This window comes from Janthinobacterium sp. BJB304 (genome assembly GCF_002735765.1).
In the GTDB taxonomy this organism is placed as follows: domain Bacteria; phylum Pseudomonadota; class Gammaproteobacteria; order Burkholderiales; family Burkholderiaceae_D; genus Janthinobacterium.
This window is the reverse complement of record NZ_PDZN01000016.1, coordinates 56,314-113,984: the sequence shown is the minus strand read 5'-3', so window position 1 is coordinate 113,984 and position 57,671 is coordinate 56,314. Positions and strand designations below refer to the sequence as shown.

Genomic DNA, 57,671 nt, shown 5'->3' with positions numbered 1-57,671 from the left:
AGGAATGGGTGTAAGTCACGGATTCCGGATTCAGGAATGAAACAGTCCGATTTTTCATGAATTCTCATTGACAGCGCATTTCGTAACCGTTAAATTGAACACGTATTTCAAATATCGGAACAAAATATACCGATTTTTCATAAAACCGTAAGGAGACTGAGCCATGACCGATTTGTCCGACCAAAAAGCCGCCGCAGCCGCCGCAGTGCATCCACCCGCTCCTGTGGGCCCGCAAAAGATGACGCCTTCCGAAGCGTTCGTGGAAACCCTGGCCGCCAATGGCGTGACCGATATGTTCGGCATCATGGGCTCGGCCTTCATGGATCCGATGGACATTTTCGCGCCGGCCGGCATCCGCCTGATCCCCGTCGTACACGAGCAGGGCGCCGGCCACATGGCCGACGGCTATGCCCGCGTGTCGGGCCGCCATGGCGTCGTCATCGGCCAGAACGGCCCCGGCATCAGCAATTGCGTCACGGCGATTGCCGCCGCCTACTGGGCGCACACGCCCGTCGTCATCATCACACCGGAAACGGGCACGATGAGCATGGGCCTGGGCGGCTTCCAGGAAGCGAACCAGTTGCCGATGTTCGAGGAATTCACGAAATACCAGGGTCATGTGACCAATCCGGCCCGCATGGCGGAATTCACGGGCCGCTGCTTTGACCGCGCCATGTCGGAAATGGGGCCGACGCAATTGAATATTCCGCGCGATTATTTCTATGGCGAAATCAAGGCCGAAATCCCGAAACCGAACCGCCTGGACCGCGGCGCCGGCGGCGAGCAAAGCCTGAACGATGCGGCCGAACTGCTGGCCAAGGCCAAGTTCCCCGTGATTATCTCGGGCGGCGGCGTCGTCATGGGCGAAGCGATCGAAGAATGCAAGGCCCTGGCCGAGCGCCTCGGTGCGCCCGTCGTCAACAGTTATCTGCATAACGACTCGTTTCCCGCCAGCCACCCGCTGTGGTGCGGTCCGCTCGGCTATCAAGGTTCCAAGGCGGCGATGAAACTGATCGCCCAGGCCGACGTCGTCGTCGCTTTAGGCTCGCGCCTGGGACCGTTCGGCACCTTGCCGCAGCACGGCATGGATTACTGGCCGAAGAACGCGAAGATCATCCAGATCGACGCCGACAACAAGATGCTGGGCCTGGTCAAAAAGATTTCGGTCGGTATCTGCGGCGACGCCAAGGCGGCCGCCAAGGCGATTATTGCCCGCCTGGATGGCAAGACGCTCGACTGCGACGCCACGCGCGACGCGCGCTATGCCACCGTGCAAGCGGAGAAGGCCGCGTGGGAAGAGGAATTGACGAACTGGACGCACGAGAAAGATGCGTATAGCCTGGACATGATCGAAGAGCAGAAGAAAGAGCCGGGCAATTATCTGCACCCGCGCCAGGTCTTGCGCGAGCTGGAAAAAGCCATGCCGGAAGACGTGATGGTGTCGACCGACATCGGCAACATCAACTCGGTGGCAAATAGTTACCTGCGCTTCGAAAAGCCGCGCAGCTTCTTTGCGGCGATGAGCTTTGGCAACTGCGGCTATGCGTTCCCGACCATCATCGGCGCCAAGGTGGCCGCGCCGCACCGTCCGGCCGTGTCGTATGCGGGCGACGGCGCCTGGGGCATGAGTTTGATGGAAACGATGACCTGCGTGCGCCACAACATTCCCGTGACGGCCGTGGTGTTCCACAACCGCCAGTGGGGCGCGGAAAAGAAGAACCAGGTCGATTTCTACAACCGCCGCTTCGTTGCCGGCGAGCTGGACAACCAGAGTTTTGCGGAAATTGCGCGGGCCATGGGCGCCGAAGGCATCACGGTCGACAAGCTGGAAGACGTGGGTCCGGCCCTGAAGAAGGCGATCGACATGCAGATGAATGAAGGCAAGACCACCATCATAGAGATCATGTGCACGCGCGAGCTGGGCGACCCGTTCCGCCGCGATGCGCTGAGTAAACCAATTCGTCATCTGGATAAGTATAAAGACTACGTTTGATGTAACGGGTGTTGTTGGATTACGCCCTGGCGGGCTAATCCAACCTACCCAACCTACGTGCGGAGGGCATTGCGGGTAGGTCGGATTAGCCGGGCAAAGCCCGGCGTAATCCGACACCACCCGGACAGTAGCCAGGCCCGGCTTCATCCGACGCCACCCTGACCGATCCTTGTATGACCCCGGCTTGCCGGGTTTTATGTGCCGGAACCATCTTTATGCTTCCATGGTTCCGGCACTTTTTTTACCGAATTGGAGTCGCCATGAAAGCCCTGCACCGCATCATCGAGCAAGCCCGTGCCGTGCCGAAACATATCGTCTTGTGCGAGGGCGGCGATGCGCGCGTGCTGCAGGCGGCCGCGCGGGCTGCCGCCGAAGGCCTGGCGCACATCACCATCGTCGGCCAGCCGGCCGCCATCCTCGCCCTGGCGCACGAGCACGGGCTCGACCTCGATAGCGTGCGTCTGGTCGACCCGGCCACTTCCGACGAGTCGGAACACTATGCCCAGCAATTGTTTGTGCTGCGTCAAGCCAAGGGCATGACGGTGGAGCAGGCGCGCATCGCCGTGCAAGACCCGTTGTGCTACGCCAACCTGATGGTGCGCCTGGGCGACGCCGACGGTTGCGTGGCGGGGGCCGTGCATACGACGGCCGACGTGGTGCGCAGCGCCATCCAGATCATCGGCGTCGACCCGGCCTTCAAGCTCGTGTCGAGCTTTTTCCTGATGATGCTGTGCGAACCGTTCCACAGCCTGAAGGGCGGATTCATCTTTTCCGACTGCGCCCTCGTCGTCGATCCGAAGGCCGAGGAACTGGCCGACATCGCCATGGCCGCCGCCGACAGCGCGCAAGCCTTGCTGATGGAAGAACCACGGGTCGCCATGCTGTCGTTTTCCACCAGCGGCAGCGCCCATCACGCGGCCGTGGACAAGGTGCATGCGGCCACGGACCGGGTCAAGGCCCAGCGTCCGCTGCTGGCCATCGATGGCGACGTGCAACTCGACGCGGCCATCGTGGCCGAAATTTCCCAGAGGAAAGTCAAGGATTCCGTCGTCAACGGCCGCGCGAACGTGCTGGTGTTCCCGAACCTGGACGCGGGCAATATCGGCTACAAGCTGGCCGAACGCATGGGCGGCGCCGTCGCCATCGGCCCCTTGCTGCAAGGCTTGAACAAGCCGGCCAACGATTTGTCGCGCGGCTGCAGCGCCGACGACGTCTACAACGTCATTGCGGTGACGGCCGTGCAGGCCCAGGGTGGGCGCTGAGTTGTTCAGCTTGCCCGTGCTGGCGCTGCTGGGCGTGGTGGCGGCCGGCACGTATTTCCAGACCGTCACGGGCTTTGGCCTGGGCATGATCGTCATGGGCGTGGCCAGCGGCCTCGGTCTGGCGCCCGTGCCCGCGCTGGCGGCCCTCGTCAGTTTATTGTCGCTTGCCAATTGCCTCGTGGCCTTGCCGGGCGCCTTGCACCACCTCGATTGGCGTGCCATCCGCGCCGCCAGCATCGGCTTGCTGCCGGCCATGGCGGCCGGCGTCTTGCTGTTGGGATATCTGGACCAGGCGTATGCGCCCGTCCTGAAACTGTTATTGGGCGCGGCCATCGTGTATGGCGGCGTCAGCATCCTGCTGCAGGCGCCGCCGGGGCCGGGCGCGGCGGATAAACGCAGCTTTTTCATCAGCGGCGTGTGCGGCGGCCTGTTCTCGGGCCTGTTTTCGCTGGCCGGCCCGCCCCTCGTGTATCAGTTCTATCGCCAGGAAATGAGTTTGACCACCATCCGCTACAGCCTGATCTTTTTGTTTGCCATCAGCGCGGGCGGGCGCTCGCTGATGGCGGGCAGCCAGGGCCAGCTCGACGCGAAAGTGTTGTTGCTGTGTGCGCTGGCCTTGCCCGTGGGCGTGCTGGCCACCATGGCCGGCAAGCGCTACCCGCCGCCGATCGCCCAGCGCGGCATGCGCCGCATCGCGTTCGTCGTGCTGACCGCCATCGGCCTGTCGCTGATGGCGGCGGCCGTGCCGCAATTGCTGCGCTAGGCTTTAAAGGTCAGCAAAGGTTTCAGCCGCGCCACCGATTGCAGCAAGCCCGCTTCCTCCTGCGCAGCGATGACGGGGCCGATCTTTTTATACGCCATCGGCGCTTCCTCGACACGGCGTTCCTCGCGCAGGGTCACGCACTGGAACGCCATCTCGCCGCCTCCCACCGTGGGCCGGATGGAGCGCATGGCTTGCCTGCGGATGCTGCGCCCCGCGCCATGCGAGCACGACCACAGCCAGTCGGGATTGCCCATGCCAGTTGCCACATAAGAATAGTCGCCCATGGAGCCGGGGATCAGCGCCAGGTCGCCTTCGCGCGCCGGCGTGGCGCCCTTGCGGTGGATGTTCATGCCATGCTCGCGCAGGATGACGTTGTGCGGCACGTCCACCACCAGGCGCGATTGATCCTGCGCAAACACTTGCGACAGGCTGTCGCGCACCAGCTCGGCCAATACCATGCGGTTGACCCAGGCATAGCGCGAGGCCACGCCCATGGCGTCCATGTATTCGCCGGCCAGTTCGCCCGTCAAGCCGTACAGGCCCGACTGCGGGTGGCGCACGCCTTTCGGCCACGCCTCTTTGGCGCGGTCCATCCAGCGGCTGCCGACAAAAAAGCCCACGTCGCGGCTGCCGCTGTGGATCATGACGACCACTTCGCCCGGCACCAGCCCGTGCCGGTACGCGGAGTGGCGGTCCATGACGGCGTCGACCAGCTGGATTTCCACGAAATGGTTGCCCGATCCCGTCGTGCCCAGGCTGGGATCGCGTATCACTTCGCGCGTGCCCACCAGCGCTGCGGGCGCATGGCGCAAGCCGCCGCCCAGTTCGCGCAGGGCGATGCAAGCGTCGAGTTCGTGCAACAGCCGCTCCTTGTCGACGCGGGGCCACAAACCATCGTCATGCAGGCTGTCGATGAGCGCTGCCGGACCCACGTCGAACAGGGCGGCAAACGCCTTCGAGCGCAGCGGCACGTTGCGGCCGTCTTCCAGCAGCACATGTTTGAGCTTGGCGAGCAGCTGCGGCTTGCGCGCTTCGAACTGGGCCAGGGTCAAGCCCGTCGTGATCAGGCGCATGCCGCAGGCGATGTCCGTGCCGGGGATGGCGGGGATTACCATGTCGGGGCTGGTGGCGACGATGCTGCCGACGGGCGCGATGCTGCCAGGGTGGAAGTCGGGCGTGGCGCACGCCTTGCACACATGGCCATCCTGGCCGGGCACGGCGACGGCCGCAAATTCCATCAGCTGGCGCACGGCTTTTTCCTCGAGGGGAAAGTTATGGGGCAGCAGCACGGACGCCTGGGCGTGCGGATTGCTTAGCGTATAAATACCGTCGGCATAGGCGACGGCGATGCCCAGGCGGCGCAGGGCTTTTTGTAATCTGGATAGGGGAAACACGATTCTGCTCCGGAAATAACGAATGCACGGCCCTTTTGCAAGGGCCATGTTTGTTTTCCACGCAGCAGCGACAGGAAGTGCCGCCAGCTTAGCAAATTTTGCGGGGATTGCAAAGCGGGGGGGCGTACAAGGATGCGCACGATACGGAAGAGCCACTTGCAAAATAATCAAACAGCCTTTATATTCGCGGTTCTTTCTCGAACCTCTTCCTTATTGGAGCCAAAAGTGCCTCGCTACTTCGCCATCACCTGCTAACGCTGACGAAATGCTCTCTGCAGCATCGTTCGGCGCGTTGACGCCCCCGATTGCTGCGGCACTGTTTTTGCTCTTTCCGCACACGTATCCGAGACCCAGGTCTTGATCGTCCACGCCCGAACACGTCGTCAGCACCCCTGACCCTGTATGGACACGCCCCGGTGAACGCGGCGTGGGACGCTATGTTTTTACAATCTTTGCCTTTATTTAAATACCCGCGCACGCCGCACCTAGAAGGCTCGCGCCTGCAGGACGGCGACGACGGCTTGGACCAGATGCCCCTGAAAAAGCTGGCCGGCCAATACGTCGTCATCGAAGAAAAAATCGATGGCGCCAACTCCGCCGTGTCGTTCAGCGATGCGGGCGAGGTGCTGCTGCAGTCGCGCGGCCACTACCTGGCGGGCGGCGGCAGCGAACGCCAGTTCAACCTCTTGAAACCGTGGGCCCATGCGCACGAGCACGCCTTGCTGGGCTTGCTGGAAGACCAGTATGTGCTGTTTGGCGAGTGGTCTTACAGCAAGCATTCCGTGTTTTATGACCGGCTGCCCCATTATTTCAACGAGTTCGACGTGTATTGCCGCCGCAGCCAGATGTTTCTGTCGACGGCGCGCCGCCACGCCATGCTGGCCGGCTCGCCCGTGCTGTCGGTCCCCGTGCTGTACGCGGGCACCATGCCCGCGTCGCCGAAACAGCTGTGGCAGCTGCTGCGCCATTCGCTGGCCAAGTCCCTGCTATGGCGTGAGGCCTTTGAAAACGTGGTGGCGCGCGAACGCCTGCCGCTGGACCTGTGCTGGAAGCAGACGGACAAGTCCGACCACGCGGAAGGCCTGTACCTGAAAGTGGAAGACGACGAGCAAGTGCTGGCCCGCTACAAGCTGGTGCGCCATGACTTTACGCAAACCATCCTCGACAGCGGCTCGCACCACAGCACGCGGCCGTTGATCCCGAATCTGCTGGCCGACGGCGTCGATCTGTACGCGCCGCAGCCGCTCGTGACGTGGGAGAGCCTGGGTTTACACACCTGCAGCTCGCTCGACGAGCTGGCAGCTTACTCAAGGAGTACACAATGATGAACTGGAAAACCCTGCAGCAACTGGTGCCGCCAGCGGGCCAGTCGCCCGATTTCAGCGCCTGCCTGGCCGCTTTCCCGCAGCTGGAACTGGCGAAGACGACGCCGCAAAACCCCGTGTATCACGCGGAAGGCGATGTGTGGACGCATACGATGATGGTGGTGGAATCCCTGCTGGGCATGCTTGAATATCAGCAAGCCACGCGGGCGGAACAGGAAATCGTGTTCCTCGCCGCCTTGCTGCACGACGTGGCCAAGTGCAGCACGACGGTGATCGACCCGGTCACGGGCGCCATCGGCCAGCCCGGTCACTCGCGCAAGGGCGCCCTTGATGCGCGCATTGCCTTGTGGGACTATGACGTGCCGTTTGCCGTGCGCGAGGAAATCTGCCGCCTGATCAATGTGCACCAGGTGCCGTTCTTTGCGCTGGAACAATCGCGGCGCGGCGTGACGCCGGAATTTACCGTGCGCGAACTGTCGTGGCAGGTCGATATCCGCCTGCTGGCCATGCTGGCCGAGGCCGATATCCGCGGCCGCATCTGCCCCGATCCGCAGCGCATTTTGGATGCCATCGAGCTGTTCCGCGAACTGGCGCGCGAGGAGGGCTGCTATGGCCAGCGCAGGGTCTTCGTCGACGACCACACGCGCGTCAAATACTTTCGCGGCGCCGAGGCGCATCCCGATTATCCGCTGTTCCAGGAGCCGGGTTCGCACGTGATCGTCATGTCGGGCCTGCCCGCCTCGGGCAAGAATACCTGGGTGGACAAGCACCATCCGCGCCTGCCCGTCGTGTCGTTTGACGATGCGCGGACGGCCTTGGGCTTGAAGCACGGCAAGAACGAGGGGCAGGTGGGCGACTATGCGGAAGAGCGGGCGCGCGAACTGCTGCGCAAGCACGAACCGTTCGTGTGGAATGCCACGCATCTGTCCAAGCTGATGCGCGAGAAGACGCTCAACCTGCTGTACAAATACCATGCGCAGGTGGAGCTCGTGTACCTGGAGCAGCCGCGCAAGGAGTTACTCAGGCGCAACGGCCAGCGCGACACCTCGCTCAGCAACAAGAAGCTGCAGGCGATGCTGTGGAACTGGGAAATTCCGCTGCCGATGGAGGCGCATGCCGTGCGTTACTGCGTCGATTGAGGCGCCCGCCAATGTGTCGCGCTGCGTTCGTCCGGTTTTGCGATAGTTTCACGAGCAATCAAAATGTCAATGGTTATTTTTAAAATTGCAACAAACTGAGTATATTGCGATCCTTTCATTTATTACAATGAATTGTCTGGTTAGCTGAATGGCCGGGCTGTGGCGCGAGGGACTTCCCTCGCGCTTCCTGCGTGAATCACTGCGTGATCCACTCTTCCTCATTGAATGAACAGGAGTCATCGATGCAAAAATCTCTCATCGCACTGGCCGCAGCCGCCGTGCTAAGCCTTGGCGCCGCATCTTCCGCGCAGGCGGCCACCCAGACCATCAGCTTCAGCGCCGACCGCGCCCTGGGCGCCACCAACTGGTCAGATACCCTGGGCCTGGGTAAGTTCGACAGCAACCTGGGCACCCTGACGTCGATCAAATTCCATCTGGAAGGCGCCGTGCAGGGCAGCGGCCGGACGGAAAGCCTGGACGCCAGCGCGTCGAATGTGACCCTGAGCCTGGCCTCGCTGCTGACCTTGTACCGTCCCGACAACTCCACCTTGCTGGTGGCCAATCCGCTGTTCACGCAGACATTCGCCCTGAGCGCCTTTGATGGCAGCATCGATTTCGCCGGCGCCTCGGGCGCCAGCACGGGCCTGCGCTCGAGCACGGGCTCGAATGGCTACACGAGCGCCAGCGCCAGCGACTTCGCCCTGTTTTCCTCGGCGGGCGGCGGTTTGATTTACCTGGGCTTGAACGCCGTCGGTTCCTCGACGGGCAGCGGCGCGGGCAATTTGCTGACGCAGTTCCAGACGGCCGCTTCCGGCCGCGTGGCCGTGACGTATGAATACGTGAGCGCCGTGCCGGAACCGGAAACCTATGTGATGCTGCTGACGGGGCTGGCGCTGGCCGGCGTGACGATGCGGCGCCGCAAGCCCCGCGCCTGATCAGCGCCGGCTGCGCCCGGCAATCAGCTGGGCGATCTCGCTGAACAGCTCATTGTTCAGCGAGGCGGGCAGGGTGGTGGCCAGGCTGCGGCTGTAGTAGGCGCCCAGATCCAGGCCCAGGCCCAGCCCGCAAATTTCCACGGCGCCCTGCGCTTCGCGGCGCGCCACCACCTGTTTCAGATGTTGCGCCAGGTAAAACTCGTCGTTGGCCAGATTCGTGGCCGTATCCATCGGGCAACCATCTGACACGACGAGCAGGATGCGCCGCCGCTCCGGCCGCGCCAGCATGCGCGTGCACGCCCAATCCACGGCTTCGCCATCGACGCCTTCGCGGTACAGGTCCGCTTTCAGCAGGGCCGCAATATCGGGCCGCGCGCGGCGCCAGTTCGTCTCGCCATCCTTGAACACCATGTGCACGAGTTCGTTCAAGCGGCCCGGATGGGCGGGCGAGCGGGCGCGCAGCCAGTCGCGCTTGACTCTTCCCCCGTTCCAGGCGCCCGTCGTAAAGCCCAGCAATTCCGTCGTGATGCCCGCCTGGTCCAGTGCGCGCAGCAATATGTCCAGCAGCACGGCCACGGATTCCGCATGCGTCTTCATGGAGCCGGAGCAATCGACGAGAAAGGTGACGAGGCAATCGGCTTGCGGCAGGAATTGTTCCTTGCGGAACAGTCTGCGCTCGGACGGTGAGCTGATCAGCTGCGCCAGGCGCCGGCCGTCGATATACCCCTCTTCTTCGCCGAACGACCAGCCGTCGCGCTGGGGCACGGCCAGCAATTGCGTGAAGCGCCGCGCCAGGCGCGCCGTGTTGATGCCCAGGCTGGCGATGCGACCATCCATGCGTTCGCGGTACTCGAGCAGCAGGGCGCGGCGCACCAGTTCGCCCGCCTTGTCTTCGCGGTCGTAGCTTGTGGAGTACGCCTTGTAGCCGCCATCGCCATCGCTGAAGGCGCGGCTCTCGCCCAGCGGGGCGGCATCGGGAAGGTGGTCATTGTCGCTGTCGAAATCGAGCAGCAGCTTGAAGGCGGCCTGCGCCTTCGCGTCGCCTGCCTCGTCCTGGCTGCCGTCGCGCGCCGCCTGCGCCTCTTTCAGCATGGCGTCGACGGCATGGGCGATGGCCAGTGCGTGGCGGGCAAAGGCAAGCTGGTCGGCGCGGTGGCGGCGCAAGCCCGCCAGGTCGCCGCTCAGTTGCGAGGAAACGGACCAGCGCGTCGCTTCGATGAAATCTTCCGTCTTTTCCAGCACGGGCCGGGCCGTCAGGCGCGACCAGCACATCTGGAACACTGTATACAAGAGCAAGCCCGATGCGCCTTCGGCCAGGCCGGAATCGTAGAACGCGTGCGACCAGGCCGTGAAACGGTGGCGCAGGTTGGCGATGACGCCGGCATGTTGATCTGGCGCCAGCGTTTCCACGCGCAGTTGCTCCAGCAGCTCGAAGACGAGCCGCGCCACGGGCTCGGGCGGGCACAGCGACTTGTGCAGGGCCGCATCCGTGTGCAGCAGGCGCAGGGCCACGCTGTCGGCCGCGCCGCGCAGCGAGGGCAAATCCTGCAGCGCCGCATCGGGCTGCAGATGGGCCGCGTGGATGGGCAGGGGACGGTGGCCGTCGTGCAGGCGCCGTCCGCGGTAGCGGATCGCCGCCTGTCCGCTCAGTGCGCGGATGGCGCCCGCGCACAACTCGTCCGTTTCCTGCTGCGCGCGCGTGTAGGCGGCGGGGGCGTTCATGGCGCCGTCGCCAGCAATTCCTCGTTGAAACAGCGCTGGTAATACTCGGCCACCATGGGCCGTTCGGCCTCGTCGCATTTGTTGAGGAAGGACAGGCGGAAGGCCAGGGCCGGGTCGCGGAAGATCTGGCAATTCTCGGCCCAGGTGATCACCGTGCGCGGCGACATCAGGCACGCCAGGTCGCCCGCCGCATAGCCGTAGCGCGTGAGGCTGGCCACGGCCACCATGCTGCTTGCCAGCTGGCGGCCCGCGTCGTCGTTCATGGCGGGGACACGCGCCAGCACGATGTCCGTTTCTTCGTGCTGCGGCAAATAGTTCAGGGTGGCAACAATGTTCCAGCGGTCGATCTGCGCGTGGTTGAGCACTTGGGTGCCGTGGTACATGCCGTTCAGGTTGCCCAGGCCCACCGTGTTCGAGGTGGCGAACAAACGGAAGTGGGGATGGGGCGTGATGACCCGGTTCTGGTCGAGCAAGGTGAACTTGCCGTCGCGCTCGAGGATGCGCTGGATGACGAACATCACGTCGGGGCGGCCCGCGTCGTACTCGTCGAAAATCAGGGCCACGGGCCGTTGCAAGGACCAGGGCACGATGCCTTCCTGGAATTCCGTCACTTGCTGCTGTTCGCGCAGCACGATGGCGTCCTTGCCCACCAGGTCCAGGCGGCTGATGTGACCATCGAGGTTGACGCGCACGCAGGGCCAGTTCAGGCGCGCCGCCACCTGCTCGATATGCGTGGATTTGCCCGTGCCGTGCAAGCCTTGCACCATCACGCGGCGGTTATGCGTGAAACCGGCGAGTATCGCCAGGGTCACGTCCTTGTTGAAGCGGTAGGCGGGATCGATGTCGGGCACGTGCGGATCGCGCTCCGTGAAGACGGGCACGAGCAGGTCGCTGTCGATATGGAACAGGCTGCGCACGGACTGCAAGGTTTGCGCTGCGGCGGCGGGGGGATGTTGGCGTGAATCTGGCACCTTGTTCTCCTGGTCAAGCCGCAGCATGGGTGCCGCAGCGGTTATGAATTACCTGTTTGCAATGCGTCGTCGTCCCCGCCCGTCGTCGGCATGGTTTCCGATTCGATGGCGGCCAGGGCTTGCGCGGCGCGTTGCAATGCTGGCAAGAAATGTAAAGCCTTGTCGTGCGTCAAACGGATGATGGGCGCCTGGATCGCCACGGCCAGGTTCGAGCGGCCGTTCGGGTTCGGCACCAGCACGGCCACGCACAGCAAGCCGGGCAGGAATTCCTCGTCGTCCAGCGCGTAGCCGTTGCGGCGCACCAGTTCCAGTTCACGCTCGAGCTTGACGGGGTCCGTTTCCGTCTTGTCCGTAAAGCGCGTCAATTCCATGTGGCCCAGCAGGCGGCGCCGTTGCACGGGCGTCATTTGCGCCAGGAACAGCTTGCCGCTGGACGAGCAGTGCGCCGGCACACGCGAGCCGGGATGCAGGTAGAAGCGCAGCGGGGCCGCCGTTTCCACGCGGTCCAGGTACACCACTTCGCTGCCGCTGAAGGCCGTCAGGTTGCAGCTTTCGCCCACTTCCTCGACCAGCTGGCGCAAGACCATGCGGCGGGCGCCATGGAAGGTGTTGTTAATCAAGAGGTTAGACGCCAGGCGGCGCAGGCGCACGCCCGTGCTGTAGTGGCGGCCGTCGCTTTCGCGCTGCAGCACGCCCACGCTTTCCAGCTGTTGCAGCATGCGGTGCAGGGTGGGCTTCGGCAGCCCCGTTTCTTCCACCAGCGCTTGCAGCGACAGCAACTGGTCTTTTTCGGCAATCACTTCCAGCAAGGCAAACAAACGCATCGTGGGCGTGTCGCCTTCCAGTTTTTCCGGCTCAAGTTTTGGGGATGAAATCATGTCCATGGTGGCCTCGGTTGGGTATCTGAGTGTTACATCAGCTTATTTCATTTTCGAACTCAAATTGTACCGTTTCCTCGAAATTCTGTTTGACTTTTGATTGCCGAACGCTTAAATTGAATTGTATATCAAATTTCGGAACAAAATATACCGTTTTTTGATAAATAAGTTGATAAATACGCTGCAGTTCATTACCACAGACCAGGAGACACCCATGAATGACATGACCGAGCAAAAAGCCGCCGCCGCAGCGGCCATCCCCACCGGCCCGCAAAAGATGACGCCTTCCGAAGCGTTCGTGGAAACCCTGGCCGCCAATGGCGTGACCGACATGTTCGGCATCATGGGCTCGGCCTTCATGGACCCGATGGACATTTTTGCCCCGGCCGGCATCCGCCTGATCCCCGTCGTGCACGAGCAGGGCGCTGGCCACATGGCTGACGGCTATGCCCGCGTCTCGGGCCGCCACGGCGTCGTCATCGGCCAGAACGGCCCCGGCATCAGCAATTGCGTCACGGCCATCGCCGCGGCCTACTGGGCGCACACCCCCGTCGTCATCATCACGCCGGAAACGGGCACGATGAGCATGGGCCTGGGCGGCTTCCAGGAAGCGAACCAGCTGCCGATGTTCGAGGAATTTACGAAATATCAAGGCCACGTGACCAATCCTGCCCGCATGGCGGAATTCACGGGCCGCTGCTTTGACCGCGCCATGTCGGAAATGGGGCCGACGCAACTGAACATCCCGCGCGACTATTTTTATGGCGAAATCAAGGCGGAGATCCCGAAACCGAACCGCCTGGACCGCGGCGCCGGCGGCGAGCAAAGCCTTGATGATGCGGCGGAGCTCTTGGCCAAGGCCAAGTTCCCCGTGATTATCTCGGGCGGCGGCGTCGTCATGGGCGAAGCCATCGAAGAATGCAAGGCCCTGGCCGAGCGCCTCGGCGCGCCCGTGGTGAACAGCTACCTGCACAACGACTCCTTCCCCGCCAGCCACCCGCTGTGGTGCGGTCCGCTCGGCTACCAGGGTTCCAAGGCGGCGATGAAACTGGTCGCCCAGGCCGACGTCGTCGTGGCCTTGGGTTCGCGTCTGGGACCGTTCGGCACCTTGCCGCAGCACGGCATGGATTACTGGCCGAAGAATGCGAAGATCATCCAGATCGACGCCGACAACAAGATGCTGGGCCTGGTGAAAAAGATTTCGGTGGGCATCTGCGGCGACGCCAAGGCGGCCGCCAAAGCCATCCTGTCCCGCCTCGATGGCAAGACGCTCGACTGCGACGCCACGCGCGACGCGCGCTATGCCACCGTGCAAGCGGAAAAGGCCGCATGGGAAGAGGAGTTGACCAACTGGACCCATGAAAAGGATGCCTACAGCCTGGACATGATCGAAGAGCAGAAGAAAGAGCCGGGCAACTATCTGCACCCGCGCCAGGTGCTGCGCGAGCTGGAAAAAGCCATGCCGGAAGACGTGATGGTGTCGACCGACATCGGCAACATCAACTCGGTGGCCAACAGCTATCTGCGCTTTGAAAAGCCGCGCAGCTTCTTTGCGGCGATGAGCTTTGGCAACTGCGGCTACGCGTTTCCGACCATCATCGGCGCGAAAGTGGCGGCTCCCCACCGTCCGGCCGTGTCGTATGCGGGCGACGGCGCCTGGGGCATGAGCCTGATGGAAACGATGACCTGCGTGCGCCACAACATTCCCGTGACGGCCGTGGTGTTCCACAACCGCCAGTGGGGCGCGGAAAAGAAAAATCAGGTCGATTTCTACAACCGCCGCTTCGTTGCCGGCGAGCTGGACAACCAGAGTTTTGCGGAAATTGCGCGCGCCATGGGCGCCGAAGGCATCACGGTCGACAAGCTGGAAGACGTGGGTCCGGCCCTGAAGAAGGCGATCGACATGCAGATGAATGAAGGCAAGACGACCATCATCGAGATCATGTGCACGCGCGAGCTGGGCGACCCGTTCCGCCGCGATGCGCTGAGTAAACCAATTCGTCATCTGGATAAGTATAAAGACTACGTTTGATGTGCTGAGGTTGTTGGATTACGCCTTTCAGGCTAATCCAACCTACCCAACCTGCCCAACCTACGCGACTGTGTAGGTCGGATTAGCCGGGCGAAAGCCCGGCGTAATCCGACAAAGCGTTGTGACCAAATTCTCACAGATTGTCACGAAAACATCATAATTTCAATAAAGAAGACGAAGCGTCCCGGTAATTGAATTATTTGATTTGACAAGGCCATACTTAAGGCTTAAATTCAATAAAAGACAAAAAACGGAACGTAACGTATCAAAAACGATTTACGGAGACCATCATGAACCACCCTGTACCGCACACCGACGCCGTCACTATCGACTTCCTGCAAGCCTTCGGCGATGCCTGGAACCGTCACGATATCGAGGCCCTGATGGCCGCCATGGCCGACGACTGCGAATTCCACGCCGTGGCCGGCCCTGACTTGCTGGGCAAGAGTTTTGTCGGCCGCGACGCAGTGCGCGCCGGTTTCGAGCTGGCCTGGCAAACCTTTCCCGACGCCGCCTGGCTCAACCCGGAGCACTTCGTCAGCGGCCAGCGCGGCGTGACGGAATCGACCTTTGCCGGCACCAAGGCGGACGGCACGCGCATCGAGGCGCGCATGGTCGACATCTTCACTTTCCGCGACGGCAAGATCGCCGTGAAGAACGCCTTCCGCAAGGATCGCCCACCCGTCGTCAAAGCTTAAGCCAGTACGTTCACCGGGAATGATCATGAACAAACCTGTCGACACTCCATCTGACGTACTGGGCAGCAGCACCGCCGCCCGCACGCCCTACGATCCCGCCTTCGATCCGCTGGTGGCCCAGCGCCCCGGCCACGGCAATGCCTACGCGCCCACCTACTGGATCGGCACGGCCGGCGAACCGCCCGCCGACGACGGTCCCATCACGCATGACATCGACGTCGACGTGGCCATCATCGGCTCGGGTTTTACCGGTCTCTCCTGCGCCATCTTCCTGGCCCAGGAACACGGCATCAAGGCTACCGTGCTGGAAGCGAACCGGGTCAGCTGGGGCTGCAGCACGCGCAACGGCGGCCAGGCGCAATGCACGACGGGCCGCCTGAAGCGCTCGCAGTGGATCGCCCGTTACGGCATGGACACGGCCCTCAAATTGCACACGGAAGTGTGCGACGCGATGGAAACCTTCAAGAAGATCACGGCCGACATCGATTGCGACCCGCAGCCGGGCGGCCACCTGTACATCGCCCACAAAGCGAAAGCTATGCCCGCGCTGGAAAAAGAGGCCAAGGTCATGCGCGAGATCTTCAAGTACGACGCGCGCATCCTCGACGCCGACACCGTCAAGCGCGAATTCGTCGACGACAAGGAAGCGGCCGGCGCGCTGCACGAACCGGAAGGCATCGGCATCCACGCGGGCAAGCTGGCGTTCGGCTACCTGCGCAAGGCGCGCGCGCTGGGCGCCAAGGTGCATCCGTCCAGCCCCGTGATGGGCTGGGAAACGCGCAACGGCGTGCATTACCTGCAAACGCCGGGCGGCGTGGTGCGGGCCCGCTCTGTGGCCGTGGCCACGGGCGGCTACACCTCGCCCCACCTGCATGCGCAAGTGAAGAACCGGTTGCTGCCGATCCTGTCGAATTCCATCGTCACGCGCCCGTTGACCCCGGCGGAAATCGAGGCGTGCAACTTCCGCACCCACCAGGTGATCACGGATACGCGCATCCTGCGCCACTACTACCGCTTGATGCCGGACAACCGCGTGCAGATCGGCAGCCGCAGTGCCATCACGGGCGCCGACGCGCCGGACGACAGATATAAACAGTTTTTGATCAATGATCTGCACCGCAAGTTCCCCGCGCTGACCGGTATTCCCATCGATTACTCATGGTGGGGCTGGGTCGACGTCAGCCACGACATGATGCCGCGCATCGTGCAACCGGACCCCAAGCAATCGATCTTCTATTCACTCGGCTACGGCGGCAACGGCGTCATGTACTCGGCGCAGGCGGGACGTCGCATGGCCGAGCGCATCGCGGGCAAGGCCAGCGACACGGGCTTGCCGATCTTCAATTCGAAATTGCCGTATCCCAACATGATGGAACTGGTCGAGTCGCAAGCGTTCGCCCCGTTCCGCCGCTTGGGCCAGCGTTTCCTGTACCGCTGGTATCACTTGAAGGATGAAGTGTTTTAAATAGCAGTAGCCGTACTAAGCCGCCGCATGGTTGACAAAGAGCAAACAGCGGCGCCTCCCGCAAGGGATGAGATTGCCCGAACGTTCACACATAACAATAACTTGGAGTGAGACATGAACACATACACGAGCAAAAACGCGAGCAAAACGGTTTTTTCAACGCTGCGCCGCGCCGTTCTCGGCACCCTGGTGCTGGGCGTGGCGGTCGCATCGAGCGGCACGGCCTTCGCGCAGGGTAAGGAAGTAACGATTGCCTACCAGGAAATCAACGGCCCCTTCCTGGTGGCGATCGCCAGCGGCGAAGTGGAAAAGACCACCGGCTATAAAATCAACTGGCGCAAGTTCGACTCGGGCGCCAAGGTAGCCACGGGCATGGCGTCCGGCGACGTGCAGATCGGCGTCATCGGTTCCAGCCCATTGACGGCGGCCGTCAGCCGCGGCGTTGACCTGCAGCTGTTCTGGATCATCGACGACATCAACGAAGCCGAAGCGATGGTGGCCCGCAATGGCGCCGGCATCAGCAAACCAACCGACTTGCGCGGCAAGAAGATCGCCGTGCCGTTTGTTTCCACCACGCACTTCCACACCATGTTCGCGCTGGAAACGTGGGGCATCAAGCCCACGGAAGTGAAATTGCTCAACATGCAGCCGAACCAGATCGCCGCCGCCTGGGAACGGGGCGACATCGACGCGGCCTTCGTGTGGGATCCGGCCTTGAGCAAACTCAAGCAAAACGGCAAGGTGCTCGTCACTTCCGGCGAACTGAGCAAGAAGGGCAAGGCCACGTTTGACGGCATGGCCGTCGAGCGCGCCTGGGGCGAGGCGAATGCCGATTTCATGGCCAAGTTCGTCAAGGTGATGGCCGCTGCCGACGCCGATTACCGCGCCAATCCGAAGGCGTGGACCATCGATTCCCCGCAAGTGAAAGCCAACGTCAAGCATTCGGGCGCGGCTGCCAAGGACGTGGCCGCTTCCGTGGCCCTGTACGCCTACCCATCCTTGCAGGAGCAGGCGTCGCCGGCCTGGCTCGGTGGCGGCGCGAAGGGCGGCGTGGCGCAAGCCTTGCTGGCCACGGCGCAATTTTTGAAGGGCGAAGGCAAGATCGATACGCTGGCCCCTGACTACGCCAAATATGTGACACCCAGGTATGCACAGGCCGCCGGCCTGCTGAAGTAAACGTTGTGCGATGGCGCGCCTGCGGGCGCGCTGACTGAACAGAGTGCGTTGAACAGAACTGTGGGGACACGATGGAAAATCTGTACGTCAAGGATGTCAGCGTGATTTATCCGGGCAAGACGGCCGGTGAACGCGTACATGCCTTAAATAATATCAATCTCACCATCAATAGCGGCGACTTCGTCGTCGCGCTCGGTGCTTCCGGTTGCGGCAAGACAACCTTGCTGAGCCTGATGGCGGGTTTTATCGCCCCATCCAAGGGGGAAATCATGCTCGGGGACAATAAAGTGGAAGGGCCGGGCGCCGACCGTGGCGTCGTGTTCCAGAAACACGCCTTGCTGCCATGGCTGAACGTGATGGAAAACGTGGAATTCGGCCTGAAGCTGCAAGGCGTGCCGAAAGCCGTGCGGCGCGAACAGGCGGCCAAAAACCTGGCGCTGGTCGGCTTGAAGGACTTTCACGACAATATGATTTATCAGCTGTCGGGCGGCATGCAACAGCGCGTGGGCATCGCCCGCGCCCTGACCAGCAATCCCGCCATGCTGCTGATGGATGAACCGATGGCGGCGCTCGATGCGCTGACGCGCGAAACCATCCAGGAATTGCTGCTCGATATCTGGGCCAAGTCCAGCACCATGTTCTTCTTCATTACCCACAGCGTCGACGAGGCGCTGTTCCTGGCGAACCGGCTGATCGTCATGTCGCCCCGTCCGGGCCGCATCACGCACACGTATGAACTCGATTTCAACAAGCGCTTCCTCGAATGCCGCGATGCGCGCGCCGTGAAATCGAGCCCGGACTTCATCAAGATGCGCGAAACCGTGCTCAACATCATTTATGGCGACGAGCGCGCCGTCAATAAAGAGCTGGAGGTGTCCCATGCATAGCCCATCTGTCGTGGGATTTCCTCCCGCCACCGCCAAGCGCGCCGGCTTTTTTGGCCGCCTGTTCGCTCCCCGCTGCGCCATGCCTGGCGAAGCGTTCGGTGCGCCGGGGCAGGGCAATTCCAGCCGCATCGCCACCGTTACCGTCATCGCCGTGCTCTTGCTGTGGTTTGGCGTGACGGCCAGCGGCCTCGTGAAACCGCTGTTCCTGCCGTCGCCGCAAGCTGTCTATGAAAAATTCATCATGGCGGCCACCACCGGTTTCGGCGGCGCCACCCTGTGGGAACATACCGTCGCCAGTCTGGTGCGCGTGTTCGGCGCCTTTGGCCTGGCTTGCCTGTTCGCCATCCCCGTCGGCGTGATGATGGGCGTGAACCGCGTGGCGCGCGGCATCTTCGATCCCTTGATCGAGTTCTACCGTCCGCTGCCGCCGCTTGCTTACTTGCCACTGGTTATCATCTGGTTCGGCATCGGCGAGTTTTCGAAGGTCTACCTGATCTTCCTGGCCATCTTTGCGCCGATGGCCATCGCGGCCCGCGCCGGCGTCAGCTCTGTTTCATTGGAGCAAATCCATGCGGCCTACTCGATGGGCGCCACCCGTTTCCAGGTGATCGTGCACGTGATCCTGCGCGCCGCGATTCCGGAAATCCTCACCGGCATGCGCATCGGCATCGGCGTGGGCTGGACTACCCTGGTGGCGGGCGAGATGGTGGCGGCCACGCGCGGCCTCGGCTATATGGTGCTGAGCGCCTCCGAGTTCCTCGCCAGCGACGTCGTGATCATGGGCATCATCGTGATCGGCTTCTTCGCTTTCCTGTTTGATTTGATGATGCGCTACCTCGAACGTACCCTCGTGCCATGGAAGGGTAAGGTGTAAGACGTTCCCGGGAGTGGCGCTAATGCCACAAGTGTTGCCGCCGCTCCCATTTTTTAACCAGCAATAACTGAGCCATACCCCGTACGTATCCTCCAGCGCGCCAGCCCCTTGGGCGCCGCGCCGGGCCGCTGCATTTCCAGATTGACTTATGGCATGCAGCCAACCAGACTGATTTGATGATGTATCGATGCTGCTTGACGGTGTTGCCCAAATAAAACAAAGCCGCGCGGCAGGAACCAGCCGCAGCAGGCCAGGGCGCACCGAGCTTCAGATATTGACAACACATGACAGTCGCCGTAGCGAGCGGCAGTGAGTTGTGGCTGAGAAGCGGAGCTGTGCGGATGCACAGTGAGCATCGGAGGCCGCAAATCGCGACGCGCAGTAGGCGTTGTCAGGTGTTTTAACAGGAGACAAACATGATTAGCGACAACCACAACAACACGGGCTTGCAGCACTCGCTGAAGCAACGCCACATGAGCATGATCGCCATCGGCGGCGTGATCGGCGCCGGCCTCTTTGTCGGCAGCGGCGTCATCGCCAAGGCTGCCGGCCCGGCCGCCATCCTATCCTTCCTGCTCACGGGCGGCCTGGTCGTCCTGATCATGCGCATGCTGGGCGAGCTGGCCTCGTCCCTGCCCGTGGTCGGCTCCTTTTACGAATATGCGCGCCTGGCCTTCGACGACAAGCCGAAGGTCTCGAAATTCCTCGGCTTCATGAGCGGCTGGATGTACTGGTATTTCTGGGTCGTCGTCGTGGCCCTGGAAGCCATCGCCGGCGCCAAGCTGGTCAACTTCTGGCTGCCCGATGTGCCATCGTGGGCCATCAGCCTGGTGCTGCTCGTGTCGATGACGGTGCTCAACCTGTTCTCGGTGAAAGCCTTCGGCGAATTCGAGTTCTGGTTCGCCTCGATCAAGGTGGTCGCCATCGTCGTCTTCCTGTTCGTCGGCGCCCTGTTCATCACGGGCAGCTTGCCTAACAGCATCCCAAGCCTGGGCTTTTTGACCAGCCATGGCGGCTTCATGCCGCACGGCTGGGGCCCCGTGCTCAGCGGCGCCGTGGCCGCCACGGCCTTTTATTCGGGCGCCGAGATCGTCACCATCGCCGCCGCCGAAACGTCGGACCCGGCCAAGGCCATCGCCCGCGCCACCAATTCCGTCGTCACGCGTGTGCTGATGTTCTATGTCGGCTCCATGTTTGTCGTCGTCTGCATCGTGCCCTGGGATTCGCCGGCCATCGCCACGCCTTTCGTCAGCGCCCTGACCGTCATGAACATCCCGTACGCGGCCCACATCATGAACGCCATTATTTTGACGGCCGTCCTGTCGGCCCTGAACTCCAGTCTGTACGCCTCGTCGCGCATGATCTTCGCGCTGACGCGCCGCGGCGACGCACCCACGGGCCTGGTCAAGCTGAGCAAGAATGGCGTGCCGATTCGCGCCATCCTGTTCAGCACCTTGTTCGCCTATTTCGCCATTGCCGTCTCGTATGTATCGGCCGACCTGGTCTTCCCCTTCATCGTCAACTCCTACGGCATCCTGATCCTGTTCGTGTACTTGCTCATTGCGATATCTCAATTGCGTTTGCGCCGCCGCCTGGAACGCGAATGCCCGGAACGCATCAAGGTGCGCATGTGGCTGTTCCCCTATCTGACGTATTTCACCATCTTCGCCATGCTGGTGATCCTGGGGGCCATGAGCGTGTCGTCCGATACGGAGCAGCGCGTGTCGTTCTGGTTCGGCCTGTTGAGCGTGGCCATCATGAGCGTCATGTACTACATCAAGAAGCTGGTCAACGATGACCGCAACGGCGGCGAAGCGGCCGATACCAAAGTGGAGCTCAAACATGTCTGATACGACCTTGTTGCCTGCAGGCCGGCGCCGCTTCCTGCGCACGACGGCCGCCCTGGGCGCCGCCGCCGTGGCGGGGCCTGGGTCAGCCTTGGCTGCGTCTGTCACCTTGCCGTTTGAAAACGGCGAGCGCGAACTGGTGGCCTTCCCGCAAAAGCGCCCGCTGATCCTGCTGACCAGCCGCCCGCCCCAGCTGGAAACGCCGTTCAGCGTGTTCAATGAAGGCGCGATCACGCCCAACGACGCGTTTTTCGTGCGCTACCACTGGAGCGGCTTGCCCACCAGCATCGATGGCGGCAGCTACCGTTTGCGCATCGGCGGCCTCGTCAAGACGCCACTGGAACTGTCGCTGGCGGAACTGAAACAGCTGGCCGACCCCGTCGACGTGGTGGCCGTGACGCAATGTTCGGGCAACAGCCGCGGCTTTTTTTCCCCGCGCGCGAATGGCGGGCAGCTGGGCAATGGCGCCATGGGCAATGCCCGCTGGACGGGCATCCCCCTGAAGACCGTGCTGGAAAAGGCCGGCATCGCGGCCAGTGCCGTGCAGGTGGCCTTCAACGGCTTGGAAACGCCGCCCGTGGGCGATGGCCCCGACTTCCAGAAAGCCTTGTCCGTCGAGCACATCATGGCGGGCGACGTCCTGCTGGCCTGGGCCATGAATGGCGAAGACATCCCGTTCCTCAACGGCTATCCGCTGCGCCTGATCGTGCCGGGGTTCTATGGCACCTACTGGGTCAAGCACCTGAGCGACATCACGGTGCTCGACAAACCGTTCGACGGCTTCTGGATGAGCACGGGCTACCGCATCCCGGACAACGGTTCCGGTTTCATCGAGCCGGGGACACCGGTGGGCAAGACGACGCCGATCAGCCGCCTGAACGTGCGCTCCTTCATCACCAGCGTGCAAGATGGCGCGCAAGTGAAGGCGGGGCGCGACCTGGCCATGCGCGGCATCGCCTTCGATGGCGGGCAGGGCATCAGCGAGGTGACCGTGTCGGTGGACGGCGGCCAGACGTGGCAGGAAGCAACGCTGGGCAAGGACCTGGGACGTTTCTCGTTCCGCGAGTGGACGATGGTGATGAAGGCGCCGCGCAAGGGCAAGCATGTGCTGATGGTGCGCGCCGTCAACCGCATCGGCCAGAGCCAGCCGATGAAAGCCCTGTGGAATCCCATGGGTTATATGCGCAACGTGGTGGAAACCACGCGCATTCAGGCAGTGTGAGGAGAACCGGATGCTGATCAGAACACTCGCCACCGCCGTGGCCTTGATGCTTGCCGGCAGCGCCGGCGCACTGGAAATCCAGCTGCCGCCGGAAACGGCGGCCTATAAACCCAGCGAATTGCCCGGCTACCAGCTGGTGCAGCGCAACTGCATGACGTGCCACGCGGCCCAGTATGCATCGAGCCAGCCGCCCGCTTCGCCGCGCGCTTACTGGGAGGCGACCGTCAAGAAGATGAAAAAGCCGTTCGGCGCCCAGTTTGACGACGCGGACATGCCGGCCATGGTCGATTACCTGGTGAAAACCTATGGCGCGGAGCGGGACGCCGCCGCGCCTGCCGCCGCAGTGAAGCCCGCCGCAGCCGCTGTCCCTGCCGCCAGCGGCAAGGATGTGAAAACCTTGCTGGCGGCAAATGGCTGCATGGCATGCCACGCCCTCGACCAGAAGGTGGTCGGCCCCGGCTTTGCGGAAGTGGCCGCCAGATACAAGGGCCAGGACAGCGTCGCTGCCGTGGCGGCCAACATCCGCAATGGCGGTGCCGGCAAATGGGGCCCCGTGCCCATGCCGCCATTCAGCCAGCTTAGTGTAGCCGATGCGGCCACGCTGGCCAAATATGTGCTGTCCAGATAAGACCCGGCCAACGCGGCCGCGTCGCTGATCTTCTCTTCCTTTCCGCCGGCATCCGGCGTGGCCGATGCCTGCCACGCCGGTTTTCCTCGCCGCGATCATATGCGCCGCCCGCTCCCCGCGTGACCGCCAAAAATAAGTTTTCATTCCTAATATTTATTCATTGATTATCTATTTTTTGCAAGAATGTGACATGTTAATTTGCAGCAAAAAAGTGTGTCATCAGATGAACATGCACATATGTAAAAAATAACATTGTTTTATATTGTGATAATGCCAATCTCTTGTTCATTTCGCATCCATGGCGCGCTCATGGAATAGCATGTCGATAGTGACATTGATGCAATTTTGTTGTGTTATGACAACGAATTTCTTGCCGGAAAGGCGCATTTTCACGGTGTTTTGCGAATTTTAAGGGCATCCCAGTCGAGACCGCACCAATGTGGTGAAAGAGCTCATCAGATAGGTATTTTCTCGCCTGATGACGGGCTAAAATGGGTCAATGTTGCTGATGGGAATTTATTTTTTTGTTGTCATTGTATTTGACAATGATGCTAAAAAAATACTTCCTTTGCAGCTCTTGTATTCCCCGTCAGCACAGCCGCCAGCGGCTTGCCTGGCGCGGGCGCGCCGCCTGAAAGGATGACCTTGAACACCAAATTACTTCCATTGACCTTGCTGGCGCTGATCCAGACCGCCTGGGCCGTCGATCCTCCGGGCGCAGGCAGCCAGCTGCAGCAGATTCCCGCCGCGCCCCAGCTGCCGAAAGCGCCGCCAGCCATCCGCGTACAGCAGGGCAATGTGCCGGCCACGACGGTGGGCGATACCACGCGCATCACCGTACAGCGCCTGCGCATCACGGCGCCGCCCGTCTTTGCCGAAAGCGAACTGGTCGCCGCCACGGGTTTCGTGCCCGGGAGCGAGCTGACTCTGGGCGAATTGCGCACCATGGCGTCAAAAATTGCCAGTTATTACCAGAACCATGGCTATTTTCTTGCGCAGGCCTATCTGCCGGCGCAGGATATCGAGGATGGCGTCGTCGCCATCGACGTGCTGCCGGGCCGTTATGGTCAGGTGCAGCTGCGCAATCAGAGCACGCTGTCCGACGGCCTGGCCGGCACGATACTGGCCGGGCTCGACGGGCAAGTGATCGCCACGCCGCCGCTGGAGCGGCGCTTGCTGCTGTTGTCGGACTTGCCGGGCGTGCAGGTGAGCTCGACCCTGGCGCCGGGGGCGTCCTTGGGCGCGTCCGACCTGATCGTCGACGTGCAGCCCGGTTCGCGTTTCAACGGCAGCATCGACCTGGATAACCAGGGCAACCGCTACACGGGCCGCAACCGCATCGGCGCCACCCTGAACATCAACGAGCTGGCCGGCCTCGGCGACGTGGCCACCGTACGCGCCTTCACTTCGGCCGACGGCTTGAACTACGGCCGCCTGGCCTACCAGGGACAGGCGGGCCTGTTGCGCCTGGGCGGCGCCTACACGTATATGGATTACAAGCTGGGCAAGGAATTTGCCGTGCTCGACGCCAAGGGAACGGCGAAGATCGCCAGCGCGTATGCCAGTTATCCGCTGATCCGCTCGCGCAGCAACAATCTGTATGCGCAAGTGAGCTACGACGACAAGAAATTCCAGGACAGGACGGAATCGACGGGCAGCGTCAACGACAAGACAGCCAAGGTGTGGATGCTGAACCTGAATGGCGATGGCAAGGACGGCTGGGGCGGCGGTGGCGTGAGCACGTATTCGGTGACCTACACCACGGGCAAGATCGATATCGAGACGCCGGTGGCCTTGCTGATCGATCAGCTGACGGTGAAAAGCAACGGCCACTTCAACAAGCTTGCCTTCAATGCGGCGCGCGTGCAAAGCCTGGGCGGCGAGACCAGCTTGTTCGGCGTGATCAGCGGCCAGGCAGCCTCGAAAAACCTCGATGTTTCCGAAAAGATGGGCATCGGCGGCGTGGGCGGCGTGCGCGCCTATCCGGGCGGCGAGGCGTATGGCGACCAGGGCTATGTGCTGAATGTGGAATTGCGCCAAAACATCACGGCGTTCACGGCGTTTCCCGGCCAGCTGCAGGTGCTGGCCTTTGCCGACACGGGCACCGTCAAGCTGAACCGCGACGCCTGGGGCGCGGGCGAGAACCGCCGCACCCTGAGCGGCGCCGGCGTGGGCGTGACGTGGACGGGCGCCAATGCGCTCGTCCTGAAGACGTATTACGCGCACAAGCTGGGCAATGCCAAGGCGACTTCCGCACCGGATGCGGCAGGCCGTTTCTGGCTGCAAGCCATTAAATACTTCTAATTAAGACAAGTTAATACAATCAGGACACTGCCATGAACCGCATCTACCGCTCCATCTGGAACCAGGCCACCGGCGCCTACGCCGCCGTTTCCGAAAACGTCAAATCCGCCGGCAAGCGCTCGCTGCCCGGATGCAGCGGGGGCGGGGCGCATTTTGCCTTGACCGGCATGGCGGCGGCGCTGATGCTCGGTTATGGCTCCTTGGCGCTGGCGGGGCCGGCGGGCGGCACGGTGGTGGCGGGCCAGGCAACGATCAATGGCGCACCGGGCGCCACGGTGATCAGGCAGGGCAGCCAGAACGCCGTGATCAACTGGGCCAGTTTCAATATCGGCAAGGGCGAATCGGTGCAGTTCCAGCAGCCCAACAGCAACGCGGTTGCCCTGAACCGCGTGCTGGGCGGCGACGGTACTACCATCCTGGGCAACTTGTCGGCCAACGGCAAGGTGTTCATCGTCAATCCGAACGGCATCCTGTTCGGCCAGGGCGCGTCCGTGAACACGGCCGGGCTGGTGGCGTCCACCCTGGACATCAGCAACGCCGACTTCATGGCGGGCAAGTACCAGTTTTCCGGCAATGGCACGGGGAAAGTCCTGAACCAGGGCAGCATCAGCGCGCCGGGCGGCTATGTGGCCCTGCTGGGCGCGCACGTCTCGAATGAAGGCACGATCCAGGCACGTCTGGGTTCGGTAGCCCTGGCGGCGGGCAAGGCGATCACCCTGGACGTGGCCGGTGACGGCTTGCTCAATGTGGCCGTCAACGCAGGCGCCGTGGGCGCTTTGGTCAACAATGGCGGCCTGATCCAGGCCGATGGCGGCAGCGTGGTGCTCACGGCGCAGGCGGCGGGCGACTTGCTGAAAACCGCCGTCAACAACACGGGCGTAATCGAGGCGCACACGATAGCCACGCGCGGCGGCACGATCAAATTGCTCGGTGACATGCAAAGCGGCACGGTGAACGCGGCCGGCACCCTGGACGCCAGCGCGTCCGACGGCGGCAATGGCGGCTTCATCGATACTTCGGCCGCGCACGTGAAGATCGACGATGCGCTGAAGGTGACGACGGCATCGAGCAAGGGCCTGGCCGGCACCTGGCTGATCGATCCGACCGACTTCAATATCGCTGTTTCCGGCGGCGACATGACGGGCGCTTTCCTGAGCAACTCCTTGAAATCGGGCAATGTGCAAATCCAGAGCGTGTCAGGCGGCAGCGGCACGCAGGGCAACATCAACGTCAACGACAACATCAACTGGACCGCCAACAAGCTGACCCTGACGGCACAGAACAACATCAACATCAACAAGGCCATGCGCGGCGCAGGCACGGCCAGCCTGGCGCTCGAATACGGCCAGAGCGGGGTCGCCGCCGGCAATCTGTCGACGTACAACGTCAAGGCCGAAGTGGATTTGCCATCGGGCAATAACTTCAGCACCAAGCTGGGCAGCAATGGCAGCGTGACCGTGTATCAGGTGATCAACAGCCTGGGCGCCTTCAACAGCACCACCGGCAGCGACGTGCAGGGCATGCAGGGCAATTTGTCCGGCAAGTACGTGCTGGGCAGCAATATCGATGCGCGCGGCACCTCTGGCTGGGATGGCGGCAAGGGATTTGCGCCCATCGGCAGCGATGCGGCGCCTTTCACGGGCACGCTCGATGGCCTGGGCCATGAAATCGTGGGATTGACGATCAACCGCCCTGAAGTGCCTGTCGGCATGTTCGGCAATATCGGCGCTGCAGCTGCCGTGCGTAATATGGGTTTTAGCGGCGTCAGCGTTGCCGGATCGGCCGCCAACTATAGCAGCACCTATGCGGGCATAGGCGCACTGGCTGCCGTCAACAGCGGCAAGATCGATAATGTGTATAGCAGTGGTGCCGTGAGCGGCTCCGGTTATGTCAATCTGGGCGGACTGGTGGGCATCAATGCCGGAACGATCAGCAATAGCCGCGTCTCCGGCACGGTCGTCTCCGCGGGCGATCCCGGGCCGGGCGGCTACGGCGCGGCAGGCGGCTTTGTGGGCCTCAACGCCGTAGGCGGCTTGATCAAGAACAGTTCCAGCTCCGCCACCACCAGCTCCACGCGCTACGTGGCGGCCGGGCTGGTGGTCACCAACTCCGGTGCGATCAGCGATAGCTATGCGACGGGCACCGTGAACGCAGGAGCCAACTATGGCGGCGGCCTGGTCAGCTTTAACAATGGCAGTATCAGCAATAGTTACGCGACCGGCGCGATGAACGCCTCGGGCAGTGCCGGCGGCCTGGTGGGAACCAATAACAGCGGCAGCGCGACCATCAGCAATAGCTACGCGACGGGCAAGGTCACCTCCACCGGCGGCTATGTCGGCGGCCTGGTGGGCCTGTTGCGTGGAACCTTGAGCAACAGCTATGCGACGGGCGACGTGCAGACCACCGGGCTGGCCGGCGGCGTGGTCGGCTACAACGTGGGCGGCACCATCACGAATGTCTATACCACCGGCAAGGTGACGGGCGGCGGCGCCAGCGTGGGCGCCATTGTCGGCGAGCACAATTCGGGCTCCGTCAACCGCGCCTATTTTGACAGCACGATCAATTCCGGCCTGAATGGCATCGGCCAGAGCTTCAATGGCGCCACCTCAAACGCGCAAGGGCTGAGCACGGCGCAGATGCTGGTATCGAGTAATTATGTGGGGTTCAATTTCACGACCACGGGCGGCGCCACCGGCAATAATTGGGTGGCGGTCAGCGCCGACGGCACCCTCAATGGCGCTGCCGGCACGCGCCCCATGCTGGCGTCGGAGTGGTCAAATACCATCAATTCGGCGCACCAGCTGCAATTGATGGCGATGAACAAGACAGCCACCTACACGCTGGGCAGCAGCTTCAGCGCCGCCACGACGGCGGCCAATGGCCAGGATATCTGGGGAACCACTGGCTTCATCCCCGTCGGCACGGCAGGTTCGGCCTTCACGGGCAGCCTCGACGGCACCGGCCATATCATTTCCAGCCTGACCATTGCCAAGGCGGGCGTGAACAACGTGGGCCTGTTCGGCGCCATCGGCAGCGGCGGGGTGGTGGCGAATGTGGGCTTGTCCGGCGGCAGCGTAGCGGGCGGCACGAATGTGGGCGCCCTGGCCGGCAGCAATGCCGGCACGATCAGCGGCAGCTTTGCCACCAGCGGCGTGACGAGCACGTCCACCGGAGGCGGCCTGGTGGGCAGCAATACGGGCACGGTGGCGGACAGCTATGCCAGCGGGGCCGTGAGCGGCACCAGCATCGTCGGCGGCCTCGTCGGCAGCAATGGCGGCAGCATCGCCAACAGTTATGCGAACGGCAGCGTGAGCGGTTCCAGCAATGTGGGCGGCCTGGTGGGCGCCAGTACGGGCAGCACTACGGGCAGCTATTGGGACACGACGGCCAGCGGCCAGGCGAATAGCATGGGCGGTACCGCCATGACGACGGCGCAGCTGAAAAACCTGTCGAATTACACGGGCGCCGGCTGGGAACTGGCGCAGATGTGGGTGGTCTACGACGGACAGAGCGCGCCTTTCCTGCGCTCGTTCATGAAGCAGATCGCCGTGCGCGTTTCCTACGACAGCAAGGTGTATGACGGCGTGGCCTACGCAGGCGGCAGCAATAGCGTCACCTACTCGAACACGGTGGATGGCGCCAACCTGCTCGGTACGGTCGTGTATGCGGGCAATGCCGCCGGCGCCGTCAATGCGGGCACCTATGGCGTGTCGGCCAGCGGCCTGTACGCTTCGGGCGGCCAGTCCGGCTACGCCATCAGCTATATCGATGGCGGCCTGTTGATCACGCCCAAGTCCGTCACCCTGAGCGGCGCGGCGGTGGGCGACAAAGTGTACGACGGCACCACCGTGGCCGCCATCAGCGGCACCCTGAATGGCGTGCTGGCGGGCGACCTGGCCAATGTCAGTTCGACCGTGAATGGCACGTTTGCCAGCAAGAATGCCGGCAACGGCATCGCCGTGACAGTCAACGCGGCCCTGGGCGGCAGCGCCGGCGGCAACTATGCGCTGGTGCCCGTGAACGGCTTGACGGGCAATATCAGCAAGGCCACCATCAGCGGCGTGAGCGGCATTGTTGCTGGAAATAAAGTATATGACGGCACCGCCACGGCCAGCCTGAACACGGCGGGCGCCACGTTTGCGGGCATGATCGGTGGCGACAGCCTGAGCGTGTCGGGCGCCAGCGGCAGTTTTGCCGACAAGAACGCGGGCACAGGCAAGACGGTCAGCATCAGCGGCATCGTGCTGGGCGGCACGGATGCCGGCAACTACAATTTGACCGGCACCACGGCCAGCGGCACAGCCGATATCAGCAAGGCCACCATCAGCGGCGTGACCGGTATCGTTGCCGGAAATAAAGTGTACGACGGCGGCGTGGCCGCCAGCCTGAACATGGCTGGGGCGTCGTTCACGGGGATGGTGGGCGGCGACAACCTGACGGTCTCGGGCGCCAGCGGCAGTTTTGCCGACAAGAACGCCGGAAATGGCAAGACGGTCAATATCAGCGGCATGGTCCTGGGCGGCACGGACGCTGGAAATTATGATTTTACCAACGCCGCGGCCACCAGCACGGCCAATATCAGCAAGGCTACCATCAGCGGCGTGAGCGGCATTGTTGCTGGAAATAAAGTGTATGACGGCAGCACGGCAGCCAGCCTGGATGCGGCGGGCGCCACGTTTGCGGGCATGATCGGTGGCGACAGTCTGAGCGTGGCGGGCGCCAGCGGCAGTTTTGCCGACAAGAATGCAGGCACAGGCAAGACGGTCAGCATCAGCGGCATCGCGCTGGGCGGCACGGATGCCGGCAACTACAATTTGACCGGCACCACGGCCAGCAGCAGCGCCGATATCAGCAAGGCCACCCTCAGCGGCGTGACCGGTATCGTTGCCGGAAATAAAGTGTATGACGGCAGCACGGCCGTCAGCCTGAACACGGCTGGCGCCGCTTTCAGCGGCATGGCCGGCGGCGACAACCTGACGGTATTGAACGCGACCGCCTCCTTCAGCGACAAGAACGCGGGCAATGGCAAGACGGTCAATGTCAGCGGCATCGTGCTGGGCGGCACGGACGCAGGCAATTACAACCTGGCCAGCGACACGGCCAGCAGCAGTGCCAATATCAGCGCCAAGGCGCTGACGCTGACGGGCTTGACCGGCAACAATAAAGTCTACGACGGCACAGCCAGTGCGAACCTGACCGGCGGCACCCTGAATGGCCTGGTCAGTTCGGAAACCCTGACCTTCACTGTCCAGGGGGCAAGCTACAGCGACAAGAACGCGGGCACGGGCAAGGCCATTACGGTGGGCGGCGTGACCTTGAGCGACGGCAGCGGCCTGGCCGGCAACTACACGCTGAGTACGCCAAACGGCATGACGGGCGATATCGCGAAGGCAACGATTTCCAGCATTAGCGGTTTGAGCGCCCTGGACAAGATCTATAACGGCAACCTCAACGTCAGCCTCAGTCCCGGCCAGGCGGTGATCAACGGCAAGATTGCCGGCGACGATGTGCAATTGTTCAGCGCGAGCGGTGCATTCACGGATAAAAACGTGGGCAGCAACAAGGCCGTCAATATCACGAATATCACCTTGTCCGGCAGCGATCTGGTCAATTATGACTTCCTCAACAATACGGCCAGCGCCACGGCCAGTATCACGCCCAAGGCCGTCACGCTCTCCGGTGTGACTGCCGGCAATAAAGTCTACGATGGCACGACAGCGGCAGTCTTGTCGGGCGGTACCCTGACCGGCATGGTCGCGGATGAAACGCTGGGCTTCAGCGGCGGTGTCGGCAGCTTTAGCGACAAGAATGCCGGTACCGGCAAGGTGGTGACCATCAGCGGCGCCAGCTTGCAGGATGGCACTGGCCTGGCCAGCAATTATGCCTTCAGCAGTCCCGCCAACGTGAACGCCGACATCAGCAAGGCGACCATCAGCGGCGTGACGAACGTGGGCGTCAACAACAAGACCTATGATGGCTCGGCCATGGCCACGCTCAACGGCGCGGCGACCTTCAATGGCATGGTGAACGGCGACAGCCTGACCGTGGCCGGCAACGGCGCCTTCAGCGACAAGAATGCGGGCACGGGCAAGACGGTGGCGGTCAGCGGCATCACCCTCGGCGGCGCCGATGCGGACAATTACAACCTTGCCAGCACGGTTGCCAGTGGCACGGCCAGCATCACGCCGGCGTCCATCAGCGCCGTTTCCGGCATCGTGGCGGCAAACAAGGTGTATGACGGCGGCACGGCGGCCAGCCTGAATCTGGCGGGCGCCAGCTTCAATGGCATGGTGGCCGGCGACGTCCTGAGCCTGGCTGGCGGCCCCGTCCTTGGCGCGTTCAGCGACAAGAATGCGGCAACGGGCAAGACCGTGAAGATCAGCGGTCTGGGCCTGGCCGGCGCCGATGCGGGCAATTACGTATTGGCCAGCAGCCTGGCCAGCACCACGGCCGATATCACGCCGGCGGCCCTGACGGTCAGCGCCACCGGCATCAACAAGGTGTACGACGCCACCACGAACGCCGCCGTTTCCTTGCGCGACAACCGTATCGGCAATGATCAGCTCAATATTGCCAGCGATGGCGCCAGTTTCAGCGACAAGAATGCGGGCGCGGGCAAGACGGTGACGGTGGCGGGCATACGCCTGAGCGGGGCCGATGCGGGCAATTACGTGGTCAACACCACGGCCAGCACCACGGCCACGATCTCGCAGGCACTGCTGACGGTGAAAGTCGACAATGCGGCAAAAGACCAGGGACGCGCCAATCCCGACTTCAGCGCCAGCTATAGCGGCTTGCTCGGCGGCGACACGCTGGCCGCCGAAGTGAGCGGTCAGCTGGCCTTCGGCACGCCGGCAACGACGGCTTCCGCGGCAGGCAATTATCTGGTCTCCGCCTCGGGCCAGGCGTCGACCAATTACGCCCTGAATTATGTGGACGGCGTGCTGAAAGTCAATCCGACGGAAGCGCTGCAAAGCGCCGTTGCGAACGTGATCGCGGCTGTTGCCGTGGCGCCGTCGCAGGGCAATATGGTGCAGGCCGACATGATCGTCAGCGGCGAGACGGCGCCAGGCAAGCCTGCCGCCGCGCAGGATGCGCCGCGCGAGGGAGAGAAGGGCGGCTCGGGCAGCGCACCGCTGGTGCAACTGGCCGGCAACGTCGTCAGCAATGTCTTGCCAGGCCTGCGCCTGAGCGTGGTGGACAGCGGCTTGCGCTTGCCGGTCGAGGTTTCCATCGGTACGCGCCAGGACAGCCAGTAAGGTCCGCCGCGTCACCATATGCCGGCGCCGGAGTGCCGCTTCGTGTTTCGAGGCGGCATTTTCATGCCTTCGCATCGTCGCAACACTTTTACAATGGCTGCATCATCCTTGTTTTCCGTCAGAGGCGCAGCGCTGAACAGAAAGTACAATCGCATGACATCCCATTTCATCGGCGTGGCAGGCTTGCCACGCGCCGGTTCCACCTTGCTGTGCCAGCTGCTGGCGCAGCATCCCGACTTGCATTGTGAAGGCAATAGCTCGCCCTTGTGCAACGCCTTGCTGGGCATGCGGCGCATGGTCAGCGACGACGCTTTTTTCCTGTCGCAGCTCGACAGCACCTTCGACGCCAGTTACGGCCACCTGAAAACGGCCATGCAGGGCTTTCTGCGCGGCTGGTACCGGGATTGCGGCAAGCAGGGCGTGGTCGACAAGAACCGCGCCTGGCTGCATTGCGTGGAAATGCTGCTGCAGCTGGCGCCGGAAGCGAAAATCATCGTCTGCGTGCGCGAATTGGGCCAGGTCTACGGCTCCATCGAAGCGCAGCACCAGCGCACCATCCTGCTCGATTTTGTCGACCACCTGGCCGATTTCGACCGCCTGGGCCGGGCCGACATGCTGTTTGCCAAGGACCGCACCATCGGCGCTCCGCTGAGCTCCCTGCATGCCGTGCTGGACCTGCCTGCCGAAGTGCAGCAAAAGCTGTATTTCGTGCGCTTCGAAGACTTGATGGCGCGGCCCGTGGAATGCATGTCCCACCTGTACGCGTGGCTGGGCCTGGCGCCGCTCCAGATCGATCCGCACGATCTTGCCGTGGGCATCCAGGAAAGCGACAGCCACTACCGCATGAAATACACGCACCGCCAGCAGGCGTCGATCAGCGCGCCCGGGCAGCATGCGATTCCGCCGCGCATCCAGGCGCAGATCGAAAGCGCCTATGGCTGGTTTTACGACCTGTATTATCCGCAACACCAACGTGCGGCAACGCCATCTGCCTGAAAACACCTGCGGCAGTGCCAATACCACTTGCCGCAGTGCTGCCGGCGCGGTATTGCCGGCAGTTGTCTTGAAAACGCCTTTTTTCTCTCTTCCCACTCTTCGCTTGCCGCACCGTGGCCGCGCCGCCTGAAGTCACTGGTATTGTAAAAAACACCGTTTTATAAAACCACTTGACTACCAATTTTCGGCGTCGCATTCTTGGTGCAGAAAGCCGACGCTTCGCTGTGCTTTCTTTACGTACAACATAAAAAGCTACTTCGATAGTTTTCGTATAACGTTCAGGAGACATTGTGAAGACACGGCAAATTAGCCGGCTGGCCTCGCCCTTGATGGCTGGCCTGCTGGGCAGCGCGCTGCTCGCTTGCGGCGGCAATTCCACCACCGAACCCCCCTCGACCCTGCTGGCCGCCACGGCCGCCAGCGACAGTTGCGCAGCCTGGAGCGCCAGCGCCGTCTACACGGCGGGCCAGTGCGCCGTCTACGACGGCAAGGTATACCGGGCCAAATGGTGGGTGCAGGGCACGGCGCCGAACAACGACCAGTGGGGACCGTGGAGTCTCGATACCACCACGCCGACGCCCACCCCGACGCCTACACCCACGCCTACACCCACGCCTACACCCACGCCTACACCCACGCCCACGCCCACGCCGGGCGTGCCCACCAAGGCCCAGGCCGAGGCGAACGAGGCGGCGCTGACGAACAACGATTTCTTCCGCAAGGTCAAGGCGTCGATCCGCACGCTGGGCAATGCGGCCGTCGAAGCCGTCCAGCCTGGCCTGGCCGGCAATCCGCTCAACGTCAAGCGCGTCGAACGTCTGCTGCCGGCGGCGAAGTGGGATTATTATTTTGCCGCGCGCGATACAAGCTATACCTACCAGCGCTTCCTGCAAGCGGTGGCCAAGTTTCCCGCCGTGTGCGACGACTACAGCGACGGGCGCAACGCGGACGCCATCTGCCGCCACAGCCTGGCCACCATGTTCGCCCATTTCGGGCAGGAAACGGGCGACCATAACGCCAGCAGCCCGCTGCCGCAATGGCGCCAGGGCTTGAAGTATTTGCGCGAACTGGGCTGCGACGAGACGGGCGCCGGCTGCGGCTACAACGTCGAGTGCGCCGATCCCGTCTTCAACAAGGTATGGACGTGCGGCAAGAATGCCGACGGCAGCTTCAAGAAGTATTTCGGCCGCGGCGCCAAGCAGCTGTCGTACAACTACAACTACGGCCCGTTCTCGCAAGCCATGCATGACGGCGACCAGTCCGTGCTGCTGAAAAATCCCGACCTTGTCGCCTCGACCTGGCTGAACCTGGCGTCGGCCACGTTCTTCTTTGTCTATCCGCAACCGCCGAAACCATCGATGCTGCACGTGCTCGACGGCACCTGGGTGCCGAACGCGGCCGATACGACGGCAGGCGCGGGCAATAATTTCGCCACCACCATCATGATCATCAACGCCGAATGCGGGCAGGGCACGGAAAAGCAGGCCGCGCAAAACCGTATCGATTACTACAAGCAATTTGCCGCCGACATGGGCTGGGATTATTCCGGCGAACAGCTGTCCTGCGCCAACATGCAACGCTTCACCCCGGCCAGTTCCGCTGCCTACAACATCTACTGGGAAAAGAACTGGAGCGCCGGTGGCGACAACCAATGCCAGCTGGTCAGCTATCAAACCCCGTACAGCGCCTTGCTGGCGGGGAACTACGTGAAATGCGTGGAAGCCAACTGGAATGTGAAGTTGCAGTAGCAGTAAAGGCAGGAAAGCCGGCCAGGGATAACAGTTGACAAGAGCCCCTCGAGGGGCCTGCAACAGCTCTCGATGTAAAACCATAACGGAGACCAATACAACATGAAATCGAATGCATTATTGATGGCCCTGCTCAGCGGCGTGCTCGTCGCTTGCGGCGGGGGCCAGGAAGGCACGACCGCCACGCCAAACACCTTGCTCGCCGCCGTGGAAGCGTGCGCCGTCTGGGATGCCGCCACCGTCTACACGGGCGGCCAGTGCGTGACGTACCAGGGCGTCACCTACAAGGCCAAATGGTGGACGCAAGGCAATGTTCCCAGCGCGGCCGACCAGTGGGGCCCGTGGGCCGTGACGGATACGCCGACCCCGACGCCGACGCCGACCCCGACCCCGACGCCGACGCCGACACCGACGCCGACACCGACACCGACTCCGACACCAACGCCGACACCGACTCCGACGCCAACGCCAACGCCAACCCCAACCCCAACGCCAACTCCCACGCCAACCCCCACGGCTTGCCGTCCCGACGGCCTGATTTCGGCCGTGCCGAATGTGCCGTATTGCAAGGTATATGACGCGAATGGGCGCGAAGTGCTGGGCAATGGCTTGAACCGGCGCATCGTCGGCTATTTCGCCAGCTGGCGCACGGGCGTCGATGGCAGCCCGACTTACCTGGTGAATAACCTGCCCTGGGACAAGATCACCCACCTGAACTATGCGTTCGCTTCCGTCGATCCGGCCACGTCGAAGATCGCCATCGGCAGCGGCGCGGCCAATCCCGATACGGGCCTCACCTGGCCCAACGTGCCGGCCGCGGCCATGGACCCGTCCTTGCCGTACAAGGGCCATTTCAACTTGCTGGCGCAATACAAGAAGAAGTATCCGGGCGTGAAACTGATGATTTCCGTGGGCGGCTGGGCCGGCAGCGGCGGCTTCTACACGGCCACGACGAACGCGGACGGCAGCATCAACACGGCCGGCATCAACACCCTGGCCGACTCGATGGTGGCGTTCGTGCGCCAGTACAACTTCTTCGATGGCGTCGATGTCGATTACGAACACCCGACCACCAACAATGAAGCGGGCAATCCGAACGACTTCGCCGTCTCGAAACCGCGGCTGGCCGGGCTGATGACGAGCTACAACGTGCTGCTGAAAGTGCTGCGCCAGAAGCTCGACGAAGCGGCCGTGCAGGACAATAAATACTATCTGCTGACCATCGCCGGTTCCGCCTCGGGCTGGGTCTTGCGTGGCGAGGAAAATATGTCGGGATTGAAATATCTCGATTACGCCAGCCTGATGAGCTATGACTTGCACGGCGCGTGGAATCAGTACGTGGGACCGAACGCGGCGCTGTTTGACGACGGCAACGATGGCGAATTGCGTGCCGGTAACGCCTACCAGTTCCAGAACATCGGCTACCTGAACACGGACTGGGCCTATCGCTACTACCGGGGCGCCATGCAGGCGGGCCGCATCAATATCGGCGTGCCGTTCTACACGCGGGGCTGGAAGGATGTGACGGGCGGCACCAATGGCTTGTGGGGCACGACGCCGCTGATCAGCTCCACCGTCACCTGCGCCGGCACCAAGACGTGCGGCACGGGCGCCACCGGCATCGACAACGTGTGGTACGACCTCGATACACAAGGCAAGCCCACGCCAGGCGGCGGCAACCCCATCTGGCATGCGTTGAACTTGCAAAACGGCATCGTTCCAAGCTACCTGGACGCGTATAAAGTCACGGACAAGGCGCTGGTGGGCACGTATGTGCCGTACTACAGCAGCACCATGGTGGCGCCGTGGCTGTGGAATGCGACCAAGAAAGTGTTTATTTCCACGGAAACCACGCAGTCGATCGCGGCCAAGGCCCAGTACATCGTCAATAATAATATCGGCGGCGTGATGATCTGGGAAATGGCGGGCGACTATGCCTGGGATGCCACGCGCAATGGCGGCAAGGGCGAGTACTTCATGGGCACCACCCTGACGGACGTGCTGTACCAGGCCTTCCGCGCGGCTGGAGTGTACGGCAACAAGCGCGCCGAAATCGCCATGCCGGGCACGGCGGCCAACGTCAGCATCACCCTGGGCGGCTGGAAGCTGGGCGACAACAACTTCCCCATCAACCCGGTGATGACCGTGAAGAACAACACGGCGTCGACCCTGCCGGGCGGCACCGTGGTGGAGTTCGACTATCCCGTGTCGGCGCCGTCGGACATGAGCGACCAGTCCGGCTTCGGCTTGACGGTGATCAATGCCGGCTACACGGGGCCGAACAATATCGGCGGCTTCACGAAGAACTACAACCGGGCCCGCTTTGCGATTCCCGCCTGGCAATCGCTGGCGCCGGGCGGCTCCGTGGCGCTGACCCTGAACTACCGCCTGCCGATCTCGGGACCGGCCAACTATACGGTCACCGTGGGCGGCACCAAGTACGCCTTGACGCAGGAGTATCCGGAACTACCGGTGGCCTTGCCGTAAGTTGAATCCGGCAGGGTAAACAGAAAAGGGCGGAACCGAGGTTCCGCCCTTTTTAATTGCGACCGCAGCCAGGTATTAGAACCAGGTTTCCACCTGGAAACCATACGACGTGCCGCTGGTATTGTTGTTGTAGATCGGGCCGCCGTTGTTCGACGCATTGACCGAGGCGGTGGCCGCATCGTTCCATTTGCCGTAGGTCACGAAAGCGCGCAGCTCGGGACGCGACCACAGGCCAGGACCGGCCGAGATCGTCGGGGCGATGGTCAGCTTGGTCAGGCGCTTGGCCGGCAGGCCGCCCGCTTGCGTCACGCGGTCCGTGCCCAGTTCGCCCACCAGCTTGAAGTTGTTGGTGAACGCGTACACCGGGCGCACGCCGACCGAGGTCCAGGTCGAGGAACCGTTGGCGTTCGATTCGTCTTTTTGCCACAGGGCGACGAATTCCATGCCGAAGTTGGCCATCGGCTGGATCGCCATGTCATTGAAGATGCGCGTGCGTTTCACGTCCGAACCGAAATTGGTGTCGCCCGACGCGCCGAACTGCGCGCCCTTGCCGGTGCCAGGACCGACGCCGTACTGCACGCCGAAGGTATTGCCGCCGCCGAAGACTTTCGCTTGACGGTGGAAGGCCGACAGCTGCCAGCCATTGTGCTTCTGGCCAAACGCGTCGTTGTCCTTGCCTTCGCCGATGATGTAGGTCGCGGCCAGGTCCAGGGTGCCGTTTTCATTGACGGGAATCTCGCCGTAGATGAAGTTCTGGCGCACGGCCGACTTGGTGCTGACGACGCCGGTCTTCGACACGGTGTTGATGTCGTTGTCCTTGAAGAAAGCGTACGAGAATTTACCGGGGCCCGCAGGAATGCGGTCCAGACCGGCGCCCGTGCCGTTCATGTTGATGTACTGCAAGTCCAGCATGTGGATGTCAGGACGGTAGTAGAAGCGCTTGCCGATCCAGGCAGTGCCGCCGTTCAGGAAATCGAGTCCCTGTGCTTCGACATAGGCCTTGACGATGCCCAGTTTGTTGTCGCCGAAATCCGAGTTGGGCGCGTAAGCGTTGACCCAGATGGTGGCCAGGTAGTTCACGCCGCCGGACTGGGCGACGGACTTGGTGTAGCCGAATTCCGTGTAGGCGTCGCACTCATTGCCCAGACGATATTTCATGGTATTGCCGCCCAGACCGAAGCAGCCTTGCGAACCGCCGCCGCCCGAGGTATTGCTGCCGGCGCCGGCGCGCAGGTAGCCATGGAAGCCTTCGGCGTCGCTTGGGTACATGGGGTCGGCCATGGCGGAAGCGCTGGCGATGGCCAGGAGCAGGGCAGGTAAAGTTTTCAATGCAGTGCGATTCATGCGGTCTCCAGAAGAATGTTGGTGGTAGCGGTGGCGCCCCGGAAGGCCGGTCACCGCACACGGTCTAATGCCGAAAACCAAGTCTAGCAGCGCTTTTTTAACCACCCTGATACAAATCGAACAAGTACCGATACTTTCTTTCAAAGTGTTGTTTTTACTCAATATCGATACTCTGGTGCATGGAGGGGGTGCAAAAGAGTATCGAATTGCGGTTTTGGAGTATCAGAAAGTATCAAAGTCCGGTGCTACATTGTGGTCGTGGTGCTAAGTACCTGAGCATTGCCAACGACAAAAAACACTGGAGACACACAATGAAACGTTTCGCCATTGCCGCGCTGTGCGCCGGCGCGCTCTGCCTCAGCTCGTCCGCTTTTGCCGCAACCGACCTCGTCATCGCCACCGTCAACAACGGCCACATGATCGAAATGCAAAAGCTCAGCAAGTTCTTCGAGCAAGCCAATCCCGACATCAAGCTCAAGTGGGTGACCCTGGAAGAGGGCGTCTTGCGCCAGCGCATGACCACCGATATCGCCACCAAGGGCGGCCAGTTCGACGTGATGACCATCGGCCTGTATGAAACGCCCATCTGGGGCAAGAAAAACTGGCTGATCCCGATCAAGCCGGACGCCAAATACGATATCGACGATCTGCTGCCCGCCATCCGCGAGGGACTATCCGGCGACGGCAAGCTGTACGCGTCGCCGTTCTATGGCGAAAGCTCGATGATCATGTACCGCAGCGACCTGGTCAAAAAGGCGGGCGTGACGATCGAAGACCGCCCCAGCTGGAACCAGCTGCGCGACGTGGCGGCCAAGCTGCACGATCCGGCCAACGGCGTGTACGGCATCTGCCTGCGCGGCAAGCCGGGCTGGGGCGACAACATGGCGCTGATCACCACCATGGCCAATTCCTACGGCGGCCAGCTGTTCGACATGCAATGGAAGCCGCAATTTACCAGCAAGCCGTGGAAGGATGCGGTCACCATGTATGTCGACCTGATGAAGAAATACGGCCCGCCGGGCGCGGCCGCCAACAGCTTCAATGAAAACCTCGCGCTGTTCAACCAGGGCAAGTGCGGCATCTGGATCGACGCGACGATCGCCGCCTCCTTCATCACCGATCCGAAGCAAAGCAAGGTGGCCGACAAGGTGGCGTTCGCCCAGTCGCCCATCGGCGTGACGGAGCGGGGTGCCAACTGGCTGTGGATCTGGTCGCTGGCCATCCCGTCGAGTTCGAAGCATCCGAACGAAGCGCAACGCTTCATCAACTGGGCCACCTCGCCCGATTACGTGAAACTGGTGGCCAAGGAAACGAGCTGGGCGAACGTGCCGACGGGCACGCGCAAGTCGACGTATGCGAGCCCCGAGTTCCAGAAAGTGGCGAAATTTGCCGCCGCCGAAGGCAAGGCCCTGGCCACCACACGCGCCGTGCAAAGCACCTTGCCGCCGTCGCCGTACGTGGGCGTGCAATTCGCGTCGATTCCCGAATTCCAGGTAATCGGCGTGGCCGCCGGCCAGCAGATGGCGGCAGCGCTGCTGGGCAAGGTGACGGTGGAGCAGGCGCTGGAGTTGTCGCAGCAGACGGCGGAACGTGAGATGCGCAAGGGTGGGTACTACAAGTAAGACCTTTCTTGCCGTCTGGTTTATCAACAGGCGAAGAGATTGGTGGCTTAAAACTGGGGTCAGACCCGACGGGTCTGACCCCGGATTTCTGTTGATGATCATTCCCTCACGTCCCAAGAGTATCCTATGAAACGCATTATCCCCCGGACTTTGCTGACGCCGGCCGTGCTTGCCGTCTCCGTCATTTCCGTGATCCCGTTGTTGATCACCCTGTATTACGCGTTCGTGCGCTATTCCATGCTCGATCCGAGCGGCCATCCTTTCCATGGTCTGGCCAATTTCCACTTTTTCTTTACCGATGCCTCGTTCCTGCCTGCCTTGCAGAACACGTTCACCTTGCTGTTTTCCGTCATGCTGATCACGGTGGTGCTGGGCACGGCGCTGGGGTTGCTGATCAATGAAGCGTTCCCGGGGCGCGCCATCGTGCGCGTGCTGCTGATTTCGCCGTTTCTCGTCATGCCGGCCGTCAATGCCCTGATGTGGAAGAACATGCTGCTCAATCCGATCTACGGCCTGTTTGCGCAGATCAGCATCTTCTTTGGCGCCACGCCCGTCGACTGGCTGTCGGCCCACCCCCTGTTTTCCATCATCATGATGGTCTCCTGGCAATGGCTGCCGTTTGCCTGCCTGATTTTCATGACGGCCCTGCAATCGATGGACCGCGAACAGCTGGAAGCGGCGCGCATGGATGGCGCCACCTACCTGCAACAGTTGCGCTACCTCTACATTCCCCACCTGGGCCGCGCCGTCTCGGTGGTGCTGATGATCGAGATGATCTTTTTGCTGTCGATCTTTGCGGAAATCTTTACCACCACGGGCGGCGGTCCCGGCTTCGACACGACCACCATCACCTTCATGATCTATCAGCAGGCACTGCTGTCGTATGACGTGGGAGCGGCTTCGGCCGGCGCCCTGTTCGCCGTGCTCATCGCCAACATCGCCGCCTTCTTCCTGATGCGCGTCATCGGCAAGAATCTGTCGAAATAAGGAGACCTTGATGCATAGCAAACTCAATCTGTATGGCCGCACGGCCGCCGCCTGGCTGTGCGCGCTGGTACTGTTCTTTCCCATCTTCTGGTTGGGCCTGATGGCCTTCAAGACGGAAGGGCAAGCCATTTCCACGCCGCCGCTGCTGTTTTTCACGCCGACCCTGGACAGCTTCCGTGAAGTGCTGGCGCGCGACAATTACTTCGGCTACGCGTGGAACTCGCTGTTTACCAGCGTGGTGTCGACGGCCATCGGCCTCTTGATCGCCATCCCGGCCGCCTATTCGATGGCCTTCTTTCCCACAGGCGGCACCATCGGCTTGCTGAAATTCATGCTCAGTTCGCGCTACATGCCCGGCGTGGGCGCGCTGATGCCCATCTATATCTGCTACCAGTACTTCGGCCTGCTCGATACGCGCATCGGCCTGACCATCATGTTCATGCTGATGAACCTGCCCATCATGATCTGGCTGCTGTACACGAGCATGAAGGAGCTGCCGCGCGAAATCCTCGAGGCCTCGCGCATGGACGGCGCCACCGTGTGGGACGAGTTCCGCCACGTCGTGCTGCCCCTGTCCGTGGGCGGCATCGCTTCCACGGCGCTGGTCTGCATGGTGTGGTCATGGAATGAATCGTTCTGGTCGCTGAACCTGGGCGCGTCCAACGCGGGCACCCTGGCCTGGCTCATCGCTTCGTATTCGAGCCCGGAAGGCCTGTTCTGGGCCAAATTGTCGGCCGCTTCGTTGATGGCCATCGCGCCCATCATGGCGCTGGGCTGGTTCTGCCAGAAACAACTGGTCCAAGGTATGACTTTCGGCGCCGTCAAATAATCGATGCCTCCATAAACCTACTGCGCGGCCCAATTTCGGCTCTCCGTTGCTCACTGACTCGGCGCCCCCGTGCATCCGCACAGCTCCGCTACTCAAACCGAACTTGAACCGCTCGCTACGGTTTCTGAAAGCATCGAAAAACAAATCAGAATTGAGAAAAATCATGGCTTACCTTCAACTGAGCAATATCGAGAAATTCTTTGGCGAGCACCGCGCCATCAAGGGCATCGACCTGGAGATCCAACAGGGCGAGTTCGTCGTCTTCGTCGGGCCGTCGGGCTGCGGCAAATCCACCCTGCTGCGCCTGATCGCGGGCCTGGAACCGATCGACGGCGGCAAGCTGTCGCTCGACGGGCGCGACATCACGGCGCTGCCGTCGTCCAAGCGCGACCTGGCGATGGTGTTCCAGTCGTACGCGCTGTATCCGCACATGACGGTGTTCCAGAACATGTCGTTCGCGCTGAAACTGGCCGGCGTCGATCCGGCCGTCATCCGCGAGAAAGTCGACAAGGCGGCCGCCATCCTCGACCTTGGGCGTTACCTGGAGCGCACGCCGAAGGAATTGTCGGGCGGCCAGCGCCAGCGGGTGGCCATCGGCCGCGCCATCGTGCGCGACCCGAAAGTGTTTTTGTTCGACGAGCCGCTGTCGAACCTCGATGCGGCCCTGCGCGTGCAGACGCGCATCGAGATCGCCAAGCTGCACCGCGAGCTGGGCGCGACCACCATCTATGTCACGCACGACCAGGTCGAGGCGATGACCCTGGCCGACCGCGTGGTGGTGCTGCGCGACGGGCAGATCGAGCAGCATGGCTCGCCATTGGAACTGTATGACCGTCCCGCCAACCGCTTTGTCGCGCAATTCATCGGCACGCCCAGCATGAACGTGGTGCCGGCCGACGCGGCGCCGCAGCTGCTGGCGCAGGCGGGCAGCGCGGCGCAGGCGGACGGTTTTGTCGGCATCCGCCCCGAGCACGTGCACCTGGGCGCGGCGCAGCCGGGCAGCGTGCCCGTCACCGTCGACCTGGTGGAGTCCTTGGGCGTGGAAACCCTCACCTATGTGCGCTTGCCGAACAATGTGCAGGTGGTGTCGCGCGGCGCGGAGCGCAGCAGCCTGCAGCCGGGCCAGCAGACCCACCTGACGTTCGAGCCGGGCTTCGTCCATTATTTCGACCGCGCCGGCAAGACCTACGCGGCGGCGAAAGGAGCGCTGTAATGGAAGCGATCGCATTGAAGCAATCGAACCTGGCCAAGCTGCCAGGGAACGTGGCCGTGCCTGCGTATGCGCGCGAGACGCTCGTGCCCGGCATCGTGCACATCGGCGTGGGCGGTTTTTTTCGCGCCCACCAGGCCGTGTATCTCGACGATTTGCTGGCCTTGCCAGGCAATGCAGAATGGGGATACTGCGGCGTGGGCTTGCTCGCGCATGACGCGGCCATGCGCGACGCCATGCGGGCGCAGGACGGTTTATATACGGTGGTCGAGCGCAGCGCGGCCGGCGACTCGGCACGTATCATCGGCTGCATCGGCGACTACCTGTATGCGCCCGACGAGCCGCAAGCCGTGCTGGAAAAGCTGGCCGACCCCGGCACGCGCATCGTCGCGCTGACCATCACCGAAGGCGGCTATTACGTCAACCAGGGCACGGGCGAATTCGATGCGCAGCACCCCGACATCGTGCAGGAACTGGCGCACCCGGAGGCGCCGCGTTGCTCGTTCGGCTACCTGGCCGCCGCGCTGGCCCTGCGCCGCCAGCGGGGACTGGCGCCATTTACCATCATGTCCTGCGATAACCTGCAAAACAATGGCGATGTGACGCGCAAGATGCTGCTGGCTTTTGTCGCCTTGCGCGACGCAGAACTGGCGCGCTGGCTGGCCACGCATGGCAGCTTCCCCAACAGCATGGTCGACCGCATCACGCCGGCCACCACGGATGAACACCGGGCGCTGGTGCGCGACAGCTTCGGCATCGTCGACGCCTGGCCCGTCGTGTGCGAGCCGTTCCGCCAGTGGGTCATCGAAGACGAGTTCCCGCAGGGCCGCCCGGCCTGGGAAAAGGTGGGCGCGCAGATGACGCACGACGTGCTGCCGTATGAAAAGATGAAGCTGCGCTTGTTGAATGCCAGCCATCAGGCCCTGTGCTACATCGGCATGCAGCTTGGTTACACGTTTGCGCATGAAGCGATGGAGGATGCTGGCATCCGGCTGCTGGTGCGGCGCATGATGGATGACGAGGTCACGCCTTTGCTCGATAGCGTGGAAGGCATCGATCTGGAACGCTACAAGGCCACCCTGATCGAACGCTTTTCGAATCCGGCCGTGCGCGACCAGCTGGCGCGCATCGGCACGGAAGGCTCGGCGCGCATTCCGAAATTCGTGCTGCCGTCCGTGCGCGAGGCGCTGGCGCAAGGCGGCGCCATCAAGCTGCTGGCGTTTACCGTGGCGTGCTGGTTCCGCTACCTGGAAGGCCACGACGAGCAGGGGCGTGAGATGCCCTTGAACGACCCGTACGCGGCGCGCCTGCGCGCGCTGGCGCTGCAGGGAAAGGCGGACGCCGCGGCGCTGCTGTCCTTGCGCGAGCTGTTTGGCGACCTGTCTGACGCACCCGCGTTCACGCAGGCGGTGGGGCAGTCGCTGGCAAGCCTGTATGGGTTGGGCGCGCGCGCGGCGCTGGAACAGATCGTCGCCTGACGGGGAGGGCGCGCCATGCCACCGTCGTTGCCGCAGATGGAGCTGGAACAGCAGCGCGACGCCACGCCCGGCTTCGAGCCGAAAGGCAGTTTCGGCTTCATCCGCTACCTGGAGCACGGCTTTCCGAATGCGCTGGTGCGCTGGCACTATCACGACGAGTACGAACTGCACCTGATCGTCGAGAGCAGCGGCAAGGTTTTTGTCGGCGACTATATCGGTCAGTTCACGCCCGGCCACCTGGTGCTGACGGGGCCGCGCGTGCCGCACAACTGGGTCTCGCTCGACACGCCGGCCGAGGGCGTGGCCCTGCGCGACATGGTGATCCAGTTCGGCCATGCGCCGCTGGCGTCGATGGCGGCCGCCATTCCCGAATTGAAGGGCATCTTCCCGCTGCTGCAGCGCGCCCTGCATGGCGTGGAATTCTTTGGCGTCAGCGAACAGTCGCTGCGGCGCTTCCGGCGCATCCGCGACAGCAGCGGCCTGCCGCGCTTCATCGAATTTCTCACCTTGCTGGGAGAGCTGGCGCAGACCAGCGACTACCAGCTGCTGTCGACGGTGCCCATGCAGTCAAGCGACGATGACGTGGCGCTGGCGCGCATCAGCTCGGCCATCAACTTCATCGTGCACAATTACAGCAGCCAGTTCTCGCTGAAACAGCTGGCCGAGCAGGTGGACATGCCAGAGCGGACCTTTTCCCGCTTCTTTCGCAGCGCCACGGGCAACAGCTTCACGGACTTCGTCAACCGCCTGCGTATCAACAAGGCGTGCCAGCTGCTGATGGAGACGGAGCGCTATGTGAGCAACATCTGCTACGAGGCGGGTTTTAACAATGTGGCCAATTTCAACCGGCGCTTCCTGGAATTGAAGGGCATGACGCCGAAGGAATTTCGCCAGCAGGCGCTGGGCCGTTTTGGCGAGTGAAGCTTTTTGAGGTACATTCGATGGCACGGGCGGGGACAGCCTGAGAGAGACAAGCATGGAACACCTATGGCACAAGGACAGCGAGCGCAAGGCGCCCGAGCTGGAACGCGAAAGCTACGACGGCATCATCAATTACCTGGAACATGGCTATCCCAGCTCGCGCGTGCGCTGGCACTGCCATGAAGAGTATGAGCTGCACCTGATCGTCGCCACCAGCGGGCGCCTGTTCGTGGGCGACTATATCGGCGAATTCTCGCCCGGCCACCTGGTGCTGACGGGCCCGCGCCTGCCGCACAACTGGATTTCCAACGTGATGCCGGAGGGCGGCGTGGCCCTGCGCGACATGATCGTGCAGTTCGCCCATGCGCCGCTGGCGGGCGCCGCGCGCGTGATTCCCGAACTGCGCGAGTTGCTGCCGCTGCTCGAGCGCTCCAGCTATGGCGTGGAGTTTTTCGACATGGGCCACGAGGCCGAACAGCACCTGGAGCGCATCCGCGCCACGCATGGCGCCGAGCGCTTCGCCGAATTCGTGCAATTGATGAGCAAGCTGGCGCGCACGGCCAACTACCGCCTGCTGTCGAGCGCCTCCCTGCGTTCCTACGACGATGACGCCACTCTGGCCAAGGTCAATTCCGTCCTCAACTACATCACGGAGAATTACCGCGAGCCGATTTCGGCGGAAATGCTGGCCGAGCAGGTGGGCATGTCGCTGAGTAAATTCTCGCGCTTCTTCCGCAAGGCGACGGGCAACAGCTTTACCGATTTCGTCAGCCGGCTGCGCATCAACAAGGCGTGCCAGCTGCTGATGGACACCGACCAATACGTGTCGAACGTCTGCTACGACGTGGGTTTCCAGAACGTGGCCAACTTCAACCGCCGCTTCCTGCAGGTGAAGGGCGTCACGCCCAAGGAATTCCGGCGCCAGGCCGATGGCCGCTTCGGCGGCATCGGCGGGCCTGTTGCGGATACGCCACTGGCGTGACGGCTGTCATGGGCTTGTCACTTTGAGCAGTTACTCTCCACGGCTTCAACCCCACCTTAGCCGAGGAATGCATGAACACTGCTGTAACGTCGACCCCGAAACTGACCCTGCTGGCCATCGCCGCCGGACTGGCCCTGGCCGCCTGTGGCGGCAGCGATAATCCGCCTGCGGAGCCTTCCAAGCCCGTGGCGCAGACGGGTGTGTTCCTCGACGGCGCGGTGGAAGGACTCGATTATGTGGCCGGCAGCGCGGCCAAGGCCAGCACCAACGCCAAGGGCGAATTCATTTGCAACCCGGGCGAGACGGTAGCCTTCAGCGTGGGCGGCCTGGCCCTCGGTTCGGCCCCATGCGGCGCCGTCGTCACGCCGCTGGCGCTGGCCGCCAGCACGAATGTGGCGGACGACAAGGTCGTCAACCGCCTGCTGGCGCTGCAACTGCTCGACGACGACAGCGATCCCTCGAACGGCATCAAGCTGACGGCCGAAGTGAAGGCCGCGCTGGCCGGCAAGACGCTGGACTTTGCCGGCGCCCCCGCCGTCTTCAACGCGGCCCTGGCCGCACACCTGGCCAGCGTGGGCGGCAAATTCGCCGGCCGCACGGTCGATGCGGAACGCCGCGCACTCGTGCGCGAGCATTTCGAGGACACCCTCGCCTCGAAAGCGGGCGCGCCCGTCAACGAAGCGCTGACGCAAGCTAATCCTGTCGGTGAAGTGAAAGTCACCGTGACGCGCTATCAGATCCAGGCGGCCGACAAATTCTATGTGCCGTACGAAGGCGCGAACGCCAAGATCAAGGGCGAATTCCCGAACGGCTTCCTGCCGTCGTACGGTTCCGGCCTGGCCTACAAGGGCAAGAACGCGGCCGGCGACCTGGAATTCTATGGCTTGACGGACCGCGGCCCGAACGGCGACGGCCCGCTGGTGCCCGATCCGTCGGGCAAGGGCACCATCGGCAGCAAGATCTTCCCGTCGCCCAGTTTTACCCCGTCGTTCGGCGTGATCACCGTGGGCAAGAACGGCGCCGTGCTGGGTTCGTCGACGCCGATCAAGGTGTCGGCCACCGTCAACAGCTCGGGCTTGCCCGTGCCCGTGGGCGCGGTCGGCAATTCTGCCGAGATTCCCGTCATGGATGCGATGAAGTTTGACGCCGCCGGCAAGGCCGTCTTCAATGCGGGCGGCCTCGATTCGGAGTCCATCGTCGTCGATGCCAAGCGCAATGCGCTGTGGGTGTCCGACGAATACGGTCCCTTCATCGTCAAGATCGACGCCGCCACCGGTATCATCCAGGCGAAATACGAGCCGGGCAAGGGCTTGCCGGCGCTGTTCGCCAAGCGCCGCGCGAACCGCGGCATGGAAGGCATGACCTTAGACACGAGCAACGACAAGCTGTACGCCTTCCTGCAAAGCCCTCTGTCCGACGGCACGGCACCATATTCTGTGACGAAGAAGAATGAACAGGTCGAGCGCTTTGCCCGCTTCACGCGCTGGATCGAATTCGACCCGGTGACTGGCACCAGCGGCAAGATGTATGCGTATCCGCTCAACGCGGCCGACTACCAGGATGGCCGCACGGGCAACGCCAAGCTGGGCGACATGGTGGCGCTGGGCGGCGGCAAGTTCCTCGTCATCGAGCAGGGCGCCGCGCCGTCGGGCAAGGTCTTCAACAAGCTGATGCTGGTCGAACTGAAGGGCGCCACCGACATCGCGGCCGCCGCCTTCAACGCGACGACCTCGGACCTGGAGAAGAGCAGCATGGGCGGCGCCCCCGTCAATGGCGCCGACTGGGCCGCTGTCACGCCGCTGAAGAAAACGCTGCTGCTGGACTTGAACGCCATCGGCTGGGCGGCGGAAAAGGCCGAAGGCCTGACCCTGATCGACGACTCCACCATCGCGCTGGCCAACGACAATGACTTCGGCCTGAAAACCAAGGTCTTCGACGCGAATGGCGTGGAAGTGGCGGACGCCGACGTGACCAAGTGCACGGTCGATGCCAATGGCACCATCGTCACGAGCAGCGCGGCCGGCTGCAATGCCGCCAACACCATCCGCGTGGCGCGCGGCGACGACCGCGAGCGTCCTAGCCGTTTGTGGATCGTGAAGTTCGCCAAGGCGCTCAATACGTATTGATGTAGTTTGACGGACGTAAAAAAGCCGCAGGCGTGAGCTGTGCGGCTAGCGTAGAGCTGGGGTCAGACCCGACGGGTCTGACCCCAGATTTTGCTTTTTGGTTTACTTTTTTGTATAAGTGTTGAGCCAATCGAGCACCGTGTGATGCCACAGCAGCGAATTGGCCGGCTTCAGCACCCAGTGGTTTTCGTCCGGGAAGACCAGCAGCTTGCTCGGGATGCCACGGCGCTGCAGCGCGGTGAAGGTACCCAGGCCTTGCGCCGTAGGGATGCGGAAGTCCAGGTCGCCCTGCACCACCAGCATCGGCGTCTTCCAGTTCTTCACGAAGTTGACGGGGTTGAACTGCTCGTACTTGGCTGGCGCGTCGTAGTAGGTGCCGCCGTTTTCCCATTCCGTGAACCACAGTTCTTCCGTCGCGTAAGCCATGCCGCGGTTGTCGAACACGCCGTCGTGGTTGACCAGGCACTTGAAGCCGTCCGGCCAGTTACCGGCGATCCAGTTCATCATGTAGCCGCCATAGGACGCGCCCAGCGCGCAGCTGCGCTCGCGGTCCAGCCACGGGAACTTCTTGGTGGCCGCTTCCAGACCCTTTTGCAGGTCGACCAGCGGCTTGCCGCCCCAGTCGCCGCTGATGGCATCCGTGAACTTCTGGCCATAGCCGGTGGAACCGTGGAAGTCGATGAAGACGGTGGCGTAGCCGGCGCCCGCATACACTTGCGGATTCCAGCGGTAGCTCCAGCTGTTGCCGAAGCTGCCTTGCGGGCCGCCGTGCACCAAAAAGGCGATCGGATACTTTTCGCCTGCCTTGGCATTCCATGGCTTCATGACGTGGCCGTAGACGGTTTCGCCATCCGCGCCCGCGAACGAGAACTGTTCATATTCGCCGAAGCGCACGTTGGCCAGCGCTGCCGCATTCTGTTTCGTCAGCTGGACCATCGGTGCCGATTCGGACTTGGCGTCGAGCTTGCGCGTGTACAGCTGCGCGCCCGAGGCCAGGTTCGCTTGCGTCAGCACGATGGTATTGCCGCGCACGTCGAAGTCGCCCACGGCGCCTTTGCCCGTCAGCGCGTTGACCTTGCCGCTGGCCGCGTCGATGTGGAACAGGCGGTGCTGGCCCACGTCATCGGCGGCGACGAGGAAGGCCTTGCCGTCCGGCGTCCAGCGGAAATCGGCCACGGAACGGTCCCAGTCGTCGGCCACGGTGCGCTTCTTGCCCGTGGCGACATCCATCAGCACCAAATGAAAACGGTCCGCTTCGAAGCCCGGCCTGGTCATGGCGACATACGCGAGGGTGCGGCCGTCCGGCGAATAGCTGGCTTTCGCATCCCAGGCCGGATTGTCGGCCGTGAGGTTGCGCGGCGCCTGGCCGCCCGCGGCCGGTATCGTATAGACGTCGAAGTTGGTCGACCATGATTCCGTGCGGCCGGCCACGCGCACGGAGAAGGCCACCGTCTTGCCGTCCGGGCTGAAGTGGTATTCGCCGTTGTCGCCGAATGGCTTCGATGGCGCGTCGCCATCGAGGGTGCCGCTCAGGCTCACGGGCGCGGCGCTGACCTTGCCGGCCGCGTCTATCGGTGCCGAATACAGCGCATTGCGGCGGCCGTCGGCCCAGGTATCCCAGTGGCGCACGAACATCTGCTCGTAGACCATGCCGCTGGCCTTGTTTTTCGCTTTTTCATCGAGGCGCTTTTTCGTGCAGGCGATGTCCGCGCAATCGAGGAAGACGCCCATGCTGAAGGCCAGGCGGTCGCCCTGCGGCGACAGGCGGTAGGTATCGACGTCCAGCGCCAGGTCGGTGACCTTGGCCGCTTCGCCGCCGTTCAGGGGCAGTTGCCACACTTGCGAGGAGCCGGAGCGGCCCGAGAGGAAGTAGATGGCGTCGCCGTTCGGCGACCATTGCGGATCGCTGGCGCTGGCGTCGCCGCGCGTGAGCTGGCGCGGTGACGCGTTCGGCGCGCGCAGGTCGATCATCCACAGCTGCGTGTTGCCGCGGTTTTTCTCCAGGTTGGTCGTACGCACCGTGTAGACGACGCGCGTGGCGTCCGGCGACAGCACGGGGCTGCCCACCCGTTCCATGGCGACCATGTCTTCCACGGTGAAACCGCGCGGCGCGGCCGGCGCCGGTTCCGCAGCAACGGCGGTGGTGGCCATGGCGGCACTGAATGCTCCCAAGAGCAGCAGACGTAAACTCATTCAAACTCCCGATTCTGATGACGACGTTATCGATATGGTATTGACGTGGCCGGCTGTACCGCCGGCAGCCCGACATCATAGCAATAAAGACGCGCCCGCTGCGGGAGTTGACCGCCGGTTAGCCGGCCGGAACTGCCAGTTGGTCGAGCGCCACATGGCCCAGGAAACCGCCCCGGCTGGCGGCCGGCAAGCCCGCCTCGATGGCATGGGCAAAGCGGATGCCGGGGTCCTGTTCCAGCGCCGCCAGCACGCGCGCCACGTGCGGATAGTCGCTTAGCCGCGCCAGCTGCAGCGGCTCGGCCCAGCGCGCCGTGGCGGCCAGGTAGGCGTCTGCAATCGTCGGCGCGGCATCGGAAGCGAGCCAGGCGCGGCCATCGAGCAGGCGTTCCAGGTGTGCCAGGCTTTTGTTGACCTTCTCGACGGCCATTTCGCGCCAGATGGCCGCGCGCGCATCGCCTTCTGCCGCGCGCGACGCCTGGAAGGCGGGCATGAAGGCCGCGTGGAAGGTCGTGTGCAAAAACGAGAGCGCGCTGTTCAGGCGGTCGCAGGCGGGCGTGCCCTGCGCAAAGCCCAGGCCGCTGTCCGGCGCGCGGGCGGCGATATGCAGCAGGATCGCCATGCTTTCCAGCAGCGGCGTGCCCGCGTGCGTGAGCAGGGCCGGCGTCTGGCCCAGGGGATTGATGGCGAGAAAGGCCGGATGCTGCTTGCTGGCCGGGTCGCGCGCTTCGACGCGGGCCAGGCGATACGGCAAGCCGCTCCATTCGAGGGCGGCGATGGCGGCAAACGAGCAGCCGAACGGCACGCTGTAGATCAGGGTGGTTTCCATGCTGAAGCTCCATTCAGGTGAGGGAAGGGCAGTCTAATCGCGATGCTTACTATTTGGAAGAAGGCAGAATAATGTGGTATAGGTACATTTTTTATACCAGATAAGGATCGCCATGAAGGACAATGTCTCCGGCTGCGCAGTGGAAGAAGCCATGCGTTTGCTGGGCGGACGCTGGAGAGTGGTGCTGCTCAGCTATCTGATGGCGGGGCCGAAGCGCTTCAGCGAAATCCGCCGCGCCGTGCCGAATATCTCGCAGCGCATGCTGACCCTGGACTTGCGCGCGCTGGAAGAGGCGGGCTTGCTGACGCGCACGATCTATGCGGACGTGCCCGTCAAGGTCGAGTACCAACTGACGGACGAGGGCCTGCGCCTGCGCGAGCTGGTCGAGATGCTGCGTGCCATCGGCCTGCGCCTGCGCGGACAGGCGGACGGGGGCGGCGCCTTTCTCGCGCCCGATGCCGTGGATAGTTCTCTATAGGAACAGCTGTTTTTATGCAAAGTGTTAGACTGCCGGCCTTTGATCACTACTTTTGACACCATGCGCCTGACTACCCTCGCCCTGACCGCCGCCGCCCTGTTCGCCGCCTTGCCGGCCCAGGCCGCTACCATGCCCACGCTCGAACACATCCAGGCCGCCGTGCAGGCGGGCGTGGCCAAAACGCAAGCCAGGATGCAATCGTCGATACCGGTTCCCATTCCCGTCAAGGCCACCAGCCTGCAGGGTTGCCAGGATTCGCAGGAAGTGCCGGGCGAGGTGGTGTGTCTGATCGGCATGAGCGCCGGCATGCGCGACGGTTTTATGGTCTTGCCGCTACGTAACGATAACGGTACCTGGGTCGGCGTCGAGCGCAAGGATGCCAAGTTTGCGGGACCGTCGCCGGCCGAGGCGCAAGCGATGATACGCGCCTGGGCCAAGGAAGAAGTGGCGCGCAATCCGGAGGCGGCCAAGGACGTGCAGATGCAGGAAGCGCAAAGCACCATGCAGGTCAAGGCCGTCAACGAGTGCGACGTCAAGCGCAAGACGGGCTACCTTGTGTGCGATACGCAATTGAGCGTGCCGAGCCGCCCGGAAGGCATCAAGACGGAACTGACCTTCATGCTGGAAAACGCCGGCTGGCGCTACGTGCCGCGCTAAGCTGCCGGGCGCCACCCCGCTCGCCCAGCAGCCTGACATTCCTTTCTGCATAGCGCCAGCCCCACTTCGGGGCGTCTGGCGCTCACGCACTTCCCTCCTGCACGTCCAGCCTGCGTGGCGGCCCATGCGGCCGCCGGCAGGCATATCGCATCCCTCATCGGCACCAGACATACAGTTCAGCGTAGGCAATATGGCTGAATTGATATATTTGTTGATTCAATATTTTATGAAATGAAAATGATAGAATTGGTGATTATTTTTATTTATGTTGTGATTCTGCCATATAAAGCAATATATTTGGTGTAATCGTTATTTTTGGCGTATGATATTGATAATGCGCAAGTAAATGCTGCGATCTGAATGTCTGGAGAACCGCCGTGCTGAAAAAAATAACGAGTAGCGAACTGATGCTGGGAATGTATGTCGAACGTCTGGGCCGTTCCTGGCTCGATACCCCTTTCTGGACGCGTTCTTTCTTGCTGGAGTCGCCGGCTGACCTCGAGCGTATCCGCTCGGCACGCCTGTGCGAAGTGTGGATCGACACGACGCGCGGGCAGGCGCCGCAAGTCGCGCCGCCCGCCGTGCCTTCTGCCGCGCCGCCGGCCGCGGCAGGCGCTCCCGCGGCCGCGCCAGCGACGGTGCCCGCAAGCAAAACCGTCGCCGATCCGGGCCCGCCCCGCTCGCGCGAGGAGGAACTGGCGCGCGCCCGGCGCCAGATCGAACGCTCGCGCCAGGCCGTGCAGACGATGTTCGACGAGGTGCGCATGGGCAAGGCCTTGTCCGCGGCGCAAGCTTACGAACTGGTCGACGATATTGCCGCCTCGATGCAGCGCGGCGGCGACGTCCTGCTGGGCCTGGCGCGCCTGAAATCCGCCGACAATTACACGTATATGCACTCGGTGGCCGTGTGCGCGCTGATGACGGCGCTGGCCAGGGAGCTGGGCCTGGCGCCCGAGCAGGTGCGCTCGGCCGGCCTGGCGGGTTTGCTGCACGATATCGGCAAGATGGCCGTGCCGTCCGCCATCCTCAACAAGCCGGGCAGCCTGAGCGAAGCGGAATTTTCCTCCGTGCGCGCCCATCCGGCCGCCGGCCACCGCATGCTGCAGGAAGTGGGCGAGATCGATCCGGTAGCGCTCGACGTGTGCCTGCACCACCATGAAAAACTCGATGGCAGCGGCTACCCCAAGGGGCTGCGCAGCGAGGAAATCAGCCTGTTTGCGCGCATGGGCGCCATCTGCGACGTGTACGACGCGATCACCTCGAACCGGCCGTACAAGCAGGGCTGGTGCCCGGCCGATTCGCTGCGCCGCATGGCAGGCTGGCGCGGCGGGCACCTGGACGCGCAACTGTTTGCCGCCTTCGTCAAATGTCTGGGCATCTATCCGCTGGGCACCCTGGTGCGGCTGCAGTCGGAGCGCCTGGCCGTGGTGGTGGGACAGGCGCCGGGCAAGCCGCTGACCCAGCCCACCGTGCGCGTGTTTTTTTCCATCCGCGCCGGCACCTGCATCGTCCCGACTCTGCTCGACCTGGCCGCGCCGGGTTGCCAGGAGCGCATCGTTTCCACGGAAAGCGCAGCCCAGTGGCGCCTGCAGGACATCGACCGTTACTGGGCCGGCGAACCTGCCGTGGCATGACGGCCGGCAGGGCCGTAATAAAGTGCATTTTGTTAATAATAAAATATTAAAATAATGGTGCCAGTGCCGTGCCCGCTTTGCTGGCTTGCGACCGTTCCTTGTCCGCAAACCCGTCACCGTACGGGCTACTTTTGAGGATGTGACCATGCGACTCAATCTTCCCGTCAGCGATACCGAGATCACACTGAGCGATAGCGAGACCATCGTCTCGACTACTGACTTGCAAGGCAATATCACCTATGCCAACCCGTATTTCATCGCCGTCAGCGGTTACAGCGCGGAAGAATTGATCGGCGCGCCGCAAAACATCCTCCGGCATCCGGACATGCCGGCCGAAGCGTTCGCCGATTTCTGGGCGACCATCCGCTCGGGACGCTCGTGGAGCGGCATGGTGAAAAACCGCTGCAAGAGCGGCGATTATTACTGGGTGCTGGCGAACGTGACGCCGGTGGTCGAAGACGGCGTGGCCGTCGGCTACATGTCCGTGCGCACCAAGCCGACGCGCCAGCAAGTGGCGCAGGCGTCCGCCCTGTATGCGCGCATCAAGGCGGGGCAGGCCGACGGCATCGTCATCAGCCAGGGCGCGGCCGTACGCACGGGCTGGCTGGCCAGACTGGCGCGCTTGCGCGACCTGCCGCTGGCCCAGCGCATCGGCTGGAACCTGGGCTTGCTGAGCCTGGTATTACTGCTGCAACTGGCGTGGAATGCGGGCGCGTTGCCGGCTGCGGCCCACGGCTGGCTGACGGGCTTGTCCGTGCTGGCCTTGTGCGCGACCCTGTATTTCTGGCACAGCTTGCACCGCGCCGTGCTGCAACCGCTGCAGCGGGCGCGCCAGGCCTGCGACGTGATGGCGGGCGGCGACCTGACGGGCGAGCTCGACACCACGCGGCGCGACGAGATGGGACAGTTGCTGCGTTCCTTGCGCCAGTTGCGCGTAAACCTGCATTCCATCGTTGGCGACGTGCGCGGCAATTTCTTGCGCATCAGCATGGCCAGCCAGGAAATCGCCGCCGGCAATATGGATTTGTCCGGCCGCACGGAAGCGCAGGCCTCGGCCCTGCAGCAGACGGCGTCGAGCATGGAGCAGCTGGCGGCCACGGTGCAGCAAAATAGCGGCAACGCCGTGCAGGCCAGCGACATGGCGGGCAAGGTGCACGGCCTGGCCGGGCGCGGCGGCGAAATCGTCGGGCAGATGGTCCGCATGATGGAGGGCATTAACGTCTCGTCGAAGAAGATTGGCGACATCACGGGCATTATCGAAGGCATCGCTTTCCAGACGAATATTCTGGCCTTGAACGCGGCCGTCGAAGCGGCGCGCGCGGGCGACCAGGGGCGCGGTTTTGCCGTCGTGGCGGGCGAAGTGCGCAGCCTGGCCCATCGCAGCGCGGCGGCCGCCAAGGAAATCAAGCAATTGATCACGGCGTCGCTGGAGCAAGTGCAGGCGGGCGCGAAGCTGGCGCAGCAGGCGGGCGTCAGCAGCGCCGAAATGCTGGGCGCCGTGCAGGGCGTGCACGGCATCATGGAAGAGATCGCCTCGGCCTCGCGCGAGCAAAGCCATGGCATCGGCCAGGTCAATATGGCCGTCACGCAAATGGATGAAGTGACGCAACAGAACGCGGCGCTGGTCGAGGAATCGGCGGCCGCCTCCGCATCGCTGCAAGACCAGGCCTTGCAGCTGGAGCAAGCGATGGCCCTGTTCAAGCTGGAGCGGCGGCGCGGCGGCCCGCCCGCGCCCGCGCCGGAGCGCCGCGTTACAGCAGGCGCTCTGACAGCGCCTTGAAGGCAACCTTGGGCACGAGGAAGGCAAACGGCTTCGATACGGGCGGCAACTGCCCCAGCAAGCCGCAGTCGGCGCGCAAGGCTGTCAGCGCTTGCACTTGATCCACATCAACGGGCAAGTCGATTTCGCCGAAGACCAGCTTGCCGTTGCGCGGCACGTGCGCGATGGCCCCATCCTGGCAAGCGAGGAAAGCGACGGCGTCGCGCCAGTTGCCGAATAGCGCTTGCCAGTCGGCATCGAGGCCATGCGCCGCCGTGATGGCCGCCTGCACGTCGAGCGCCGGAGCGCTGCCGGCGCCGCTGGCAATGCTGCAGCGGGCCTGCGTGGCCGTGACGTCCAGCGCCATGCCGGCGGCCAGGTGCGTGGGCAGGATATCGCTGAACAGCCGCGTGCCCAGCGCATGCGGCAGGCTGGCCATGATGTTTTTCAAGAAATATACGCAAGGAACGGCCGGTGCGCCCGGCGGCGTATGGTCCAGGTACAGGCGCCAGTTGCTTTGCAGGGGAGACGGCAGCAACCGGCGCAGCGGGCCGAGCAGGGCAGGGCCGAAATGCCCATGGCGGTAGGTCAGCACGGTGAACGGCGTCTTGCCGTCGCGC

General features: G+C 62.9%; 40 protein-coding genes (1 of these 40 running past the window's edge). 32 read left to right on the top strand and 8 right to left on the bottom strand.

Annotated features, from left to right (window positions below; translation table 11 throughout):
• Positions 1–238 precede the first annotated feature (238 nt).
• The 3 genes from xsc (CSQ95_RS19315) (at position 239) to CSQ95_RS19305 (ending at position 4,018) form a co-directional block, all read left to right on the top strand.
• Positions 239–1,993, top strand: a complete 1,755-nt coding sequence (gene xsc, locus CSQ95_RS19315) for a sulfoacetaldehyde acetyltransferase (protein ID WP_099410729.1) — start codon at positions 239–241, stop codon at positions 1,991–1,993.
• Between the two features lie 260 nt (positions 1,994–2,253).
• Positions 2,254–3,255, top strand: coding sequence for a phosphate acetyltransferase (gene pta / locus CSQ95_RS19310; protein ID WP_099410680.1), 1,002 nt, complete (start codon positions 2,254–2,256; stop codon positions 3,253–3,255).
• Position 3,256: 1 nt separating this feature from the next.
• Positions 3,257–4,018 carry a sulfite exporter TauE/SafE family protein gene (locus CSQ95_RS19305; RefSeq protein ID WP_257218110.1) on the top strand — a complete coding sequence of 254 codons (762 nt, stop codon included), beginning with the start codon at positions 3,257–3,259 and terminating at the stop codon, positions 4,016–4,018.
• Here the strand turns inward: CSQ95_RS19305 and CSQ95_RS19300 are convergent.
• A complete protein-coding gene (locus CSQ95_RS19300) occupies positions 4,015–5,412 on the bottom strand; it encodes an RtcB family protein (RefSeq protein ID WP_180279104.1) in 1,398 nt (465 codons plus the stop codon). The two genes, CSQ95_RS19305 and CSQ95_RS19300, sit on opposite strands and share 4 nt — an antisense overlap.
• A gap of 437 nt (positions 5,413–5,849) precedes the next feature.
• Between CSQ95_RS19300 and CSQ95_RS19295 the strand changes: the two genes are divergently transcribed.
• The 3 genes from CSQ95_RS19295 to CSQ95_RS30120 all read left to right on the top strand — a co-directional run bounded on the left by CSQ95_RS19295 (position 5,850) and on the right by CSQ95_RS30120 (position 8,811).
• On the top strand, positions 5,850–6,737 hold the full coding sequence (locus CSQ95_RS19295; RefSeq protein WP_099410677.1) for an RNA ligase family protein: 888 nt from the start codon (positions 5,850–5,852) through the stop codon (positions 6,735–6,737).
• Positions 6,734–7,876, top strand: a complete 1,143-nt coding sequence (locus tag CSQ95_RS19290; protein ID WP_373632444.1) for an AAA family ATPase — start codon at positions 6,734–6,736, stop codon at positions 7,874–7,876. Before CSQ95_RS19295 ends, CSQ95_RS19290 begins: the two co-directional genes overlap by 4 nt.
• A 242-nt stretch (positions 7,877–8,118) precedes the next feature.
• The gene (locus tag CSQ95_RS30120; RefSeq protein ID WP_099410727.1) at positions 8,119–8,811 is read left to right on the top strand and encodes a choice-of-anchor E domain-containing protein; all 693 of its coding nucleotides are present in this window, start codon (positions 8,119–8,121) and stop codon (positions 8,809–8,811) included.
• Here CSQ95_RS30120 and CSQ95_RS19280 read toward each other — a convergent pair whose 3' ends face one another.
• From CSQ95_RS19280 to CSQ95_RS19270, 3 genes are read right to left on the bottom strand one after another with little or no spacing between them, the layout of a single operon-like run.
• Complete coding sequence (locus tag CSQ95_RS19280) at positions 8,812–10,533, bottom strand: cobalt chelatase (protein ID WP_099410676.1); 1,722 nt, start codon at positions 10,531–10,533, stop codon at positions 8,812–8,814.
• The gene (locus tag CSQ95_RS19275) at positions 10,530–11,504 is read right to left on the bottom strand and encodes an AAA family ATPase (protein WP_257218109.1); all 975 of its coding nucleotides are present in this window, start codon (positions 11,502–11,504) and stop codon (positions 10,530–10,532) included. The genes CSQ95_RS19280 and CSQ95_RS19275 overlap by 4 nt, the downstream gene beginning before the upstream one ends.
• A 41-nt stretch (positions 11,505–11,545) precedes the next feature.
• Positions 11,546–12,382, bottom strand: coding sequence for an IclR family transcriptional regulator (locus CSQ95_RS19270; protein ID WP_373632440.1), 837 nt, complete (start codon positions 12,380–12,382; stop codon positions 11,546–11,548).
• A gap of 223 nt (positions 12,383–12,605) precedes the next feature.
• Here CSQ95_RS19270 and xsc (CSQ95_RS19265) point away from each other — a divergent pair, with 223 nt between their 5' ends.
• From xsc (CSQ95_RS19265) to CSQ95_RS19200, 14 genes are all read left to right on the top strand, one after another.
• A complete protein-coding gene (xsc, locus tag CSQ95_RS19265) occupies positions 12,606–14,414 on the top strand; it encodes a sulfoacetaldehyde acetyltransferase (RefSeq protein ID WP_180279109.1) in 1,809 nt (602 codons plus the stop codon).
• A gap of 290 nt (positions 14,415–14,704) precedes the next feature.
• Positions 14,705–15,112, top strand: coding sequence for a nuclear transport factor 2 family protein (locus CSQ95_RS19260; RefSeq protein WP_070290384.1), 408 nt, complete (start codon positions 14,705–14,707; stop codon positions 15,110–15,112).
• 25 nt (positions 15,113–15,137) lie between these two features.
• Entirely contained in the window at positions 15,138–16,577 is a 1,440-nt protein-coding gene (locus CSQ95_RS19255) for an FAD-binding oxidoreductase (RefSeq protein ID WP_070290394.1), read from the top strand.
• A 114-nt stretch (positions 16,578–16,691) separates the two neighbouring features.
• Positions 16,692–17,753, top strand: a complete 1,062-nt coding sequence (gene tauA, locus CSQ95_RS19250) for a taurine ABC transporter substrate-binding protein (protein WP_099410674.1) — start codon at positions 16,692–16,694, stop codon at positions 17,751–17,753.
• A gap of 71 nt (positions 17,754–17,824) precedes the next feature.
• Positions 17,825–18,640: a taurine ABC transporter ATP-binding protein gene (locus CSQ95_RS19245; RefSeq protein ID WP_070219220.1), complete on the top strand. Its 816-nt coding sequence runs from the start codon at positions 17,825–17,827 to the stop codon at positions 18,638–18,640.
• Between the two features lie 79 nt (positions 18,641–18,719).
• Positions 18,720–19,514 (top strand): ABC transporter permease subunit, encoded by a 795-nt coding sequence (locus CSQ95_RS19240; protein ID WP_070219225.1) that lies wholly within the window; start codon positions 18,720–18,722, stop codon positions 19,512–19,514.
• Positions 19,515–19,930: 416 nt separating this feature from the next.
• A complete protein-coding gene (locus tag CSQ95_RS19235) occupies positions 19,931–21,364 on the top strand; it encodes an amino acid permease (RefSeq protein ID WP_099410673.1) in 1,434 nt (477 codons plus the stop codon).
• Positions 21,357–22,583 (top strand): molybdopterin-dependent oxidoreductase, encoded by a 1,227-nt coding sequence (locus tag CSQ95_RS19230; RefSeq protein ID WP_099410672.1) that lies wholly within the window; start codon positions 21,357–21,359, stop codon positions 22,581–22,583. Before CSQ95_RS19235 ends, CSQ95_RS19230 begins: the two co-directional genes overlap by 8 nt.
• A 10-nt stretch (positions 22,584–22,593) precedes the next feature.
• On the top strand, positions 22,594–23,211 hold the full coding sequence (locus tag CSQ95_RS19225; RefSeq protein ID WP_099410671.1) for a c-type cytochrome: 618 nt from the start codon (positions 22,594–22,596) through the stop codon (positions 23,209–23,211).
• A gap of 645 nt (positions 23,212–23,856) precedes the next feature.
• Positions 23,857–25,515: a ShlB/FhaC/HecB family hemolysin secretion/activation protein gene (locus CSQ95_RS19220; protein WP_257218108.1), complete on the top strand. Its 1,659-nt coding sequence runs from the start codon at positions 23,857–23,859 to the stop codon at positions 25,513–25,515.
• Positions 25,516–25,547: 32 nt separating this feature from the next.
• A complete protein-coding gene (locus tag CSQ95_RS19215) occupies positions 25,548–32,774 on the top strand; it encodes a YDG domain-containing protein (protein WP_099410669.1) in 7,227 nt (2,408 codons plus the stop codon).
• Between the two features lie 153 nt (positions 32,775–32,927).
• Positions 32,928–33,770 carry a sulfotransferase gene (locus CSQ95_RS19210; RefSeq protein ID WP_099410668.1) on the top strand — a complete coding sequence of 281 codons (843 nt, stop codon included), beginning with the start codon at positions 32,928–32,930 and terminating at the stop codon, positions 33,768–33,770.
• 290 nt (positions 33,771–34,060) lie between these two features.
• Positions 34,061–35,518, top strand: a complete 1,458-nt coding sequence (locus CSQ95_RS19205) for a glycoside hydrolase family 19 protein (protein WP_257218107.1) — start codon at positions 34,061–34,063, stop codon at positions 35,516–35,518.
• Positions 35,519–35,620: 102 nt separating this feature from the next.
• Positions 35,621–38,005: a chitinase C-terminal domain-containing protein gene (locus CSQ95_RS19200; RefSeq protein WP_099410666.1), complete on the top strand. Its 2,385-nt coding sequence runs from the start codon at positions 35,621–35,623 to the stop codon at positions 38,003–38,005.
• A gap of 75 nt (positions 38,006–38,080) precedes the next feature.
• Here CSQ95_RS19200 and CSQ95_RS19195 read toward each other — a convergent pair whose 3' ends face one another.
• Positions 38,081–39,349, bottom strand: a complete 1,269-nt coding sequence (locus CSQ95_RS19195) for a carbohydrate porin (RefSeq protein ID WP_099410665.1) — start codon at positions 39,347–39,349, stop codon at positions 38,081–38,083.
• Between the two features lie 311 nt (positions 39,350–39,660).
• On the opposite strand from CSQ95_RS19195, the gene CSQ95_RS19190 reads away from it, so the two are divergent.
• From CSQ95_RS19190 to CSQ95_RS19155, 8 genes are all read left to right on the top strand, one after another.
• A complete protein-coding gene (locus CSQ95_RS19190; protein ID WP_099410664.1) occupies positions 39,661–40,971 on the top strand; it encodes a sugar ABC transporter substrate-binding protein in 1,311 nt (436 codons plus the stop codon).
• Positions 40,972–41,097: 126 nt separating this feature from the next.
• The gene (locus CSQ95_RS19185) at positions 41,098–41,958 is read left to right on the top strand and encodes a carbohydrate ABC transporter permease (protein ID WP_099410663.1); all 861 of its coding nucleotides are present in this window, start codon (positions 41,098–41,100) and stop codon (positions 41,956–41,958) included.
• 10 nt (positions 41,959–41,968) lie between these two features.
• Positions 41,969–42,787 carry a carbohydrate ABC transporter permease gene (locus CSQ95_RS19180; RefSeq protein ID WP_099410662.1) on the top strand — a complete coding sequence of 273 codons (819 nt, stop codon included), beginning with the start codon at positions 41,969–41,971 and terminating at the stop codon, positions 42,785–42,787.
• A gap of 163 nt (positions 42,788–42,950) precedes the next feature.
• Positions 42,951–44,000: an ABC transporter ATP-binding protein gene (locus CSQ95_RS19175; protein WP_099410661.1), complete on the top strand. Its 1,050-nt coding sequence runs from the start codon at positions 42,951–42,953 to the stop codon at positions 43,998–44,000.
• On the top strand, positions 44,000–45,475 hold the full coding sequence (locus CSQ95_RS19170; protein ID WP_099410660.1) for a mannitol dehydrogenase family protein: 1,476 nt from the start codon (positions 44,000–44,002) through the stop codon (positions 45,473–45,475). Before CSQ95_RS19175 ends, CSQ95_RS19170 begins: the two co-directional genes overlap by 1 nt.
• 15 nt (positions 45,476–45,490) lie before the next feature.
• Complete coding sequence (locus tag CSQ95_RS19165) at positions 45,491–46,396, top strand: AraC family transcriptional regulator (protein ID WP_099410659.1); 906 nt, start codon at positions 45,491–45,493, stop codon at positions 46,394–46,396.
• A 55-nt stretch (positions 46,397–46,451) separates the two neighbouring features.
• Positions 46,452–47,378 carry an AraC family transcriptional regulator gene (locus CSQ95_RS19160; protein WP_099410658.1) on the top strand — a complete coding sequence of 309 codons (927 nt, stop codon included), beginning with the start codon at positions 46,452–46,454 and terminating at the stop codon, positions 47,376–47,378.
• Positions 47,379–47,449: 71 nt separating this feature from the next.
• Complete coding sequence (locus CSQ95_RS19155) at positions 47,450–49,504, top strand: esterase-like activity of phytase family protein (protein ID WP_099410657.1); 2,055 nt, start codon at positions 47,450–47,452, stop codon at positions 49,502–49,504.
• Positions 49,505–49,606: 102 nt separating this feature from the next.
• Here CSQ95_RS19155 and CSQ95_RS19150 read toward each other — a convergent pair whose 3' ends face one another.
• Positions 49,607–51,697 carry a S9 family peptidase gene (locus CSQ95_RS19150; RefSeq protein ID WP_257218106.1) on the bottom strand — a complete coding sequence of 697 codons (2,091 nt, stop codon included), beginning with the start codon at positions 51,695–51,697 and terminating at the stop codon, positions 49,607–49,609.
• Positions 51,698–51,815: 118 nt separating this feature from the next.
• Complete coding sequence (locus CSQ95_RS19145) at positions 51,816–52,523, bottom strand: glutathione S-transferase family protein (protein ID WP_099410655.1); 708 nt, start codon at positions 52,521–52,523, stop codon at positions 51,816–51,818.
• A 112-nt stretch (positions 52,524–52,635) separates the two neighbouring features.
• Between CSQ95_RS19145 and CSQ95_RS19140 the strand changes: the two genes are divergently transcribed.
• The 4 genes from CSQ95_RS19140 (at position 52,636) to CSQ95_RS19125 (ending at position 57,072) form a co-directional block, all read left to right on the top strand.
• The gene (locus tag CSQ95_RS19140; RefSeq protein WP_099410654.1) at positions 52,636–53,001 is read left to right on the top strand and encodes a helix-turn-helix domain-containing protein; all 366 of its coding nucleotides are present in this window, start codon (positions 52,636–52,638) and stop codon (positions 52,999–53,001) included.
• Between the two features lie 60 nt (positions 53,002–53,061).
• Positions 53,062–53,658: a hypothetical protein gene (locus CSQ95_RS19135; RefSeq protein WP_121668978.1), complete on the top strand. Its 597-nt coding sequence runs from the start codon at positions 53,062–53,064 to the stop codon at positions 53,656–53,658.
• Between the two features lie 377 nt (positions 53,659–54,035).
• Positions 54,036–55,292 (top strand): HD-GYP domain-containing protein, encoded by a 1,257-nt coding sequence (locus CSQ95_RS19130; protein WP_099410652.1) that lies wholly within the window; start codon positions 54,036–54,038, stop codon positions 55,290–55,292.
• A gap of 145 nt (positions 55,293–55,437) precedes the next feature.
• A complete protein-coding gene (locus tag CSQ95_RS19125; protein ID WP_099410651.1) occupies positions 55,438–57,072 on the top strand; it encodes a PAS domain-containing methyl-accepting chemotaxis protein in 1,635 nt (544 codons plus the stop codon).
• Here the strand turns inward: CSQ95_RS19125 and CSQ95_RS19120 are convergent.
• Positions 57,044–57,671 carry the 3' portion of a DUF2071 domain-containing protein gene (locus CSQ95_RS19120; protein ID WP_099410650.1) on the bottom strand. It continues 221 nt past the right edge of the window, so only the last 628 of its 849 coding nucleotides appear in the window; its start codon lies off the right edge, out of view — the gene reads right to left on this strand; it ends in the stop codon at positions 57,044–57,046. The two genes, CSQ95_RS19125 and CSQ95_RS19120, sit on opposite strands and share 29 nt — an antisense overlap.

Bases quoted from the DNA above. Each gene is read 5' to 3' on its own strand.
- xsc (WP_099410729.1), top strand. From the start codon at position 239: ATGACGCCTTCCGAAGCGTTCGTGGAAACCCTGGCCGCCAATGGCGTG.
- pta (WP_099410680.1), top strand. From the start codon at position 2,254: ATGAAAGCCCTGCACCGCATCATCGAGCAAGCCCGTGCCGTGCCGAAA.
- CSQ95_RS19295 (WP_099410677.1), top strand. From the start codon at position 5,850: ATGTTTTTACAATCTTTGCCTTTATTTAAATACCCGCGCACGCCGCAC.
- CSQ95_RS19290 (WP_373632444.1), top strand. From the start codon at position 6,734: ATGATGAACTGGAAAACCCTGCAGCAACTGGTGCCGCCAGCGGGCCAG.
- CSQ95_RS30120 (WP_099410727.1), top strand. From the start codon at position 8,119: ATGCAAAAATCTCTCATCGCACTGGCCGCAGCCGCCGTGCTAAGCCTT.
- CSQ95_RS19280 (WP_099410676.1), bottom strand. From the start codon at position 10,533: ATGAACGCCCCCGCCGCCTACACGCGCGCGCAGCAGGAAACGGACGAG.
- CSQ95_RS19270 (WP_373632440.1), bottom strand. From the start codon at position 12,382: ATGATTTCATCCCCAAAACTTGAGCCGGAAAAACTGGAAGGCGACACG.
- xsc (WP_180279109.1), top strand. From the start codon at position 12,606: ATGACCGAGCAAAAAGCCGCCGCCGCAGCGGCCATCCCCACCGGCCCG.
- CSQ95_RS19260 (WP_070290384.1), top strand. From the start codon at position 14,705: ATGAACCACCCTGTACCGCACACCGACGCCGTCACTATCGACTTCCTG.
- CSQ95_RS19255 (WP_070290394.1), top strand. From the start codon at position 15,138: ATGAACAAACCTGTCGACACTCCATCTGACGTACTGGGCAGCAGCACC.
- tauA (WP_099410674.1), top strand. From the start codon at position 16,692: ATGAACACATACACGAGCAAAAACGCGAGCAAAACGGTTTTTTCAACG.
- CSQ95_RS19245 (WP_070219220.1), top strand. From the start codon at position 17,825: ATGGAAAATCTGTACGTCAAGGATGTCAGCGTGATTTATCCGGGCAAG.
- CSQ95_RS19240 (WP_070219225.1), top strand. From the start codon at position 18,720: ATGCCTGGCGAAGCGTTCGGTGCGCCGGGGCAGGGCAATTCCAGCCGC.
- CSQ95_RS19235 (WP_099410673.1), top strand. From the start codon at position 19,931: ATGATTAGCGACAACCACAACAACACGGGCTTGCAGCACTCGCTGAAG.
- CSQ95_RS19230 (WP_099410672.1), top strand. From the start codon at position 21,357: ATGTCTGATACGACCTTGTTGCCTGCAGGCCGGCGCCGCTTCCTGCGC.
- CSQ95_RS19225 (WP_099410671.1), top strand. From the start codon at position 22,594: ATGCTGATCAGAACACTCGCCACCGCCGTGGCCTTGATGCTTGCCGGC.
- CSQ95_RS19215 (WP_099410669.1), top strand. From the start codon at position 25,548: ATGAACCGCATCTACCGCTCCATCTGGAACCAGGCCACCGGCGCCTAC.
- CSQ95_RS19210 (WP_099410668.1), top strand. From the start codon at position 32,928: ATGACATCCCATTTCATCGGCGTGGCAGGCTTGCCACGCGCCGGTTCC.
- CSQ95_RS19200 (WP_099410666.1), top strand. From the start codon at position 35,621: ATGAAATCGAATGCATTATTGATGGCCCTGCTCAGCGGCGTGCTCGTC.
- CSQ95_RS19195 (WP_099410665.1), bottom strand. From the start codon at position 39,349: ATGAATCGCACTGCATTGAAAACTTTACCTGCCCTGCTCCTGGCCATC.
- CSQ95_RS19190 (WP_099410664.1), top strand. From the start codon at position 39,661: ATGAAACGTTTCGCCATTGCCGCGCTGTGCGCCGGCGCGCTCTGCCTC.
- CSQ95_RS19185 (WP_099410663.1), top strand. From the start codon at position 41,098: ATGAAACGCATTATCCCCCGGACTTTGCTGACGCCGGCCGTGCTTGCC.
- CSQ95_RS19180 (WP_099410662.1), top strand. From the start codon at position 41,969: ATGCATAGCAAACTCAATCTGTATGGCCGCACGGCCGCCGCCTGGCTG.
- CSQ95_RS19175 (WP_099410661.1), top strand. From the start codon at position 42,951: ATGGCTTACCTTCAACTGAGCAATATCGAGAAATTCTTTGGCGAGCAC.
- CSQ95_RS19170 (WP_099410660.1), top strand. From the start codon at position 44,000: ATGGAAGCGATCGCATTGAAGCAATCGAACCTGGCCAAGCTGCCAGGG.
- CSQ95_RS19165 (WP_099410659.1), top strand. From the start codon at position 45,491: ATGCCACCGTCGTTGCCGCAGATGGAGCTGGAACAGCAGCGCGACGCC.
- CSQ95_RS19160 (WP_099410658.1), top strand. From the start codon at position 46,452: ATGGAACACCTATGGCACAAGGACAGCGAGCGCAAGGCGCCCGAGCTG.
- CSQ95_RS19155 (WP_099410657.1), top strand. From the start codon at position 47,450: ATGAACACTGCTGTAACGTCGACCCCGAAACTGACCCTGCTGGCCATC.
- CSQ95_RS19150 (WP_257218106.1), bottom strand. From the start codon at position 51,697: ATGAGTTTACGTCTGCTGCTCTTGGGAGCATTCAGTGCCGCCATGGCC.
- CSQ95_RS19145 (WP_099410655.1), bottom strand. From the start codon at position 52,523: ATGGAAACCACCCTGATCTACAGCGTGCCGTTCGGCTGCTCGTTTGCC.
- CSQ95_RS19140 (WP_099410654.1), top strand. From the start codon at position 52,636: ATGAAGGACAATGTCTCCGGCTGCGCAGTGGAAGAAGCCATGCGTTTG.
- CSQ95_RS19135 (WP_121668978.1), top strand. From the start codon at position 53,062: ATGCGCCTGACTACCCTCGCCCTGACCGCCGCCGCCCTGTTCGCCGCC.
- CSQ95_RS19125 (WP_099410651.1), top strand. From the start codon at position 55,438: ATGCGACTCAATCTTCCCGTCAGCGATACCGAGATCACACTGAGCGAT.